Origin of the sequence: Streptomyces sp. NPDC018964, assembly GCF_044390325.1 — a bacterium.
Lineage (GTDB): Bacteria > Actinomycetota > Actinomycetes > Streptomycetales > Streptomycetaceae > Streptomyces.
Map to the genome: position 1 here is coordinate 1 of NZ_JBIRYZ010000006.1, position 55,469 is coordinate 55,469.

General features: G+C 71.0%; 54 protein-coding genes and 1 pseudogene (1 of these 55 running past the window's edge). 28 read left to right on the forward strand and 27 right to left on the reverse strand.

Annotated features, from left to right (window positions below; all coding sequences use genetic code 11):
* The 3 genes from ACH5AO_RS11640 to glgB form a co-directional block, all read left to right on the forward strand.
* The coding region (locus ACH5AO_RS11640; protein WP_385059174.1) for an alpha-glucosidase C-terminal domain-containing protein at positions 1-113 on the forward strand (113 nt) is incomplete at its 5' end.
* A gap of 111 nt (positions 114-224) precedes the next feature.
* Positions 225-1,643: a maltokinase gene (locus ACH5AO_RS11645; RefSeq protein WP_398924060.1), complete on the forward strand. Its 1,419-nt coding sequence runs from the start codon at positions 225-227 to the stop codon at positions 1,641-1,643.
* 32 nt (positions 1,644-1,675) lie between these two features.
* Positions 1,676-4,285, forward strand: a complete 2,610-nt coding sequence (gene glgB / locus ACH5AO_RS11650; RefSeq protein WP_398924061.1) for a 1,4-alpha-glucan branching enzyme — start codon at positions 1,676-1,678, stop codon at positions 4,283-4,285.
* A 6-nt stretch (positions 4,286-4,291) separates the two neighbouring features.
* Here the strand turns inward: glgB and ACH5AO_RS11655 are convergent, their stop codons facing one another.
* The 4 genes from ACH5AO_RS11655 to ACH5AO_RS11670 all read right to left on the reverse strand — a co-directional run bounded on the left by ACH5AO_RS11655 (position 4,292) and on the right by ACH5AO_RS11670 (position 9,104).
* Positions 4,292-6,523 carry a HelD family protein gene (locus ACH5AO_RS11655; RefSeq protein WP_398924406.1) on the reverse strand — a complete coding sequence of 744 codons (2,232 nt, stop codon included), beginning with the start codon at positions 6,521-6,523 and terminating at the stop codon, positions 4,292-4,294.
* Positions 6,524-6,715: 192 nt separating this feature from the next.
* Positions 6,716-7,030, reverse strand: a complete 315-nt coding sequence (gene trxA / locus ACH5AO_RS11660; protein ID WP_398924407.1) for a thioredoxin — start codon at positions 7,028-7,030, stop codon at positions 6,716-6,718.
* A gap of 17 nt (positions 7,031-7,047) precedes the next feature.
* Positions 7,048-7,473, reverse strand: coding sequence for a MerR family transcriptional regulator (locus tag ACH5AO_RS11665; protein WP_398924062.1), 426 nt, complete (start codon positions 7,471-7,473; stop codon positions 7,048-7,050).
* Between the two features lie 233 nt (positions 7,474-7,706).
* The gene (locus tag ACH5AO_RS11670; protein WP_398924063.1) at positions 7,707-9,104 is read right to left on the reverse strand and encodes a cation:dicarboxylate symporter family transporter; all 1,398 of its coding nucleotides are present in this window, start codon (positions 9,102-9,104) and stop codon (positions 7,707-7,709) included.
* Between the two features lie 157 nt (positions 9,105-9,261).
* Here ACH5AO_RS11670 and ACH5AO_RS11675 point away from each other — a divergent pair, with 157 nt between their 5' ends.
* Together ACH5AO_RS11675 and ACH5AO_RS11680 are read left to right on the forward strand one after the other, a co-directional pair.
* Positions 9,262-10,911 carry an ATP-binding protein gene (locus ACH5AO_RS11675; protein ID WP_398924064.1) on the forward strand — a complete coding sequence of 550 codons (1,650 nt, stop codon included), beginning with the start codon at positions 9,262-9,264 and terminating at the stop codon, positions 10,909-10,911.
* A complete protein-coding gene (locus tag ACH5AO_RS11680; protein WP_398924065.1) occupies positions 10,908-11,603 on the forward strand; it encodes a response regulator in 696 nt (231 codons plus the stop codon). The genes ACH5AO_RS11675 and ACH5AO_RS11680 overlap by 4 nt, the downstream gene beginning before the upstream one ends.
* A gap of 239 nt (positions 11,604-11,842) precedes the next feature.
* Here the strand turns inward: ACH5AO_RS11680 and ACH5AO_RS11685 are convergent, their stop codons facing one another.
* The gene (locus ACH5AO_RS11685) at positions 11,843-12,415 is read right to left on the reverse strand and encodes a dihydrofolate reductase family protein (RefSeq protein ID WP_398924066.1); all 573 of its coding nucleotides are present in this window, start codon (positions 12,413-12,415) and stop codon (positions 11,843-11,845) included.
* Between the two features lie 328 nt (positions 12,416-12,743).
* Here ACH5AO_RS11685 and ACH5AO_RS11690 point away from each other — a divergent pair.
* From ACH5AO_RS11690 to ACH5AO_RS11705, 4 genes and pseudogenes are all read left to right on the forward strand, one after another.
* Positions 12,744-13,118, forward strand: a pseudogene (locus tag ACH5AO_RS11690) (DUF5753 domain-containing protein); the annotation flags it as partial.
* 53 nt (positions 13,119-13,171) lie between these two features.
* Complete coding sequence (locus ACH5AO_RS11695; protein WP_398924418.1) at positions 13,172-13,360, forward strand: Scr1 family TA system antitoxin-like transcriptional regulator; 189 nt, start codon at positions 13,172-13,174, stop codon at positions 13,358-13,360.
* A 16-nt stretch (positions 13,361-13,376) separates the two neighbouring features.
* Positions 13,377-13,568, forward strand: coding sequence for a hypothetical protein (locus ACH5AO_RS11700; protein WP_398924067.1), 192 nt, complete (start codon positions 13,377-13,379; stop codon positions 13,566-13,568).
* 208 nt (positions 13,569-13,776) lie between these two features.
* Positions 13,777-14,718 carry a hypothetical protein gene (locus ACH5AO_RS11705; protein ID WP_398924068.1) on the forward strand — a complete coding sequence of 314 codons (942 nt, stop codon included), beginning with the start codon at positions 13,777-13,779 and terminating at the stop codon, positions 14,716-14,718.
* A 133-nt stretch (positions 14,719-14,851) separates the two neighbouring features.
* On the opposite strand, the gene ACH5AO_RS11710 is transcribed toward ACH5AO_RS11705, so the two are convergent.
* Positions 14,852-15,097 (reverse strand): hypothetical protein, encoded by a 246-nt coding sequence (locus ACH5AO_RS11710; RefSeq protein ID WP_398924069.1) that lies wholly within the window; start codon positions 15,095-15,097, stop codon positions 14,852-14,854.
* 546 nt (positions 15,098-15,643) lie between these two features.
* Positions 15,644-16,669: an ATP-dependent 6-phosphofructokinase gene (locus ACH5AO_RS11715; protein WP_398924070.1), complete on the reverse strand. Its 1,026-nt coding sequence runs from the start codon at positions 16,667-16,669 to the stop codon at positions 15,644-15,646.
* A gap of 202 nt (positions 16,670-16,871) precedes the next feature.
* Here ACH5AO_RS11715 and pta point away from each other — a divergent pair, with 202 nt between their 5' ends.
* The 3 genes from pta (at position 16,872) to pyk (ending at position 21,695) form a co-directional block, all read left to right on the forward strand.
* Positions 16,872-18,986, forward strand: coding sequence for a phosphate acetyltransferase (pta, locus tag ACH5AO_RS11720; protein ID WP_398924071.1), 2,115 nt, complete (start codon positions 16,872-16,874; stop codon positions 18,984-18,986).
* Positions 18,983-20,194 carry an acetate kinase gene (locus ACH5AO_RS11725; protein WP_398924072.1) on the forward strand — a complete coding sequence of 404 codons (1,212 nt, stop codon included), beginning with the start codon at positions 18,983-18,985 and terminating at the stop codon, positions 20,192-20,194. Before pta ends, ACH5AO_RS11725 begins: the two co-directional genes overlap by 4 nt.
* 73 nt (positions 20,195-20,267) lie before the next feature.
* Positions 20,268-21,695, forward strand: coding sequence for a pyruvate kinase (gene pyk / locus ACH5AO_RS11730; RefSeq protein WP_398924073.1), 1,428 nt, complete (start codon positions 20,268-20,270; stop codon positions 21,693-21,695).
* Between the two features lie 90 nt (positions 21,696-21,785).
* Here the strand turns inward: pyk and ACH5AO_RS11735 are convergent, their stop codons facing one another.
* The 4 genes from ACH5AO_RS11735 to ACH5AO_RS11750 all read right to left on the reverse strand — a co-directional run bounded on the left by ACH5AO_RS11735 (position 21,786) and on the right by ACH5AO_RS11750 (position 26,073).
* On the reverse strand, positions 21,786-23,042 hold the full coding sequence (locus ACH5AO_RS11735) for a hypothetical protein (RefSeq protein WP_398924074.1): 1,257 nt from the start codon (positions 23,040-23,042) through the stop codon (positions 21,786-21,788).
* Positions 23,032-23,607: a DUF6114 domain-containing protein gene (locus tag ACH5AO_RS11740; protein WP_398924075.1), complete on the reverse strand. Its 576-nt coding sequence runs from the start codon at positions 23,605-23,607 to the stop codon at positions 23,032-23,034. The genes ACH5AO_RS11735 and ACH5AO_RS11740 overlap by 11 nt, the downstream gene beginning before the upstream one ends.
* Positions 23,608-23,795: 188 nt before the next feature.
* Complete coding sequence (locus tag ACH5AO_RS11745) at positions 23,796-24,434, reverse strand: DUF6230 family protein (protein ID WP_398924076.1); 639 nt, start codon at positions 24,432-24,434, stop codon at positions 23,796-23,798.
* Positions 24,435-25,095: 661 nt separating this feature from the next.
* Entirely contained in the window at positions 25,096-26,073 is a 978-nt protein-coding gene (locus ACH5AO_RS11750) for a tetratricopeptide repeat protein (RefSeq protein WP_398924077.1), read from the reverse strand.
* 232 nt (positions 26,074-26,305) lie between these two features.
* Here ACH5AO_RS11750 and ACH5AO_RS11755 point away from each other — a divergent pair, with 232 nt between their 5' ends.
* The 3 genes from ACH5AO_RS11755 (at position 26,306) to ACH5AO_RS11765 (ending at position 28,377) form a co-directional block, all read left to right on the forward strand.
* Positions 26,306-26,932 (forward strand): TetR/AcrR family transcriptional regulator, encoded by a 627-nt coding sequence (locus ACH5AO_RS11755; RefSeq protein ID WP_398924078.1) that lies wholly within the window; start codon positions 26,306-26,308, stop codon positions 26,930-26,932.
* A 115-nt stretch (positions 26,933-27,047) separates the two neighbouring features.
* Complete coding sequence (locus tag ACH5AO_RS11760) at positions 27,048-27,866, forward strand: SAM-dependent methyltransferase (protein ID WP_398924079.1); 819 nt, start codon at positions 27,048-27,050, stop codon at positions 27,864-27,866.
* A gap of 82 nt (positions 27,867-27,948) precedes the next feature.
* The gene (locus ACH5AO_RS11765) at positions 27,949-28,377 is read left to right on the forward strand and encodes a VOC family protein (RefSeq protein WP_398924080.1); all 429 of its coding nucleotides are present in this window, start codon (positions 27,949-27,951) and stop codon (positions 28,375-28,377) included.
* Between the two features lie 107 nt (positions 28,378-28,484).
* Here the strand turns inward: ACH5AO_RS11765 and ACH5AO_RS11770 are convergent, their stop codons facing one another.
* From ACH5AO_RS11770 to ACH5AO_RS11800, 7 genes are all read right to left on the reverse strand, one after another.
* Positions 28,485-30,185 carry a methylmalonyl-CoA mutase gene (locus tag ACH5AO_RS11770; protein WP_398924081.1) on the reverse strand — a complete coding sequence of 567 codons (1,701 nt, stop codon included), beginning with the start codon at positions 30,183-30,185 and terminating at the stop codon, positions 28,485-28,487.
* Positions 30,186-30,264: 79 nt separating this feature from the next.
* Complete coding sequence (locus tag ACH5AO_RS11775; protein ID WP_398924082.1) at positions 30,265-30,597, reverse strand: DUF3817 domain-containing protein; 333 nt, start codon at positions 30,595-30,597, stop codon at positions 30,265-30,267.
* 267 nt (positions 30,598-30,864) lie between these two features.
* Entirely contained in the window at positions 30,865-31,971 is a 1,107-nt protein-coding gene (locus ACH5AO_RS11780) for a protein-L-isoaspartate(D-aspartate) O-methyltransferase (protein WP_398924083.1), read from the reverse strand.
* Positions 31,968-32,945, reverse strand: a complete 978-nt coding sequence (locus ACH5AO_RS11785; protein ID WP_398924084.1) for an MvdC/MvdD family ATP grasp protein — start codon at positions 32,943-32,945, stop codon at positions 31,968-31,970. The genes ACH5AO_RS11780 and ACH5AO_RS11785 overlap by 4 nt, the downstream gene beginning before the upstream one ends.
* A 4-nt stretch (positions 32,946-32,949) precedes the next feature.
* Positions 32,950-33,225: a hypothetical protein gene (locus tag ACH5AO_RS11790; RefSeq protein WP_398924085.1), complete on the reverse strand. Its 276-nt coding sequence runs from the start codon at positions 33,223-33,225 to the stop codon at positions 32,950-32,952.
* Between the two features lie 161 nt (positions 33,226-33,386).
* Positions 33,387-33,572, reverse strand: a complete 186-nt coding sequence (locus ACH5AO_RS11795) for a hypothetical protein (RefSeq protein ID WP_398924086.1) — start codon at positions 33,570-33,572, stop codon at positions 33,387-33,389.
* Positions 33,573-33,622: 50 nt separating this feature from the next.
* Complete coding sequence (locus tag ACH5AO_RS11800; protein ID WP_398924087.1) at positions 33,623-33,787, reverse strand: hypothetical protein; 165 nt, start codon at positions 33,785-33,787, stop codon at positions 33,623-33,625.
* Positions 33,788-33,949: 162 nt separating this feature from the next.
* Between ACH5AO_RS11800 and ACH5AO_RS11805 the strand changes: the two genes are divergently transcribed.
* Positions 33,950-35,122, forward strand: a complete 1,173-nt coding sequence (locus tag ACH5AO_RS11805) for a helix-turn-helix domain-containing protein (RefSeq protein ID WP_398924088.1) — start codon at positions 33,950-33,952, stop codon at positions 35,120-35,122.
* Between the two features lie 95 nt (positions 35,123-35,217).
* Here ACH5AO_RS11805 and ACH5AO_RS11810 read toward each other — a convergent pair whose 3' ends face one another.
* From ACH5AO_RS11810 to ACH5AO_RS11825, 4 genes are all read right to left on the reverse strand, one after another.
* On the reverse strand, positions 35,218-35,727 hold the full coding sequence (locus tag ACH5AO_RS11810) for a MarR family winged helix-turn-helix transcriptional regulator (protein ID WP_398924089.1): 510 nt from the start codon (positions 35,725-35,727) through the stop codon (positions 35,218-35,220).
* Between the two features lie 82 nt (positions 35,728-35,809).
* The gene (locus ACH5AO_RS11815) at positions 35,810-36,034 is read right to left on the reverse strand and encodes a GntR family transcriptional regulator (RefSeq protein ID WP_398924090.1); all 225 of its coding nucleotides are present in this window, start codon (positions 36,032-36,034) and stop codon (positions 35,810-35,812) included.
* 166 nt (positions 36,035-36,200) lie between these two features.
* Positions 36,201-36,494: an MTH1187 family thiamine-binding protein gene (locus ACH5AO_RS11820; protein ID WP_030860515.1), complete on the reverse strand. Its 294-nt coding sequence runs from the start codon at positions 36,492-36,494 to the stop codon at positions 36,201-36,203.
* Complete coding sequence (locus ACH5AO_RS11825) at positions 36,491-36,835, reverse strand: DUF3817 domain-containing protein (RefSeq protein ID WP_398924091.1); 345 nt, start codon at positions 36,833-36,835, stop codon at positions 36,491-36,493. Before ACH5AO_RS11825 ends, ACH5AO_RS11820 begins: the two co-directional genes overlap by 4 nt.
* Positions 36,836-37,040: 205 nt before the next feature.
* Here ACH5AO_RS11825 and ACH5AO_RS11830 point away from each other — a divergent pair, with 205 nt between their 5' ends.
* Together ACH5AO_RS11830 and ACH5AO_RS11835 are read left to right on the forward strand one after the other, a co-directional pair.
* Positions 37,041-37,673 carry an AIM24 family protein gene (locus ACH5AO_RS11830; RefSeq protein WP_398924092.1) on the forward strand — a complete coding sequence of 211 codons (633 nt, stop codon included), beginning with the start codon at positions 37,041-37,043 and terminating at the stop codon, positions 37,671-37,673.
* Between the two features lies 1 nt (position 37,674).
* Positions 37,675-38,325: an AIM24 family protein gene (locus ACH5AO_RS11835; protein ID WP_398924093.1), complete on the forward strand. Its 651-nt coding sequence runs from the start codon at positions 37,675-37,677 to the stop codon at positions 38,323-38,325.
* A 34-nt stretch (positions 38,326-38,359) separates the two neighbouring features.
* Here ACH5AO_RS11835 and ACH5AO_RS11840 read toward each other — a convergent pair whose 3' ends face one another.
* Entirely contained in the window at positions 38,360-39,586 is a 1,227-nt protein-coding gene (locus ACH5AO_RS11840; RefSeq protein ID WP_398924094.1) for an RNA-guided endonuclease InsQ/TnpB family protein, read from the reverse strand.
* A 50-nt stretch (positions 39,587-39,636) separates the two neighbouring features.
* Here ACH5AO_RS11840 and ACH5AO_RS11845 point away from each other — a divergent pair, with 50 nt between their 5' ends.
* From ACH5AO_RS11845 to ACH5AO_RS11855, 3 genes are all read left to right on the forward strand, one after another.
* Positions 39,637-39,795 (forward strand): Arc family DNA-binding protein, encoded by a 159-nt coding sequence (locus ACH5AO_RS11845; protein WP_398924095.1) that lies wholly within the window; start codon positions 39,637-39,639, stop codon positions 39,793-39,795.
* 84 nt (positions 39,796-39,879) lie between these two features.
* Positions 39,880-40,680, forward strand: coding sequence for an AIM24 family protein (locus tag ACH5AO_RS11850; RefSeq protein ID WP_398924096.1), 801 nt, complete (start codon positions 39,880-39,882; stop codon positions 40,678-40,680).
* A gap of 97 nt (positions 40,681-40,777) precedes the next feature.
* Positions 40,778-41,254, forward strand: a complete 477-nt coding sequence (locus ACH5AO_RS11855; protein ID WP_398924097.1) for a MarR family winged helix-turn-helix transcriptional regulator — start codon at positions 40,778-40,780, stop codon at positions 41,252-41,254.
* 12 nt (positions 41,255-41,266) lie between these two features.
* Here the strand turns inward: ACH5AO_RS11855 and ACH5AO_RS11860 are convergent, their stop codons facing one another.
* Together ACH5AO_RS11860 and ACH5AO_RS11865 are read right to left on the reverse strand one after the other, a co-directional pair.
* Positions 41,267-42,694: a sensor histidine kinase gene (locus ACH5AO_RS11860; RefSeq protein WP_398924098.1), complete on the reverse strand. Its 1,428-nt coding sequence runs from the start codon at positions 42,692-42,694 to the stop codon at positions 41,267-41,269.
* Positions 42,691-43,356 carry a response regulator transcription factor gene (locus ACH5AO_RS11865; protein WP_398924099.1) on the reverse strand — a complete coding sequence of 222 codons (666 nt, stop codon included), beginning with the start codon at positions 43,354-43,356 and terminating at the stop codon, positions 42,691-42,693. Before ACH5AO_RS11865 ends, ACH5AO_RS11860 begins: the two co-directional genes overlap by 4 nt.
* A 115-nt stretch (positions 43,357-43,471) precedes the next feature.
* Here ACH5AO_RS11865 and ACH5AO_RS11870 point away from each other — a divergent pair, with 115 nt between their 5' ends.
* Positions 43,472-44,146: a PepSY domain-containing protein gene (locus ACH5AO_RS11870; protein WP_398924100.1), complete on the forward strand. Its 675-nt coding sequence runs from the start codon at positions 43,472-43,474 to the stop codon at positions 44,144-44,146.
* A 104-nt stretch (positions 44,147-44,250) separates the two neighbouring features.
* Here ACH5AO_RS11870 and meaB read toward each other — a convergent pair whose 3' ends face one another.
* Positions 44,251-45,240, reverse strand: coding sequence for a methylmalonyl Co-A mutase-associated GTPase MeaB (meaB, locus tag ACH5AO_RS11875; protein WP_398924101.1), 990 nt, complete (start codon positions 45,238-45,240; stop codon positions 44,251-44,253).
* 41 nt (positions 45,241-45,281) lie between these two features.
* The gene (locus tag ACH5AO_RS11880) at positions 45,282-46,523 is read right to left on the reverse strand and encodes an acetyl-CoA C-acetyltransferase (RefSeq protein ID WP_398924102.1); all 1,242 of its coding nucleotides are present in this window, start codon (positions 46,521-46,523) and stop codon (positions 45,282-45,284) included.
* A 147-nt stretch (positions 46,524-46,670) separates the two neighbouring features.
* Here ACH5AO_RS11880 and mce point away from each other — a divergent pair, with 147 nt between their 5' ends.
* The 6 genes from mce to ACH5AO_RS11910 form a co-directional block, all read left to right on the forward strand.
* Positions 46,671-47,111, forward strand: coding sequence for a methylmalonyl-CoA epimerase (mce, locus tag ACH5AO_RS11885; protein WP_398924103.1), 441 nt, complete (start codon positions 46,671-46,673; stop codon positions 47,109-47,111).
* A 229-nt stretch (positions 47,112-47,340) separates the two neighbouring features.
* A complete protein-coding gene (scy, locus tag ACH5AO_RS11890) occupies positions 47,341-51,219 on the forward strand; it encodes a polarized growth protein Scy (RefSeq protein ID WP_398924104.1) in 3,879 nt (1,292 codons plus the stop codon).
* A 187-nt stretch (positions 51,220-51,406) separates the two neighbouring features.
* Entirely contained in the window at positions 51,407-52,345 is a 939-nt protein-coding gene (locus ACH5AO_RS11895) for a cellulose-binding protein (RefSeq protein ID WP_371235962.1), read from the forward strand.
* A 73-nt stretch (positions 52,346-52,418) separates the two neighbouring features.
* Positions 52,419-53,372, forward strand: a complete 954-nt coding sequence (locus ACH5AO_RS11900) for an ABC transporter ATP-binding protein (RefSeq protein ID WP_398924105.1) — start codon at positions 52,419-52,421, stop codon at positions 53,370-53,372.
* A 2-nt stretch (positions 53,373-53,374) separates the two neighbouring features.
* Positions 53,375-54,148 carry an ABC transporter permease gene (locus tag ACH5AO_RS11905; RefSeq protein WP_398924106.1) on the forward strand — a complete coding sequence of 258 codons (774 nt, stop codon included), beginning with the start codon at positions 53,375-53,377 and terminating at the stop codon, positions 54,146-54,148.
* 121 nt (positions 54,149-54,269) lie between these two features.
* A protein-coding gene (locus tag ACH5AO_RS11910) for an ABC transporter ATP-binding protein (RefSeq protein WP_398924107.1) crosses the window boundary here: on the forward strand, positions 54,270-55,469 show its 5' portion. The gene runs 87 nt beyond the window's last position; the window shows 1,200 of its 1,287 coding nt (coding positions 1-1,200); it begins with the start codon at positions 54,270-54,272; its stop codon lies off the right edge, out of view.

The window sequence follows — 55,469 nt, forward strand, 5'->3', positions numbered from 1 at the left end:
CGGTCGAGCTGTTCGGCGGGGTGCGCTTCCCGGCCGTCGGCGAACTGCCGTATCTGCTGACCCTCGGGGGCCACGGCTTCTACTGGTTCCGGCTCCGCAAGGACGCCGCGTAGAACCCGGGGCGGGGCGGTTTCCACCGCCCCGCCCGGGGCACGCATGAGTAACACCCCGCCCACCGGCGGCGCCCCGTGGGCGCGCCGAACGAGGGGAGAGGACGCGACGCCATGTCGGAAGCCGTCACACGCACCGTCACGACACCGCCCGGCCTCCTTGCGTCACTGGATCCACTGTTGAGGGAATGGCTGCCACGGCAGCGCTGGTTCGCGGGCAAGGGCCGTCCCGTCACCGGGTTCTCCCTGGTCGCGGCCACCGAACTGCTGCCGCCCACCGCCAGGCTGGGCCTGTACCACCTGCTGGTGCGCGCGCACCAGCCGCTTCAGCCGGGCCACGACGGTCCCGCGCAGCCCGGCGACTGCTACCAACTGCTCATAGGCGTGCGCGAGGCGTTGCCGCCCCGGCTGGCGCCCGCGCTGATCGGTCATGTGACGCGGGGCCCGCTGGCCGGACGGACGGTCTACGAGGCCCTGCATGACACCCGGCCCGCCGAACTGCTCCTGGAGGCGCTGCGCACCCAGGCCCGGATCGGCGGGCTCCGCTTCGAGCGGGACCCAGGGCAGGAGATCCGGTCCGGTCTGGTGCCGCGCCTGGTGACCGCCGAGCAGTCGAACTCGTCGGTCGTCTACGGAGATACGTTCATTCTGAAACTGTTGCGCCGGATCGTGCCCGGGATCAACCCCGACCTGGAACTGCCGCTGGCGCTGGCCCGCGAGGGCTGCCCCCGGGTGCCCCCGCCGACGGCCTGGCTGGTCGCGGAGCCCGACGAGTCGCCCGGTCCGCCGACGTCGGCCGAGCCGTACGTCCTGGGGGTGCTCCAGCCGTTCGTGCAGGGCGCGACGGACGGCTGGGAGCTGGCGCTGCGGGAGCTGGCCAAGGGGGAGGACTTCGTCGCCGAGGCGCGGGACCTCGGACGGGCCACCGCCGAGGTGCACACCGCGCTGGCCCGCGCGCTGCCCACGGTCACGCTGGGGCACGCCCAGCTCCGCTCCCTGGCCGCCGGCATGACCGAGCGGCTGGAGGCGGCCGTGCACGCGGTGCCCGCGCTGCGGCCGTACGCGGACGGGCTGCGCTCGGCGTTCACGGCGCTGGACGACCTGGCCGCCGAAGGGCGCGTCTGGACCGCCCAGCGGGTCCACGGCGACCTGCACCTCGGGCAGTGCCTGCGCGCGCCGACCGGGGAGTGGTCGCTGATCGACTTCGAGGGGGAACCGGTCCGTCCACTGGCCGAGCGCCGGATGCCGCAGCCGGCGGTGCGGGACGTGGCCGGCATGCTGCGGTCCTTCGACTACGCGGCGCGTTCGGTGGACCCGCCGCAGCCGGACTGGGCCGTGCGGTGCCGGGCGGCGTACTGCTCCGGCTACGCGGAGGCGGCCGGCCGGGACCCGCGCACCGAGCCGGTGCTGCTGCGCGCGTACGAGACCGACAAGGCGGTCTACGAAGTGGTCTACGAGGCCCGGCACCGTCCCGAGTGGCTGCCCGTGCCGCTGGCCGCCGTGCACCGGCTCGCCACGACCGACCTGATCTGACCCATCCGACCCGCGCCCAGGAGGCTTCGCCCGTGACCCCCCGCCCCGAGTCCAGCGGTTCGCATCCGGAGCAGCCGGCCGAGCGGCAGCCCGCGGCCGCCGAGCCGGTGAAGAAGGCCGCCGCGAAGAAGACAGCGGCGAAGAAGACCGCCTCGGCGGCGAAGGCCACGACCAAGAAGGCTGCGACCAAGAAGGCTGCGACTAAGAAGGCCCCGGCCAAGAAAGCCACGACAGAGAAGGCGGCGACCGAGAAAGCGACGGTGAAGAAGGCCGCCGTGAAGAAGACAGCAGCTAAGAAAGCCGCGGTGAAGAAGACCGCTGCCGAGAGCCCGGCGAAGAAGACCGCGAAGAAGACCCCCGCCAAGAAGGCCCCGGCAAGGAAGACGGCACCGAAGAAGACGGCGCCGAAGGCCGTCCCCGCCTCCCAGTCCGCCCCGCCCGAGATGGAGATCGCCGTCTCCCCCGCCGTGACCGCCGACGACCGGGAGCGGCTGCTGAGCGGGACGCACCACGCCCCGCACTCCGTGCTCGGCGCGCATCCGGTGCCCGGCGGGGTCGTCTTCCGGGCGCTGCGGCCGTACGCCCTCGCGGTGACCGTCGTCTCCGGAGGCCTCACCGTCGAGCTGCACGACGACGGCGACGGCTTCTTCTCGGGACTGCTGCCGCTGGCCGAGGTCCCGGCGTACCGGCTGCTCGTGACGTACGAGGGGACAGTGCACGAGACGGAGGACGCGTACCGCTTCCTGCCCACGCTCGGCGAGCTCGACCTGCACCTGATCGGCGAGGGCCGGCACGAGGAGCTGTGGACGGTCCTCGGCGCGCACCCCATGACCCACCAGGGCGTCACCGGCACCCGCTTCTCGGTGTGGGCGCCGAACGCGCGCGGGGTACGGGTGTGCGGCACCTTCAACTTCTGGGACGGCACCGGCTTCCCCCTGCGGTCGCTGGGCTCGACGGGGGTGTGGGAGCTGTTCGTGCCGGGGATCGGCGAGGGCGAGCTGTACAAGTTCGAGATCACCCGCCCCGACGGTTCGAAGACGCTGCGCGCCGACCCGCTGGCCCGCCGCACCGAGGTGCCGCCGGCCACGTCGTCGATCGTCACGTCGTCGGCGTACGAGTGGGGTGACGCGGAGTGGCTGGAGCGGCGGGCGGCCGTGCCCGCGCACCGGGCGCCGTTCTCCGTGTACGAGGTGCACCTGCCGTCGTGGCGGCCGGGGCTGACGTACCGACAGCTCGCCGAGCAGCTCCCCGCGTACGTCAAGGACCTGGGCTTCACCCACGTGGAGCTGATGCCGGTCGCCGAGCACCCCTTCGGCGGTTCGTGGGGTTACCAGGTCACCGGGTTCTACGCGCCCACGGCCCGCCTCGGCACCCCGGACGACTTCCGGTACCTGGTGGACGCGCTGCACCGGGCCGGGATCGGGGTGCTGATGGACTGGGTGCCGGCGCACTTCCCGCGTGACGAGTGGGCGCTGGCGGAGTTCGACGGGCGTCCGCTGTACGAGCACGAGGACCCGCTGCGGGCGGCGCACCCGGACTGGGGGACGCTGGAGTTCGACTTCGGCAGGCGCGAGGTGCGCAACTTCCTCGTCGCCAACGCCCTGTACTGGTGCGAGGAGTTCCACATCGACGGGCTGCGGGTGGACGCGGTCGCCTCGATGCTCTACCTGGACTACTCGCGCGAGCCGGGCCAGTGGACGCCGAACGAGCACGGCGGCCGGGAGAACCTGGACGCGGTGGCGTTCCTGCAGGAGATGAACGCCACCGTGTACCGCAGGGTGCCGGGGGTCGTGACGATCGCGGAGGAGTCCACGGCCTGGGACGGCGTCACCCGGGCCACCCACCACAAGGGCCCCAGCGGCTTCGGTGGGCTCGGCTTCGGCCTGAAGTGGAACATGGGCTGGATGCACGACTCGCTCCAGTACATGAGCCACGAGCCGGTCCACCGCCGCTACCACCACGGCGAGATGACCTTCTCGATGGTGTACGCGTACAGCGAGAACTACGTGCTGCCGATCTCCCACGACGAGGTGGTGCACGGCAAGCGGTCCCTGGTGTCGAAGATGCCCGGCGACTGGTGGCAGCAGCGCGCCAGTCTGCGGGCCTACCTGGGCTTCATGTGGGCCCACCCCGGCAAGCAGCTCCTGTTCATGGGGCAGGAGTTCGCGCAGGGGGCGGAGTGGTCGGAGGCGCACGGCCCGGACTGGTGGCTGCTCGACCCGCACTACGGCGCCGAGGCCGACCACCGCGGGGTGCGCGACCTGGTGCGCGACCTCAACACCGTGTACGGGGACACCCCGGCGCTGTGGGAGGGCGACACCGAGCCGTCCGGTTTCCGGTGGGTGACCGGGGACGCCGCCGAGGACAACGTGTTCGCGTTCCTGCGGTACGACTCCGACGGCTCCCCGCTGCTCGCGGTCTCCCACTTCGCCCCGGTGGTCCGGCAGGACTACCGGATCGGGGTCCCCGACGACGTGCCCGCCTGGCACGAGGTGGTGAACACCGACGCCGGCCGCTACGGCGGCGGTGGCGTCACCCTCCCCGACCCGGTCAAGCCGGAGCCGCAGGGGCGGCACGGGTTCCCGGCGTCGATCCGGCTGACCCTGCCGCCCCTGGCGACGGTGTGGCTGCGTCCGGCCTGAGACCGGTCAGCCCAACGCGTCGGCCAGCGGCCTCGGCAGCGGCTCGGTGTGCAGGACGCCGAGCCGCTGGGTGGCGCGGGTGAGCGCCACGTACAGGTCGCTGGTGCCGTAGCGGCCCGGCTCGACGACCAGGACCGAGTCGAACTCCAGCCCCTTGGCCTGGCGCGGGTCGAGCAGCACGACGGCGTGCGCCAGGTCGGGCTCGGCGCCCGCCGTCACCCCGTCGAGGCGGGCGGCCAGCGCCCGGTGCAGCTCGCGCGGGGCGATGACGGCGAGGCGGCCCTCGTCGGGGGTGAGCTCCGCGACGGCCTCGGCGACGGCGCCGGGCAGGTCGTCGGTGGCGCGGGCCCAGGGCCGTACGCCCGTGGAGCGGACCGAACCGGGCGGTTCGAAGCCGGGGTGCTCGGCGCGCACCACCGCCGCGGCGACGTCCATGATCTCGGCGGGGGTGCGGTAGTTGACGCCGAGCCGGGTGTGCTCCCAGCGGTCCTCGACGAACGGGGTGAGGATGTCCGCCCAGGAGCCGACGCCGCCCGCCTCGGAGGTCTGTGCCGGGTCGCCGACCAGGGTCATCGAGCGGGTGGGGCTGCGCCGCATCAGCAGCCGCCACGCCATCGGGGAAAGCTCTTGTGCCTCGTCGACGATGATGTGTCCGAACGCCCAGGTGCGGTCGGCGGCGGCGCGTTCGGCGGCGCTGCGGTGGTCGTTCTCCTCGTGCCGTTCGGCGAAGCGTTCGGCGTCGATGATGTCGTGCGCGGACAGCACCTCGGAGGAGTCCGGGTCGTCGTCCTCCTTGTCCTCGAACTCGAAGGTGCGGGAGGCGTACGAGACGTCCAGGACGCCCTGGGCGAAGGCGATCTGCGTCTGCCGTTCGCGTTCGGCGCGCTCGCGTTCGAGGCGGTCGTCCTCGCCGAGGAGTTCGGCGGCCTCGTCGAGCAGGGGCACGTCGGAGACGGTCCAGTGCCGGGTGACCGGGCGGCGGACCGCGGCGGCGTCCTCGTCGGAGAGGTAGCCCTCGGGTGCGGCGAGGAAGTCGGCGACCAGGCGCTGCGGAGTGACCCTCGGCCACAGCTGGTCGATGGCGGACCAGACCTCGGGGTTCTCGGCGAGCTCGTCGCGGATCTGGGTGACGTCGCTGGGGTCGAGCAGGTTGGAGCCGTCGTAGGGGTCGGTGCCGATGCGTTCGGCGACCATGTCGGTGAGCGCGTTGAGGATGTGGCCCTCGAAGTGCTCGCGGGCCACGTTGTGCGGCAGCCTGGTGGCGCGGGTGCGTTCGCGGGCGACGTTCACCAGGCCGTCGTCGAGCATGAGGACCTCGCGGTCGTGCTCGATCGCGATCACCGGGTCGGGCAGCGCCTGCCGGTCGCGTACGACGTCGGCGAGGACGTCGGCCATCTCGGCGCGGCCCTTGACGGCGGCGGCCTCGGGGGTGTCGGTGCGGGTGGTCCTCACGCCGGGGTACAGCTCGCCGACGGTCGCGAGGAGCACGCCGGTCTCGCCGAGGCTGGGCAGCACCTCGCCGATGTAGCCGAGGAACGCCGGGTTGGGGCCGACGATCAGGACGGCGCGGCGGGCCAGCAGCTCGCGGTGCTCGTAGAGCAGGTAGGCGGCGCGGTGCAGGGCGACGGCGGTCTTGCCGGTGCCGGGGCCGCCCTCGACGACCAGCACCCCGCGGTGCGGGGCGCGGATGATGCGGTCCTGGTCGGCCTGGATGGTGCGCACGATGTCGCCCATGCGGCCGGTGCGCGCGGAGTTCAGCGCGGCGAGCAGCACGGCGTCACCGGTCGGGTCCTCGTGGCCGGTGCGGGTCTCGTCGCCGAGGTCGAGGACCTCGTCGTGCAGGGCGGTGACCCGGCGGCCCTCGGTGGAGATGTGGCGGCGGCGCCGCAGGCCCATCGTGGTGTGGCCGGTGGCCAGGTAGAACGGGCGCGCGACGTCGGCCCGCCAGTCGATGAGGACGGGCGTGCGCTCGGCGTCGTCGGCGCGCAGGCCGATGCGGCCGATGTGGTGGGTGTCGCCGGAGGCGAGGTCGATGCGGCCGAAGCAGAGGGAGCCGTCCACGGCGTTCAGCGCGGCGAGCAGCCCGGAGCGCTCGGCGACCAGGATGTCCCGTTCCAGCCTGGCCTGCCGGGGGGTGTGGCCCTGGGCGAGCGCCTCCGTGACGGACACCTCGGCGTCGCCGCGCAGGGCGTCCACGCGTGCGTACAGTCCGTCGACGAATTGCTGTTCCTGCCGCAATTCCTCGTCCGGAAATTCGGTGTTTGACAATTCCGCTCCCGCCCGGATATACTGTGTTCACTGAACTTCACCGCGACTCCTCGGAAAATGAAGTCGCGAATCAATGAATATACGCAAAGAAAACCCCCGGGCGCAATTGCCCGGGGGTTTTCTTGTGCCGCGTACCCGCTCGCACCAGGTCGTCGTACCAGGTCAGAGCACGTCCGACAGTTCTTCGAGCAGCCGCCGCTTGGGCCTGGCCCCCACCATCGACCGGACCGGCTCCCCGTCGCGGAACACCATGAAGGTCGGCATCGACAGCACCTTGTAGGCGTTGGTCGTGTCCGGATTGGCGTCCACGTTCAGCTGGACGACCTTCAGCCGGCCCTCCTCCTCGGCGGCCAGCGCGCGCAGCACCGGCGCCATCTGCCGGCACGGCGGACACCAGTCGGCCGTGAACTCCACCAGCACCGGCAGCTCCGACCCGATCACCTCGTCCGCGAAGTCCGCATCGGTCACCTCGGTCACCTCGGTCACACCGCTCATCACAGCTCCCCTCCCAGTTCGCACACCGGTTCCGGACCGCCCGGAACCGCCGCGTCGGCGGCCAGCTCGTCCCGCGCCCGCTCCGCGCGCTTCAATTGCTGCCCGACCTTCTCCCGTACCGCGCGCAGCTCGCCGATCAGGGCGTCCAGCTCGTCCAGCTTGCGCCGGTAGACCTGGAGCGAGGCGGGGCACGCGTCGCCCTCGGGGTGCCCGGCGCGCAGGCACTCCACGAAGGGCCGGGTCTCCTCCAGATCGAACCCGAAGTCCTGGAGCGTGCGGATCTGCCGCAGCAGCCTCAGATCGCTCTCGTCGTACGTCCGGTATCCGTTGCCTGCGCGCCGCGCGGACAGCAGTCCGCGTGACTCGTAGTACCGCAGCGTCCGCGTGGTGGTCCCGGCCCGTGCGGCCAGCTCGCCGATTCGCATGCCGACGAACGTAAGCCTTGACGTCGGCGTCAAGGCAAGGGCGGGCGGGCCCGGCGGGAAGGTGAAGGCGGGCGGGACGGAAACGGCCGAGCGGCCGGACCCACGGGGGTGGGGTCCGGCCGCCCGGCGGTGGTGGAGGCCCGGCGACGGGTGCCGGGCCTCCGGCGACCGGTCGGCCGAGCAACGGGGGAGTATCCCGACCGACCGGGGTCCACGGGGTGGAGCGTCGGCCGTCAGGCCTTGGCCAGCTCCTTCTCGCCGCCCGTCTCGGGCAGCTCGGCGCGGGCCTCGTCGGCGTCGCCGCCGGAGGCGTGGTCGTCCAGCAGCGTCTTCTCGTCGAAGGGGGCGCGGCCGGCCAGGACCTCGTCCACCCGGGCCCGGTCGATCTCCTTGGTCCAGGTGCCGATCAGGACGGTGGCGACGGCGTTGCCCGCGAAGTTGGTGAGGGCGCGAGCCTCGCTCATGAAGCGGTCGATGCCGACGATGAGGCCGATGCCGTCCACCAGGGCCGGCTTGTGCGACTGGAGACCGCCGGCCAGCGTGGCCAGACCGGCACCGGAGACACCGGCCGCGCCCTTCGAGGCCACCAGCAGGAAGAGCAGCAGCGGGATCTGCTCGCCGATCGACATCGGCGTGCCCATGGCGTCGGCGATGAACAGCGAGGCCATGGTCATGTAGATCATGGTGCCGTCGAGGTTGAAGGAGTAGCCGGTCGGGACGGTGATGCCGACCACCGGCTTGCTGACGCCCAGGTGCTCCATCTTCGCGATGAGGCGCGGCAGCGCCGACTCCGACGAGGAGGTGGAGAGGATCAGCAGGAACTCGCGGCCCAGGTACTTGAAGAGCGAGAAGACGTTGACGCCCGCGATGAGGCGCAGCATCGTGCCCAGCACCAGGAAGATGAACAGCACACAGGTGACGTAGAAGCCGAGCATCAGCACGGCCAGGCTCTTGAGCGCGTCGACGCCGGCCGAGCCGGTGACCGCGGCGATGGCGCCGAAGGCACCGACCGGGGCCGCCCACATGATCATCGCCAGGACGCGGAAGACCAGCCGCTGGATGTGCTCGATGCCGCGCAGGACGGGCTGTCCGGCGGGGCCCATGGCCTGGAGGGCGAAACCGCAGAGCAGGGCGACCAGCAGGGTCTGCAGGACCTCACCGGCGGTGAACGCGGAGACGATCGTGGTCGGGATGATGCCCATCAGGAAGTCGACGGTGCTCTTGGCCTCCGCGTCGACCTGCGCCTGACCGGTCTCCTTGACGGCGTCGGTGACCGCGAGGCCCGTACCCGGGTCCAGGATGTTGCCGACGATCAGGCCGATGGCGAGCGCGACGACCGACATGACCATGAAGTAGCCGAGCGCGATACCGCCGACCGCGCCGACCTTGGCGGCCTTCCGCACGGAACCGATGCCCAGCACGATGGTGCAGAAGATGATCGGCGAGATCATCATCTTGATCAGGTTCACGAACCCGGTGCCGAGCGGCTTCAGCTCGGTCGCGAAGTCGGGCGCGATCAGACCGACGGCGATGCCGAGGGCGACCGCGATGATCACCGCGATGTAGAGGTAGTGCGTGCGGTCCCGCTTGGCCTTGGGTGCGGCAGGTGCCGTAGCGGATGTGCTGGTCACGGCGGCCCTCCTTGACGACGTCGTCGGCATCACCGGCGTGCGGCTCACGTCCGGGGGATGGGTTTTCGGGGAACGCCGTGACTATGCCGTGCCCTGTGAGCGCGGTCACCCTTCCGTTCATTTAGTTCACCGTGGGCCCCGGAGGCAGACTGGCGGCATGCGCTTCCCCCTCCCCCGGCCCCGCAGCCTCGCGGGTCAGCTCTTCGCCATGCAGGCCGTGCTCATCGCGGTCGTCGTGGCCGGGTACGCGCTGTTCAGCTACGTCAGCGACCGCAGCCAGGCCGAGCAGGCGGCAGGCCGTCAGGCCACCTCCGTGGCCCGTTCGATCGCCGACTCGCCCTCCGTGCGGGAGGCGATCCGCACCCCCGACCCGTCGGCGGAGCTCCAGCCGTACGCGCTGGCGGTGGTACGGAACACCGACATCGACTTCGTCACGATCATGGACCCGCGGGGCATCCGCTGGACCCACCCCGACCCCGACCAGATCGGCCTGGTCTTCCAGGGCCACACCGGCCCGGCGCTTCAGGGCCGCACCTTCACCGAGACCTACACCGGTACCCTCGGACCGTCGGTCCGGGCGGTCACCCCGATCCGGGACGGCGACCGGATCACCGGCCTGGTCAGCGCGGGCATAAGGGTCGAGGAGATCAGCCAGCGCGCCCGGGGACAGCTCACGGCGCTGCTCGCGGTCGCGGCCGGCGCCCTCGGGCTCGGCGCCATCGGCACGTACGTCATCAACGCCCGGCTGCGCCGCCACACCCACGGCATGAACGCGACCGAGCTCAGCCATATGCACGACTACCATCAGGCCGCGCTGCACGCCGTGCGCGAGGGGCTGCTGATGCTGGACTGGCGGTACAGGATCGCGCTGATCAACGACGGCGGCCGGGAGCTGCTGGGCGTGGGCCAGGAGGAGGACGTGGTGGGCAGGTCGGTGGCGGAGCTGGGGCTGCCCACACCGCTGACGGGGGCGCTGCTGGCCTCCGAGCCCCGGGTGGACGAGGTGCACCTGACGGCGGACCGGGTGCTGGTGGTGAACACCTCACCGGTCACCGGCGGCCAGCGGCGCGGCTCGGTGGTGACGCTGCGGGACGTCACCGAGCTCCAGTCGCTGATGGGCGAGCTGGACTCCGAGCGGGGCTTCACCCAGGCGCTCAGGTCGCAGGCGCACGAGGCGGCGAACCGGTTGCACACCGTCGTCTCGCTGATCGAGCTGGGCCGGGCGGAGGAGGCGGTGGACTTCGCCACCGCCGAGCTGGAACTGGCGCAGGCGCTCACCGACCAGGTGGTGGCGGCGGTGAGCGAGCCGGTGCTGGCCGCGCTGCTGCTGGGCAAGACGGCGCAGGCCAACGAGCGGGGCGTGGAACTGGTGGTGTCGGACGACAGCCGCCTGGACGACGGCCTCCTCCCGGACACCCTGCCCGCCCGGGACCTGGTCACCATCCTCGGCAACCTGATCGACAACGCCGTGGACGCGGCGCAGGGCGGGGTCCGGCCCCGCGTGACGGTGACGGCGCTGACGGAGGAGGACGGGGACGGGGGCGGCTCGGAGCTGATCCTGCGGGTCTCCGACACCGGCCCCGGCGTCGACCCGGACCACACGGAGGCGGTCTTCCAGCGGGGCTTCACGACCAAGCCGTCCGGTCCCGGCGGGCGAGGGCTGGGGCTGGCGCTCGTACGGCAGGCGGCGGGCCGGCACGGCGGGACGCTGTCGGTGACGTCCGGGGACGAGGGCGGCGCGGTGTTCGAGGCACGGCTGCCGTTGAGGGACGCCGCTGTCGCACAGGGTCCGGGAGGCGCCGTATGAGCGGGGAGCCCATCAGAGTGCTGGTCGTCGAGGACGACCCGGTGGCCGCCGACGCCCACGTGATGTACGTCGACCGGGTGCCCGGCTTCGTCGCCGTCGGCAAGGCGCACACCGGCGCGGAGGCCCGCCGGGTCCTGGACCGCACCCCCGTCGACCTGCTCCTCCTCGACCTGCACCTGCCCGACGTGCACGGACTCCAGCTCGCCCGCTCCCTGCGGGCGGCCGGCCACCACGCCGACGTGATCGCGGTGACGTCGGCGCGGGATCTCGCGGTCGTCCGGGAAGGAGTCTCGCTGGGCGTCGTCCAGTACGTACTGAAGCCGTTCACCTTCGCGACCCTGCGGGACCGGCTGGTGCGGTACGCCGAGTTCCACGCGGCGGTGGGCGAGGCGAGCGGGCAGGACGAGGTGGACCGGGCACTGGCGGTCCTGCGGGCCCCGGGGCCGGCCGCGCTGCCGAAGGGGCTGAGCGGGCCGACGCTGGAACGGGTGACGGGGGTGCTGCGGGAGGCGGGGGACGGGCTGACCGCGGCGGGGGTCGCCGAGGAGGTGGGGATCTCCCGGATCACGGCCCGGCGGTATCTGGAGCACCTGGTGGAGGCGGGGAGGGCCGGGCGTGCGCCGGTGTACGGGCAGGTGGGGCGACCGGAGCTGGTGTACCGATGGGTCCGGGGGGTGGAGAAGGGGCGTTAGGACCTGTCCGGGCGTGATCCCCGCGGACAAGGCTTGTCCGTCCCGCACGACCTGAGAACACCCGTGCGGGCGCGGCATCACCACCCCCGCCACGAAGAGACCGCGGTCGTCCCTGTGGCCGGGTTCCGCATCGCAGGCGTCCTCCGCTGGTCCGTTCACTCGCCCGACGGCCGCTGAGCGGACCTTCCGGCCGGTGGCCGTGTCCGATGACGCGGCCGCCGGGCGAGTGCGGAGGTGTGTCAGCGGACGACGTCGAACACGTTCTTCTGCAGGCCGTTGGCGTACGCCTCGTGCTCGACCAGCTTCAGCTTCTGGGTGTCCTTGTCCGTGTCGCTGAACAGGCGCTTGCCCGCACCGAGCAGGAGCGGGAAGACGAGCAGGTGGTAGCGGTCGATCAGGCCGGCGTCCGAGAGGCTCCGGTTCAGGGAGGCACTGCCGTGGACGATGATCGGGCCGCCCTCGGTCTCCTTCAGGGCGGCGACCTCGTCGAGCGAACGCAGGATCGTCGTCTCGCCCCAGCCCGCCACCAGTTCGCCCTCGGTGAGGGTGGTGGAGACCACGTACTTCGGCATCACCTTGTAGTCGGCGAAGTCCGCCATGTCCGGCCACACCGGGCTGAACGCCTCGTAGCTGGTCCGGCCCATCAGCATCGCCGTGGCTTCCTTCTGCTCGCGGCCCTTGATGTCGAACGCCTCGGGGAGGAACTCGACGTCCTTGAAGGTCCAGCCGGAGTTCCGGTAACCGGGCTCGCCACCCGGGGCCTCCACGACGCCGTCGAGCGAGATGAAGGCGGTACTGATCAGGGTACGCATCGAAGGTTCCTCGGTAGCTCGTGTCTGATTCTCAGCGGGTCGGACCGGTGGACGCTTCGGCCGTACTCACGGCTGCTGCGCACCGGTCACGACCTATGACTGCCGATCATGAAGGAACTCATCGGCCCGCGCCCCGTTTTCCGGCAGTTCGACGACCGGATCAACTCCGAGGGCACCACGGGAGTACGCCACCGGGCTGCCGGGGCCGGACCACGCGAAGGCGTCCGACGTGGAGTCGGGCGTCCGGACCATCCCGCCGGAGCGGATCCGCACGCCCGCCGGCGACCACGAGTGCGCGGACGAGCGGTACGTCGAAGCTCTGGTCGCCATGGCCGACGTGGGCAAGCGGGGCTGGTGGCTGCAGTACCGAGGAAGCCTCCCCCAAGGCCTGCTGAATGTCGCCGAGTCGGAGTGGTTCGCCACCCGCCTGCGGAGCTACCAGACCGTACATGTGCCGGGGCTGCTGCAACTCGGCGAATACGCCCGTGCCGTCCTCACCGCGGCGCTTCCGCCCCTGCCCGACTCCGAAGTCGAACTCCGCGTCGTACAGCGCCTGCGGCGTCAGCAGGTTCTGGACCGCGACAGTCCCGTCGAGTACGTGGCGTACGTGCACGAGTGGGCCATGCGGATGCAGTTCGGCGGACGTCGCGTCATGCGCGGGCAACTGCATCACCTTTGCCGGGTATCCGAGCGCGGCACCGTCGAACTGCGTGTGCTCCCCGTCGAAGCCGGCGCCTTCCCGGTGCCGGGCACGCCGTGCTCTACGCCCATGGCCCGGTCCCCCGGCTCGACACCGTTCAGCTGGACTCCGCCCACGGCGGCGAGTTCACTCACTCCGAGGCCCAGCTCGCCGAGTACCGAATCCACATGGACTGGTGGCAGGACCACACGCTCAGCCCACAGGACTCACGCGACCTCATCCACTCCATCGCCCGGCAGCTCTGACCTCTGAGAGGACCTCATGCCCGACATCACCTGGGAAGCCCCCTTCTGCGCCGAGGGCAACAACTGCTTCCGCACAGGCACCGATCCCCAAGGCAACGCCTGCATCGCCGTCGCCGGCCAGGAGGACCACTACCTCACCGACACCCGCGAAGCCCTCCGGACCCTCATCCGCGACATCAAGTCCGGCAAGGCCGACCACCTTCTCTAGATGATCAATTCCAAGGGTGCGATTGAGCGCTGCGTCTGGCTGGCTGAGGGCTTGAATCGGCGGCTCGTCGTGCCCCAGCAGTTTTGTGTGCTCCCGTCGGCCGATTCTCACTCCTCCTGAGTGATGACATGGATGCGCCCGGCGGTTGACGCCCGTGGGGGCAGTGGTGACTGAGACTTGAACTCCGTTGCTTGAATGGGGAGTTCAAGTGGATCGATGGGATCGGGCTGGGCGGGTCGCGGCGTACGGGGCAGCGCTGGCGCTGACGCCCTACCTGCTGATCAAGGTGTCGTGGGTGGTCGGTTCGCTCCTGGGGCTGCTGCCGGTCGGGACCGGATTCGGCAAGGCGGAGTGGGTGGTGCTCAACAGCGCCACGATCGGTATGGCAGGGATCGGGATCGCGGTGGCGCTCGCGCTGGTGCGGCCGTGGGGGATGCGCATACCGGGGGCGCCGTTGGCCTTCTGCGCTTGGGTGGGAACGGGGTTCCTCGTCCCGGTGCTGCCGTACGCCGTTCTCAGTTCGCTGCTGAGCCCAGAGGATGGCAATCCGAAGAGCGGGGGTGACGCCGACCCGTCGATGCCGGTCTGGGAGGCCGCGCTGGTTCAGATCGGGTTCGTAGGTATGGGGCTGGGTCTGGCCATCGCGCTGCCCACGTACTTGCGGCGGCGCTGGCCGGATGCGTTCGCGGGTCGGCTCGGCGACCGTGGGGAGGGTTCGTCGAGGGTGCTGCCATGGATGACGGTGGTCGGCGCCGCGGTCGGTCTCATCTGGCTGTACTGGGCGGTGGGCGGCACCGCTGGGGTCGCCCACCCCGGCGAGCGGGACCTCGCTTGGCGTGTGCTGTCCGGCGTCTTCGGGCTCTGGGCGTTCGTGGCGTCCGCCGCCACCTGGGCTGCCGTCCGAGGCCGGCCCGCACGAGTCCCCCGATGGGGCCCGATGGTGTTCGGCTGGCTCGGCTCGGGCTCGTTGTTCGCCTGGAGCGGCTGGAAGCTTCCGTTCACCCTGTACCTGGCGGTCGCGCAACCGGCCGATGCGGCCCTGCCGGAAAACCTCGCGCTCGCGGCGGTCCTGCACCTCGCAGCGGTGGGGGCGGGCGCCGCGATGCTGCGAGCGCTCGTTCATACGCGGCTGGTGTCATCGAACTCGTAGCCGACCCGCCCAAGACCTTCATGTGACGAACAACCTGGACACCCCCGCGACAGCACTGTATGTGCACCAGGCCCTGGAACGCGGCGAGCGCGTCGTGGCGAACCGTGACCGGACGCCGCTGACCGGTGGAGGGTCAGTTGTCGAGCGGTACGACTTCACCGTCGGCCACGAGGTGAGGTGTGATGCCCCGCTCATGGGCGGCGCGGCCGAACCGCTCGGCCATGTCGGGCTGTTCGGTGTACGCAGGAGCGTTGTCGAACAGTTCGCAGTGGATCGCGCAGGCCGCTGTGGCGCCGAGAGCCGCCGCGGCCTCCACCGCCTGTTCGGGCGTCAGTGTGACGGGCACGTTGGCCTCGTAGCCCTCGAACCTGGCGATCACGCCGTTGACGCCGCCTCCCCCACACCGGAGCGGGCCGGTAAGCGGTCCGCCTCTCTGCCGCAGTCGTTGATCAAGGAGGTCGAGGTCCGGACCGGGAAGTCCGGGTTCTCGGCCGTCGTCTCCGAGGCGCTGGAGCAGTGACTTGCCATGGCCAAGCTGCGCGAGGCCGACGAGCGCGAGTTCGGGCCGGTCAGCGACGAGGCGATGAGGCGGGCGGAATCCGAGTGGTGAGCAAACGCCCCACGTTCCCGTTGCCCCGGCCGGACATCAGCGCCGTCGACGACAGGAACGTGAGGCGTCCGGCAGATCACACATACCGAAGCTGTGCGCCGCCGCTCCGGACCTGCCGGGACAGCCCTCGATCGACGCCATCACGGTGTGAGTGAGCACGGGTGCCCCCTCTCACCGTTCGGTGATTGGACAGTTTCTCCCGACATGACGCCCCTTATGCGGCATTTCGCCGGGAGAAGCTGTCCCATCACGCTGCCGGCACCGGGGCCTGGGCGGCCGTCCGGCAGGGCGGGGCCGCCCCTCGTGCCGTACCGGCTAGAAGACCGACTCCGCCTCGTCCATCCGGTCCCCCGGCACCGTCTTCAGTTCGGTGACCGCCTCCGCCAGCGGCACCATCACGATGTCGGTCCCCCGCAGGGACGTCATCTTGCCGAAGTCGCCCCGGTGCGCCGCCTCCACCGCGTGCCAGCCGAAGCGGGTCGCGAGGACGCGGTCGTACGCCGTCGGCACGCCGCCGCGCTGGACGTGGCCGAGGATGACCGGCTTGGCCTCCTTGCCGAGCCGGCGCTCCAGCTCGTACGCCAGGGCCGTACCGATGCCCTGGAAGCGCTCGTGGCCGAACTTGTCGATCTCGCCCTTGCCGTAGTCCATGGTGCCGTCGGCCGGGTGCGCGCCCTCGGCGACGCAGATCACCGCGAACTTCTTGCCGCGGGCGAAGCGTTCCTCCACCATCTTGACCAACTGGGCCGGGTCGAAGGGGCGTTCGGGCAGGCAGATGCCGTGGGCGCCGGCGGCCATGCCGGACTCCAGGGCGATCCAGCCCGCGTGCCGGCCCATGACCTCGACGACCATCACGCGCTGGTGGGACTCGGCGGTGGTCTTGAGGCGGTCCATCGCCTCCGTGGCGACGCCGACCGCCGTGTCGAAGCCGAAGGTGCGGTCCGTGGACGAGATGTCGTTGTCGATCGTCTTCGGGACGCCGACCACCGGCAGGCCCGCGACCGACAGCATGTGCGCCGCGGTGAGCGTGCCCTCGCCGCCGATCGGGATCAGCGCGTCGATGCCGAAGTCGCGGATCATGTCCGAGGCGTTCTCGCAGGCCTCGCGGAGGCGGTCGCGCTCCAGCCGGGAGGAGCCCAGTATGGTGCCGCCGCGGGCCAGGATGCCGCTGACCGCGTCGAGGTCGAGCGTGCGGTAGCGGCCGTCGAGCAGGCCGGAGTAGCCGTCCTCGAAGCCGATGACCTCGTCGCCGTAGTTGTCGACCGCCCGGTGCACGACCGACCGGATCACGGCGTTCAATCCAGGGCAGTCGCCGCCTGCGGTGAGCACTCCTATACGCATCGTGCCGAGTCTCCTGGTCGCTGTCGATACCGGTGAGCCAGTCCCGATTCTTTCACGTCCCCCGGGGCTCCGCCGACGCCATCCGGGTGGGCGGCCTAGCCAGAGCCGGAGGTATTGTCAAGAGGGGTCCGCTCACCTGAGTGGGCGATTTTTTGCGGCCCCGCCGAAGACCCTTGCGGCCTCGACGAAACGGAGAGCGCGCGTGACCCGCAGCGTGTACGTGACCGGTATCGACCGCGGCGACGGCCGCCAGGTCGTCGAACTCGGGGTCATGGAGCTCCTGACCAGGCAGGTCGACCGGGTGGGCGTCTTCCGTCCCCTGGTGCACGACGGGCCCGACCGCCTCTTCGAACTGCTGCGCGCTCGGTACCGGCTCACCCAGGACCCGGCGACCGTCTACGGCCTGGACTACCACCAGGCGTCCGCCCTCCAGGCCGAGCAGGGCACGGACGAGCTGGTGTCCACCCTCGTCGACCGGTTCCACCGGGTCGCCCGCGACTACGACGTCGTCCTCGTCCTCGGCACCGACTACGCCGACACCCAGTTCCCGGACGAGCTCAGCCTGAACGCCCGGCTCGCCAACGAGTTCGGCGCCTCCGTGATCCCGGTCGTCGGCGGCCGCAGGCAGACCGCCGAGTCGGTGCGCGCCGAGACCACCAACGCCTACCGCGCCTACGACACCCTCGGCTGCGACGTGCTCGCCATGGTGGTCAACCGGGTCGCCCGCGAGGACCGGGACGAGCTGGCCGAGCGGCTCGCCGGCCGGCTGCCGGTGCCCTGCTACGTGCTGCCGGACGAGCCGGCGCTGTCCGCCCCGACCGTCTCCCAGATCGCGCACACCCTCGGCGCGAAGGTGGTGCTCGGTGACGACTCCGGGCTGGCCCGCGACGCCCTGGACTTCGTGTTCGGCGGTGCCATGCTGCCGAACTTCCTCGCCGCCCTGACCCCGGGCTGCCTCGTCGTCACGCCGGGCGACCGCGCCGACCTGGTCGTCGGTTCGCTGGCCGCGCACAGCGCCGGAACCCCGCCGATAGCCGGGGTGCTGCTCACCCTGGACGAGGTCCCGGCCGAGCACATCCTCACCCTCGCCGACCGGCTCGCCCCCGGCACGCCGGTACTGTCGGTGCCGGGCACCAGCTTCCCCACCGCCGAACAGCTCTTCTCCCTGGAGGGCAAGCTGAACGCGGCCACCCCGCGCAAGGCGGAGCGGGCGCTCGGCCTGTTCGAGCGGTACGCCGACACCGCGGACCTCACCAAGCGGGTCTCCGCGCCGAGCAGCGACCGCGTCACCCCGATGATGTTCGAGCACAAGCTGCTGGAGCAGGCCCGCTCGGACCTGCGCCGGGTCGTGCTCCCCGAGGGCACCGAGGAGCGGGTGCTGCACGCGGCCGAGGTGCTGCTGCGCCGGGGCGTGTGCGAGCTGACCCTGCTCGGTGACGTCGACCAGATCCGCAAGAAGGCCGCCGACCTGGGCATCGACCTCGGCGACACCCAGCTGATCGACCCGGCCACCTCCGAGCTGCGGGACGCGTTCGCCGAGAAGTACGCCGCCCTGCGCGCCCACCGGGGCGTCACCGTGGAGCTGGCCTACGACGTCGTCTCCGACGTGAACTACTTCGGCACGCTGATGGTGCAGGAGGGCCTCGCCGACGGCATGGTGTCGGGCTCGGTGCACTCCACGGCGGCGACGATCCGGCCGGCCTTCGAGATCATCAAGACCAAGCCGGACGCGGACATCGTGTCGTCCGTCTTCTTCATGTGCCTGGCCGACAAGGTGCTGGTCTACGGCGACTGCGCGGTCAACCCGGACCCGGACGCCGAGCAGCTCGCCGACATCGCGGTGCAGTCGGCGGTCACGGCGGCACGGTTCGGGGTGGAGCCGCGGATCGCGATGCTGTCGTACTCGACCGGCACGTCCGGTTCCGGCGCCGACGTCGACAAGGTGCGCGCCGCCACCGAGCTGGTGCGCTCGCGCCGGCCCGACCTGCGGATCGAGGGGCCGATCCAGTACGACGCGGCCGTGGAGCCGTCGGTCGCGGCGACCAAGCTGCCCGGCTCGGAGGTGGCCGGTCAGGCGACGGTGCTGGTCTTCCCCGACCTGAACACCGGCAACAACACCTACAAGGCCGTACAGCGCTCGGCCGGCGCCATCGCCGTCGGGCCGGTGCTCCAGGGTCTGCGCAAGCCGGTCAACGACCTGTCCCGGGGCGCCCTGGTGCAGGACATCGTCAACACCGTCGCCATCACGGCGATCCAGGCCCAGTCCTCCGCCCAGTCCACCGCCCCGTCCCCGACCGAGAAGGCGACCGTCCAGTGAGCCGCACCCGCGTCCTCGTCCTCAACTCCGGCTCCTCGTCGGTGAAGTACCAGCTGCTGGACATGCGCGACAGCAGCCGGCTGGCCTCCGGTCTCGTCGAGCGGATCGGTGAGCGGACCTCCCTCGTCCGGCACACCCCGCTCGCGGCGGGCGGCGGGACCCGGGAGCGGACCGGTCCGGTCGCCGACCACGGTGCCGCGCTGAAGACGATGGCCGAGGAGCTGGCCGCCGACGGCCTCGGCCTCGACTCCCCCGAGCTGGCCGCCATCGGCCACCGGGTGGTGCACGGCGGGAAGCGCTTCACCGAGCCGACGGTGATCGACGACCCGGTGCTGGCGGAGATCGAGCGGCTGATCCCGGTGGCGCCGCTGCACAACCCGGCCAACCTGACCGGCATCCGCACCGCCATGGCGCTGCGCCCGGACCTGCCGCAGGTCGCCGTCTTCGACACCGCCTTCCACACCACGATGCCGGAGTCGGCGGCCCGCTACGCGATCGACGTCGAGACCGCCGACGCGCACCGCGTCCGCCGCTACGGCTTCCACGGCACCTCGCACGCGTACGTCTCCCGGGAGACCGCGAAGCTGCTGGGGAAGGCGCCCGAGGAGGTGAACGTCATCGTGCTGCACCTGGGCAACGGGGCGTCCGCCTCGGCCGTACGGGGCGGTCGTTGCGTGGACACCTCCATGGGGCTGACGCCCTTGGAGGGACTCGTGATGGGTACGCGGTCCGGAGACATGGACCCGGCCGTCATCTTCCATTTGATGCGTGTTGGCGGAATGTCCGCCGACGAGATCGACACTCTCCTCAACAAGAAGAGCGGTCTGGTCGGACTCTGCGGTGACAACGACATGAGGGAGATCCGGCGCCGGATCGACGAGGGCGACGAACAGGCGAAGCTGGCGTTCGACATCTACATTCACCGTCTGAAGAAGTACATCGGTGCCTATTACGCCGTTCTCGGACGGGTGGACGCGGTGGCCTTCACCGCCGGGGTCGGCGAGAACGCCGCCCCGGTGCGGGAGGCGGCCGTGGCGGGCCTGGAAGGGCTGGGCCTGGCGGTGGACGGCGAGTTGAACACCGTACGCGGCGGCGGGCCGCGGCTGATCTCGCCCGAGGGCGCGCGGGTCGCGGTCGCGGTGGTACCGACGGACGAGGAAATGGAGATCGCTCAGCAGACATACGCACTGGTCGGAAAGTACAACTGAGCAGGGACTTCCTCATATGTACTTTCCGTCAGACGGAATATTCCGCTGCGAAACAAACCGATAGGATCGCCCCATGCGCCGTTCGAAAATCGTCTGTACTCTCGGCCCCGCGGTCGACTCCCACGAGCAGCTCGTCGCTCTGATCGAAGCCGGCATGAACGTGGCCCGCTTCAACTTCAGCCACGGCTCGCACGCCGAGCACCAGGGCCGGTACGACCGGGTCCGTGCCGCCGCCAAGGAGACGGGCAGGGCCATCGGTGTCCTCGCCGACCTCCAGGGCCCGAAGATCCGCCTGGAGACCTTCGCCGAGGGTCCCGTCGAGCTGGTGCGCGGTGACGAGTTCACCATCACCACCGAGGACGTGCCGGGCGACAAGACGATCTGCGGAACGACCTACAAGGGCCTGCCCGGTGACGTGGCCAAGGGCGACCAGATCCTGATCAACGACGGCAACGTCGAGCTGAAGGTCACCGAGGTCGACGGCCCCCGCGTGAAGTCGATCGTCATCGAGGGCGGTGTCATCTCCGACCACAAGGGCATCAACCTGCCCGGCACGGCGGTGAACGTGCCCGCGCTGTCCGAGAAGGACATCGAGGACCTGCGCTTCGCCCTGCGGATGGGCTGCGACCTGGTCGCGCTCTCCTTCGTCCGGGACGCCAAGGACGTCGCCGACGTCCACCGCGTGATGGACGAGGAGGGCCGCCGGGTCCCCGTCATCGCCAAGGTGGAGAAGCCGCAGGCGGTGGAGAACATGGAGGACGTCGTGGCGGCCTTCGACGCCGTCATGGTCGCGCGCGGCGACCTCGCCGTCGAGTACCCGCTCGAGAAGGTCCCCATGGTGCAGAAGCGCCTGATCGAGCTCTGCCGGCGCAACGCCAAGCCGGTGATCGTGGCGACCCAGATGATGGAGTCGATGATCACCAACTCCCGGCCGACCCGCGCCGAGGCCTCCGACGTGGCCAACGCGATCCTGGACGGCGCCGACGCGGTCATGCTGTCGGCCGAGTCGAGCGTGGGCGCGTACCCGATCGAGACCGTGCGGACGATGTCGAAGATCGTCCAGGCGGCCGAGCAGGAGCTGCTCTCCAAGGGCCTGCAGCCGCTGGTGCCGGGCAAGAAGCCGCGCACGCAGGGTGGTTCGGTGGCCCGCGCGGCCTGCGAGATCGCCGACTTCCTCGGCGGCAAGGGCCTGGTGGCCTTCACCCAGTCCGGTGACACGGCCCGGCGCCTTTGCCGCTACCGCGCCGCCCAGCCGATCCTGGCGTTCACCACGGACGAGTCGACCCGCAACCAGCTCGCGCTGAGCTGGGGCGTGGAGCCGTACGTCGCGCCGTTCGTGAACAGCACCGACGAGATGGTCGAGCTGGTGGAGCAGGAGCTGCTCAAGCTGAACCGCTTCAGCGAGGGCGACATCGTGATCATCACGGCCGGTTCGCCCCCCGGCGTCCCCGGCACCACCAACATGGTCCGTGTCCACCACCTGGGCGAGGCGACCGGCTGACCGTGAGGGTCCCGTACGGCACCGAGGGCGCCCCCTGTGGCAGGGGGCGCCCTCGGTGTGTTGCGGCTCCCGGAAGGGTCCTGGCGGCGTTCAGCCGGTGATGTACTGCTGCAGTCCGGGCACGTGCAGGGTACCGCCGAACTGGCCGGCCTGCTTCACCGTCACCTTGGTGAAGTAGATCAGCGGGATGTTGAGCGGCGGCGGGTGCTCCGGGTCGAACGTGACCGGGATCAGGCCGAGCAGGTTGCCGGAGATGCTCTCGGTGTACATCACGGTGTCGCCGTCGCGGATGGTGGACGTCGACCCCTTGGCCGCCTGCACGTGGTGGGTCGCGCCGGACCGCTTGTCCTCGACCGTCTGGTGCAGGTCGCCGATGTCGGTGCCGTCGGAGATGACGTACTTCAGCACCCTCTTGGTGGCGCCGCTCGCCGTCCGCACCTCGACGATGCCCTGGTAGTCGGCGCCCTTCAGCAGCAGGGAGCTGGCGTTGAGGGTCCAGGGGTCCTCGGGCAGCAGGATCTCGTTGTCGACGCCGCCCTCGGCGTCGGTGGCGACCGGGCAGTCCTCGGGGTCGACCGTGGCCGACGCGGAGGGGCTGGGGGAGGCGGTGGCCGCGGGGGTCTCGGTGGCCTCCTCGACCGTCTCCTCGGCGTCCTCGGCGGCCTTCGTCGCCTTGTCGGTGGTGTCCTTCGCGGTGTCCCCGGCCGCTTCGGTGGCCTTCTCGGTGGTCTCCCCGACGGTTTCGGCGGCGTCCTCGGCCGCGTTCCGCGTGGCGGAGGCGGACGGGGTGGGGCTCGCCTCGGCCTCCTTCTCCTTCGGGGTGAGGACGTCCTCGAGGGCGTCCCCGAGGCCCTCCAGGAGGTTGCGGTCGGTCTTCGAGGGCTCCGGCTCGGGCTCGGCGGAGGCGGAAGGCGCGGGCGCCGGCTCGTCCTTGTCGTCGGAACCTGAATCCGACGAAGAGGACGACGAGGACGTGTCCTTGTCCGTGCCCCGGTCCGCCTCGGGGCCCTTCTGCTCGCCGGAGGTCTCCGCCGAGGGCTCCTCCTCCGCGGACGCGCTCCCGCTCGCCGACGCGGACGGCGTGGGCGACGCGGAGGCGTCGTCCTTCTCGGCGCCCTCGATGACCTCCAGGCAGGCCTGGTACTCGTCGACGGTCAGGCTGTTCGCCGTCGGCGTCCCGTCGTTGTTGTCGGCGAGGGCCAGCGTCGGCGTGAACCCCATCCCCATGAGGACCGCCGTGGGCATCGCCGCCAGGGCTATCGCCTTGCCGCTCGGTACGTGGAATCTCGTGAACAGCGGCTTCTTCGGGGCCGCGTGACGCGGTCCGCGCACCTCGTCAGCCGACACGGTGCCCCCCTGCGGCCCGAACGCCGTCCGCCTCACCGTCTTCCCCCTTCTCGAAGGAGACGGCCGGGAACCGCGGTGCCGCGGCGGGGTCCTGGGGTGCGCCGTCCGGCGCCGCCTCACCCGTGGGCGCGTCGGCGCCGTCCTGCTCCCCCGCCGCCTCGACCGGCGGTTCGCCCGGCGCCCAGGAGAGGGAGAGCGCGCCACCGATCAGCGCGAGCAGGAAGCCGATCAGGAAGCCGCCTATGTTGGAGACCACCAGGGACACCAGGGCCAGCAGGATCGACGCGACACCGGCGAAGACCCGGGTGGCCGACTGGAACCACATGGTCAGGCCCAGCGTGAACAACAGCACGCCGATGATCAGCGACCCGGCGCCGGCCGTCGTCGCCATGGCGAGCGACATGTGGCCCAGCTTGAGCGTGGCGTAGGGGAAGTACGCGATGGGGATTCCGCCCAGCAGCGTGAACAGACCGGCCCAGAACGGCCGGGTGCCCCGCCAGTCGCGGAATCGCAGACGCAGCCGGGTGAAGGTACCGGCGCTCTGGACCGGAGTCTCGGCACTCATGGAAAACAGCTCCCTGGGTCCGGTGGGGGTACGTACCGGCTCGGCCGTAGGCGTGGAGAAGCCGGAAGTGTGGGTCTGTGAGGGTGGCCCGGCGCGTGGACCGGCCGGGCGGTGGGGCGGAGAAGCGACGGCTTCTCCGCCCCCGGGACAGCTCAGCTACCCCGGAACACCCCGGTGACGGAAGCCGTCTAGTAGCACTCCATGTCGGAGTCCATACCGAGACGCATCGACAGGCCGTTCAGTGTGAACGTGCCGGCCGTGGTCGCCCACGCCGTCTGCTCGACGTTGTAGAGGTGGGCCACCCTCGCCTGCTGGGCGAAGCCACCCGGCAGGGTGGTCTTCTCGTCCTTGTTGGCGGGACCACGCGTCTTGTCCTGGACCGCGACACCGATGTCGATGTCCTCGAACTTCGCATCGGCGTCGAGCTGGGCGACGTCGATGTAGAGGTTCTCGGCCGTGACCGGCTTCTGCCTGCCCGCGTCAAGACGGAGGTAGACCGTCTTGCCGATAAGAGGGATCTTCGTCGCCACCGACTGGCACATCTTGGTGATCTTTGCGGTGTCGAACGACGAGATCGCGACCGGGACCGGCTTCTTTTCCTTGCCCTCGGTCGACGTGTAGACGGTGTCGATGCCACCGTACTGGGCGAATCCCTCACCCTTCAGGTAATCCGCCGTCACCTTGAACTGCTGGCCGGACACGCTGAACGACGCCGCGAGGGCGCCCTGCGCCAGACCGACACCCACCGCCGCCGTCGCGAGCACGCTGGGCACCATGACCACAGCGAACCGCTTCCATCTGGTCCCGCCACGCACTTGGGACTCCATATTTCCTCCTTCTCGGACGTACATCTCCTGCTCCGGCCCGTCGCCGTGAACGGCGGCTCGGCAGGGCAGGGATGGGAGAAGTGCTACGTCCTCGGGAAGGAGAGCGCCCGAGCTCGGCGGCGCGTACCACGCACCCGATCACCGGCGATCACCCCCGAGCGACAACCACTGGTCGCGCCTGACACGCATCACGCACAACCCTGCTGGACAGGCTTCGCCGGGTGGGCGAAGACCCCCCTGTCCGAGAACCGGCGTCATTGCCGCCGGTCCTGCTCGGTGGGGACCCAGGAGCTCCCGCGGCCCGACCGGCTGTCGGGGTACGGGCAATGGACCGAGCGTCGCCGATCGTGGTGCATTCTCGCCGTCGACACAAGGGGGTTCGTTACTGGCTAGTAACGGCCGGATAACCACACGACGACCCGCCGGTTCCGTTCGGCGACGCTGGGTGCACCGCAGGGACCGTGCAAAACCATTGACCGCTGGACATAATCCGACAGATCGCCGGTCGCGACTTACTCGCAGTAACAGCGGCCGCGATTACCAAGATTTGGCAAAGCGCGGCCGCATCGGCATCCGTGATCCGTTCGACGACTCGAACCCCACGCGCCCGAACCCCCGGCAAACCAGCCGGAATCGGGCGACGCGACGGTGCCCGGGTCGCTCAGAACAGGGCCCGCGCCAGCGCCCGGCGCGCGGCGACCACGCGCGGGTCGTCGGCACCGACCACCTCGAACAGCTCCAGCAGCCGCACCCGTACGGCATTGCGGTCGTCGCCCGCGGTGCGTGCCACCGTGTCGATGAGCCGGCCGAAGGCGTCCTCGACATGACCGCCCACCAGGTCCAGGTCGGCGGCGGCGATCTGTGCCCCGGCGTCCCCCGGCTTCTCGGCGGCGTCCTTGCGCACCTGCTGCGGGTCCAGGCCCTGCACCCGCTGGAGCAGTTCGGCCTGGGCGAGACCCAGGGTGGCCTCGGGGTTGGCCGGGTCGTCGGCGAGCACGTTCTTGTACGCCTGGACGGCACCGGCGAGGTCACCGCTGTCCAGGGCCTGAACGGCGGCCTCCAGCAGGGCGTCGTACGGACCGGCGGCCTCGCCCGGAGCGGCCTGGGCGGCACCGCCCGGCTCGGCGTCGGGGTCGACGGCGAGGCCGGTCAGGCCGAAGCGCTGCTCGCCGACCTGCACCAACTGGTCCAGGGTCTGGCGGATCTGCGCCTCGCCCGCGGCCCCCTGGAAGAGCGGCAGCGCCTGTCCGGCCACCACCGCGAAGACCGCCGGGATCCCCTGGATCCCGAACTGCTGCATCAGCATCTGGTTGGCGTCGACGTCGATCTTGGCGAGGAGGATGCGTCCGTTGTACTCGACGGTGAGCCGCTCAAGGAGCGGGCTCAGCTGCTTGCAGGGCTCGCACCACTCGGCCCAGAAGTCGATGACGACCGGGACCTCGGTGGACCGCTGCAGGACGTCGCGCTCGAAGCCGGCCTCGTCGACGTCGATGACGAGATCGGCCGGGGAGATCGCGCCCCCGCCGCCCTGACGGGCCGCCTCCGCGCGCGCCTGCTCCGCCTTCGCCTTGGCCTCCTGGGCCGCCTTCACCGCGGCGAGGTCGACGACTCCGCTCATGGACATGTTCCGTGGCTGCATGCGTCTATCCTCCCCCGTACGGCGCGCGTAAGTGAAAACGCCCGGGAAAGCCAGGCGTACGTGTGTTGTTGACGCCGGGTCCCCACCCCGCGCCGGTGGTCGTCGCTCGGGCGCATCGGTCATGCGCGCTTTCGCTACGGGTCGTAGCGTAATGCCGGCCGGGGCCCGCTGAACACCCTGTCCCGGTGATCTCCCTCACCACCGCACGGAACCGGCCGGTTATCGTCGGACCATGCAGAGCCGCACCCCCGCCGGTCGCGCCGGGCGCCCGCGCAGCGCCGCCGCGGACGCCGCGATCCTGGCCGCGACCCGTGCGGCCCTGGTCGAACTGGGCTGGTCCAAGCTCACCCTGGGGGACGTGGCGCTCCGCGCCGGGGTCGCCAAGACCACCCTCTACCGGCGCTGGGCCGGCAAGAACGAACTGGTCGTGGACGCGGTCGCGGAACTCTTCGACGAGCTGACCCTGCCCGACCGCGGCTCGCTCGCCGCCGACATCGAGGGCGTGGTGCTCCAGTTCGCGGCGATCCTGGCCCGCCCGGAGGCCAGGAACGGCCTGATGGCGGTGGTGGCGGAGGCCACCCGCGACGACGCCCTGCGCGAACGCATCCGCGCCTCGATCGTGGACCGGCAGAAGCGTCTCGTCCTCACCGGCCGGGCGCGGGCGCAGGCGCGGGGCGAGCTGCCGCCCGAGCCCGACGCGCGGGAGGCGGAACGCACGGTCGACCTGATCTTCGACATGGTGGCCGGCGCGGTGGTGCACCGCACCCTGGTGAGCGCGGAACCGGCCGACGAGCGGTGGGTGCACGGCTTCACCCGGGTCCTGCTGTCGGGCCTCTCCGCCGCCCCCGGCCCCGGCTGACCGGGGCCGGCCGCGGTCGGCCGATAGTCGTCTGTCACCGCCCTCGGCGCGCTGCGAGGATCACGATCACCCCCACAGGGGATGTACGGGACGCCGAGCAGCCGGGGAGGCGCACATGACCGGGACAGGGACCGAATCCGCCGCCGCACGGATCGACACCTCCAGGCCGCACCCGGCCCGGGTCTACGACTGGTTCCTCGGCGGCAAGGACAACTACCCGGTCGACGAGGAACTGGGCCGGCGGATCATGGGCGTCGACGGCACGGCCCGGCACGTCGCCCGCACCAACCGCTGGTTCATGCAGCGGGTCACCCGGTGGCTGGCCGGTGAGGCGGGGATCCGCCAGTTCCTGGACATCGGCACCGGCATCCCCACCGAGCCCAATCTGCACCAGGTGGCGCAGGGCATCGCGCCGGAGTGCCGCGTCGTCTACACGGACAACGACCCGATCGTGCTGAAGCACGCCGAGGCGCTCCTGCACAGCGCCCCCGAGGGCGTCACCGACTACGTCCAGGCCGATGTGCGCGAGCCCGGCCGCATCCTGGAACAGGCCCGCGAGACCCTGGACTTCGAGCGGCCGGTGGCGCTGTCCCTGGTGGCGCTGACGCACTTCCTCGGCGACGAGGACGACCCGTACGGGCTGGTGGCACGGCTCGTCGAGGCGCTGCCGTCCGGCAGCCACCTCGTCCTGTCGCAGCTCACCGCAGACTTCGACCCGGAGGCGGTCGGCCGCGGCGTCGAGATGTACGAGGCGGGCGGCGTCACCCTCGCGCCGCGCGGCCGTGCGGAGATCGCCCGCTTCTTCGAAGGGCTGGAGCCGGTGGAGCCGGGCCTGGTCCGGCTGACCGACTGGCACCCCGAGCTCGCGGTCGGCGAGACCACCGACGAGAACGCGGTGATCTCGCTGTACGGGGCGGTGGCCCGCAAGCCGTGACCCGATCGCGCGGAGAGGCCCCCTCATGGTGAGCGGGCTCCGCCGGGAGACGAACGACGGGACCCCTTGTTACGGTGCCCCGATGGCATCGGCCAAGAAGTTCCAAGTCACCTTCGACTGCGCGGAACCCGAGCGCCTCGCCCGTTTCTGGTGCGAGGTGTTGGGGTACGTCGTACCGCCTCCGCCGGAAGGGTTCGCCACGTGGGACGACTACAAGCAGTCCCAGCCCCCCGAGCAGCGGGATTCATGGTTCGCCTGCGTCGACCCCACAGGGGTGGGCCCGCGCCTGTACTTCCAGCGCGTACCTGAAGGCAAGGTCGTCAAGAACCGGGTGCACCTCGACGTGCGGGTTGCCACCGGTCTAGTGGGCGAGGAGCGCCTCGCCGCACTCGAGGCCGAATGCGCACGGCTGGTCGCGCTTGGCGCGGTACACGTGCAAACGCTGTACGACGGCAACGATGCGTGCATTCCGATGCAGGACATCGAGGGCAACGAGTTCTGTCTCGACTGAGCGTCTTCCGGGACGAGGCGGGGGCCGTCTCCCCTGCCGCGGTGCCCAGGTCGGTGGGCTGTGCCCTGCCGGGCAGAGCCCACCGACCTGACCGAGCGGCGTCGGGTCTAGAACCCGGCGGGCTCCGTGTACACGCCCCACTCGTCGCGCAGGACGCCGCAGATCTCGCCGAGGGTCGCCTCCGCGCGTACGGCGTCCAGCATCGGCCCGATCATGTTGGCGCCGGACCGCGCGGCCGCGACCATGGCGTCGAGCGCGCCGCGCACCCGGGCGTCGTCGCGGGCGGCCCTGCGCTCGCCGAGCAGCCGGACCTGCTCGCGCTCCACCTCGTGGCTGACGCGCAGGATCTCCAGGTCGCCGGTGACGGACCCGGTGTGGACGTTGACGCCGACGACCCGCTTGTCGCCCTTCTCCAGCGCCTGCTGGTAGCGGAACGCCGACTCGGCGATCTCGCCGGTGAACCAGCCGTCCTCGATGCCGCGCAGGATGCCGGAGGTGATGGGCCCGATCGGGTGCCTGCCGTCCGGGTGGGCGCGCAGGCCCCGCTCCTTGATCTGCTCGAAGATCTTCTCGGCGTCCGCCTCGATGCGGTCGGTGAGCTGCTCGACGTACCAGGAGCCGCCCAGCGGGTCGGCGACGTTGCCGACGCCGGTCTCCTCCATCAGCACCTGCTGGGTGCGCAGGGCGATCTCGGCGGCCTGCTCGCTGGGCAGCGCGAGGGTCTCGTCGAGGGCGTTGGTGTGCAGGGAGTTCGTCCCGCCGAGCACCGCCGCCAGCGCCTCCACGGCGGTCCGTACGACGTTGTTGTACGGCTGCTGCGCGGTCAGCGAGACACCGGCGGTCTGGGTGTGGAAGCGCAGCCACTGCGCCTTGTCGCTCTTCGCGCCGTACACGTCCCGCATCCAGCGCGCCCAGATGCGCCTGGCCGCGCGGAACTTGGCGATCTCCTCGAAGAAATCGACGTGCGCGTCGAAGAAGAAGGAGAGGCCGGGCGCGAACACGTCCACGTCCAGCCCGCGGCTGAGGCCCAGTTCCACGTACCCGAAGCCGTCGGCGAGCGTGTACGCCAGCTCCTGCGCGGCCGTCGCCCCGGCCTCGCGGATGTGGTAGCCGGAGACGGAGAGCGGCTTGTAGGCGGGGATGCCGGCGGCGCAGTGCTCCATCAGGTCGCCGATCAGGCGCAGATGGGGCTCGGGCTGGAAGAGCCACTCCTTCTGCGCGATGTACTCCTTGAAGATGTCCGTCTGCAGCGTGCCGTTGAGCACGGCCGGGTCGACGCCCTGGCGCTCGGCGGCGACGAGGTACATGCAGAAGACGGGCACGGCGGGCCCGCTGATCGTCATGGAGGTCGTCACGTCCCCGAGCGGGATGTCCCGGAACAGCACCTCCATGTCGGCGGCCGAGTCGATCGCCACCCCGCAGTGGCCGACCTCGCCCAGGGAGCGCGGGTCGTCGGAGTCGCGGCCCATGAGCGTCGGCATGTCGAAGGCGACGGAGAGGCCGCCCCCGCCGTTGCCGAGGATCATCTTGTACCGCTCGTTGGTCTGCTCCGCGTTCCCGAACCCGGCGAACTGCCGGATGGTCCACGTCCGCCCCCGGTAGCCGGTCGGGTACAGCCCGCGGGTGAAGGGGTACTCCCCCGGCCAGCCGATCCGCTCGAACCCCTCGTAGGTGTCCCCGGTCCGGGGCCCGTACACCGGCTCCACGGGATCGCCGGAGAGCGTGGTGAAATCCGCGTCGCGCTTGCGAGCGGCGTCGTACCGGGCCTGCCAGCGTCGGCGGCCCTCCTCGATGGCGTCAGCGTCCATACCCTCGAATTTACTAGGACGTCCAAGTAAATGTCGATGGGAGACCGCCGCACGCTGCTCCGTACGGCGGTGGGGCGCGCTACGCGACCGCGGGGGCCTCCTCCGCGATCCTGCCCTCCAGCTCACGGCTGATCCTGCGCTCCACGAAGAACGCGGCCGTGGGGACGGTCCCGGCGAGCAGCACCCACAGCTGCTTCTTGACCGGCCACTTCGCCTTGGAACCGAGGTCGAAGGCGAAGATCAGGTAGACGACGTACAGCCATCCGTGGGCGATGCTGACCACCTGCGTGAAGTCGGCCGCGCCACCCATGTCGAGCACGTACTTGCCGATCATGCCGAGGGTCAGCGCGACGAGGAGGACACCGGTGACGTAGGCCATGATCCGGTAGCGGGTCAGCACGCTTCGCTTCATGGAGTCGAGCGTAACGGGCCGTTCCGGGAGATCTTGGCGGGGGTCGGTCCCCCTCGAAGTCAGCGGGTGGCGCCCTCCGGCCACAGGACTCGTACCGGGATGGCGTTCCGCTCCACGTCCGCGCCCAGTCCGCGGTGCCCGGTGATCCCCGCCCGTATGCCCGCCCTCCCGCAGACAGGCGCCGTGCAGGCGCTCGTCGAAGTCGCGCGCCACCTTGGGCGGCGCGCTGGTCGTGAGGGTACGGCGCACCGCGTGGGCCCGGCAGGATCACGGCCGGTGGCCCAGCCACTCCTGTGGCAGTTTCTGGCCGGGTTCGTCGAGCCAGTACGTCTGGCCGTCGGGGGTGATGGTCACGCCGAAGCGTTCGCGGGTGGGGCGCCCCCGGGACTCGAACCACTCATATGCGCGTTCCACGGTGTCCCACAGTTTGCGGGGGCCGCTCTGGTGGACGGTGCCGTCTTCGACGTGCGCCCACGATCCGTCGCTGGTCCACATGCGATAGCCGGTGATGGTGCCCCCACTCATCTCCTGGGCTTCGCCGACCTCGCCGACGACGAGGGAGTGCACGAAGCGGAAGCCCTCGCCGCCGAGGTCGCGAGGATCGAAGGCGGCGTTCCGGTGGGTGAGGTTGTCGGACCGTCCTGGGTAGGGGACGCCGCCCGTGCTGTTCTCGTCGCGGGCCTTCATGAAATAGGAGCCACCGGCCAGAAAGCGTCCCAGGAGGGTACCGTCCTGGCCGACGGTGATGCGAGCGTTGCCCCAGCCGAGGGGGCAGACGATGACGCCCCCGGGCCGGACACCGCGCGCCAGGGCGTAGGGAAAGGCGTCGAATCCGCAGGTGATGATCAGCCGGTCCAACGGGGTGTCGGCCGGAAAGCCGGCACGGGCGTCCGCTGCCCGCACCGTCGGGTGATGGCCGACCTCACCGAGGCGGGCCTTGGCCAGCCGGGCGAGGTGGGCGTCGACCTCCACGGTGATCAGGTTCTCGTCGCCCGACCGGTGGCAGATCAGAGCCGCGTTGTAGCCGGTTCCGGTGGCGACCTCCCCGATCATGTCGCCGTCCTCGACGCCGAGCGCTTCGAGCATCTGGAGCATGAGGCTGGGCTGGGACGAGGAGGAGGTGGCCACATTTTCGGACACCTGTGTCGTCAGTGCGCGGTCGCTGTAGACCGCGTCGAAGTACCCATCGTCGTCGGCCGTGACAACGGCCCACTCACCGTTCACCTGGCGATGGAAGAAAGGGACGAACACGTGACGGGGCGTCTCGGCGACCGCGTTGTACCAGGCGGGATCGTGGAGGTGGCCGTCGTCGGCGAGCCGCTGGGTCATGCCCTGTCGCAGGGCTTTGAGGGCAAGGGTGTCCGGATAGCTCAACTGATCGCTCCTCGCAGGAGGGAGGCGTGCACCTCCGCGATGGGCAGTCCGGTGGCCTGGGCGATGAACTGCCACTGGCCGGCCGGGTTGCACTCGTAGAAGACCCATTCGCCGTCCGGGCGTACGGCGAAGTCGAAGGCCCCGTAGTTCAATTGGTAGAAGTTCATGAAGCGCCGTACTCGCCGGGCGACATCTTCAGGGATATCGACGGGCTCGTACTCCAGGGCGTCGTAGTCGCTGCGCCAGTCGGCACGCCCCCGTTCGCTTCTGGAGTGGATGGCGACGGGGAACATGCGGCTCCCGACGACGGTGAGGCGCACCTCGTACGCCTTGGGCACCCACTCCTGGAGGTAGTGGGCGGTCAGTTCCAGGGACTCGTCGAGGTCGCTGACGTCGAGGCGGCGGGTGGGGATCATCAGCGGTGGCCGGCCGACGAGGTCGAGAGAGGCTGCGGCGATGGGCTTGCACGCAAGCGGACCACCGACGCTTTCACCCCAGGTGCGTGCGGCGGCGAGGTCGTTGCCGATGAAAGAGCGGGGTACGCGCAGGCCACACACGGTGGCGGTGGTGAGCTGGCCCGGCTTGTGGGCGCTGGCCCGGTAGACGTCCGGGTGGTTCATCCAGGTGACCGGTAGCGAGGTGAGGACTTGCACCATGCCGACCAGGGCCTGGGCCAGCGCCCATTCCCGGTAGGCGTCATCGACCTCGGGAGAGAGGACCGGGAGGCCGGGCCGCCCGTAGTAGACGGCCCGGACCTCCTGGAACCGCACCGCGCGCCGGCTGGTCTCCAGGCTTCCGATCCATCCGGGCGCTGTGGCCCTGTGCTCGGCGGCCAGGGCGACCTGCTGGGGGAACTCGGCCAGATCGAACCGCAGCACAGGCGTTCCACTCTCGGTGAGTGTGTGAACCACCAGGTCGGCGGTGGGGTCGAGTTGCTCGGCGACGACGAGGACATGCCCGCGCGGTGTGGTCACTGTGTTACCTCGCGGCCTTCATCAGGCCGTGCGCGGCCGGCGCCTGCCCGGGGTCGGGCTCCTCGAACAGGTACGGGTCCTTCGTCTCGTCCGCCGGCCCGTTGGAGTCGTTGTTGGTGGCGGTGGAGGAGGCCGCGACGGGTTCCACGGCCCACAGTCCGCCGTCGGGGGTGATGTTGAGCTGGCGGTCCTCGTCGTAGTGGAACGAGTTGGGGTCGATCGTGACGGTGTAGGTGGGTGCCGGCGCCTGGGCGCCGAGGGGGACGAGAGTCGTGGTCATAAGGACTGCCTCCTTGAATGAGTGTGGTTGTCGTCGTGCCGCCCGCCCCGGTGATGGTGCGTATGGGTATCACCGGGGCGGGGTGGTACCCCGCCTCCCTGCCGCGATCTTCTGCCGGGGAGCCATCGGATCGTTTGCGCGGGGAGACGGGAGTCGGGTGTTCAGGCGCGGTCCCTCGCAGCGCAGTACTGCCACACCATGTGGTCCAGTTCGGCGATGCACATCGCGCAGCCGTAGAGCGGGGCCTGTGCCCCGGAGGAGACGACGGGACCGATCCAGGCCACGGTGACGTTCGAGCGCCGGCAGTACAGCCAGCACGTGCCGGTGACCCAGGGACTGTCAGGCAACCGGCGGCCCTCGAGGACGGGGGCGTCACACGCGGTGCGTCCGGGAGTGCTCATCGGGATGCGGCGGCGAGACGGTGGCGACGGTGCCGAGGGCACATGCAGGGCGGCCAGTTGTCGACGAGCGGGATCGTCTTGATCGGCGTCACCTCGTGCTTCTCGCGGATCACGATCCTCTTGCCGTCCGGAGTCACCCGGTACACCGCCATGGTCATCATGTGAGTCCTCAGCTCGCGGACGTTCCGTTGTTCGCTGTCTGTAATCAGTCAACGACACACTGAGTGAATGAAGGTGCACAGGAAGTGCACAAGGGCGTCGCATGGGTACTCGTGGCTGAGAACATGGAGGGACGGAGCAATCCGACTGGGAAGACATCACGTATGAGCGCAGAGAGCACCACGCCTGGGCCGGGCGCCAACGTCAAGGTCCTGCGCGTGCAGCGTGGCTGGCTGCAAGACCATCTGGCCGCCAGGGCAGGCATGTCGAAGTCCATGCTCGGCAAGATCGAGCGGGGTGAGCGCCCGCTGACGCAGGGCATGGGCGCGGCGTTGTCGAACGCTTTCGGGATCACGCTCGACGAGCTGCTCGGTCAGAGCCCGGTTGCCCCTGGTGAGGAGGACCGGCTGAAGGAGCTGCGGAATGTCATGCGGCGCTTCGATCTGCCCACGGACGAACCGGTGCGCGCCGAACTCCTGGAGCAGGGCCTGGCGGAACTCTTCCAGCTCCGCGGCGACGCCGATCTGGCCGGGGTGACGCAGCGGTTGCCCGGTCTCCTGCGTCGGGCGCAGGACCACGCACATGCGACGGGTCTGCCGGAGCACTGGGCGTGGGTGGCTGACGTCTACAGCGCGGTCTACTGGCTCGCCGCGCGGCACCGTTGGATGACGCTGGCGGAACTGGCGGTGGTCAAACAGCGGCAGGCGGCGGAGCGGGCGAACGCGTTGACTCGCGCCGTCGCGGCCCGGGACGAGGCCGGTACGTTCCTCAACGGAGGGGACTTCGCGGGCGGTCTCGCCGTGGTCGACCAGGCAGTGGTGGAGGTCGAGTCGACGCTGTCGGGCCGGGCCCGCAGCCTCGGGCTCGGGCTGCTGCATCTGCGGGGGATGACGCTCGCCGGCCGACTGGCGGACAAGAAGACCGCGCAGCGGCACATCGTGGCGGCGCTGAAGGCGGCCGAGGTCATCGACACCGACGTGAACGTCAACGGCATGCATTTCGGGCCGGAGAACACAGTGACGCATGTGGTGGCGACCAACGCGGACCTGAACAGGCACGCGGATGCGCTGGAGGCCGGGGAGAGGTATCTACGAGAGGGCCCCACGCTGCCCGCGACGCGTATCGGCCCGCTGCACATGAACGTGGCCCGGTCGAAACTGGCACTCGGTGACCGCGATGGGGCGGTGGACTCTCTCGCCGACGCGTGGAAGGCGACGCCTCAGATGGCGAAAGTGCACCCGACCTTCCAGGAACTGAGCCGGGTACTGGTATCACTGCACAAGCGGAGCAACCCGAAAGTGACCGCGCTGGCGAAGCGAGCGGGGATCGCCCTGTAGGAGGGGCATCAGCAGCCGTTCGCCGGCTCGCCGCACGCCGTCACGGTGAAGAGGCCGCGCCTCTGAACGCTGCCGCCGCGCTGTGGCACCGGCCGTCAGTCCTCCGCGAAGTCCCCCGCCGCCACCCGCAGCGGGCGGAGCATCGCGAAGAGTTCGCCGCACTCCTCGGCGTCGTACGCGCTGAGGCCGAAGTCCATGGCCATCAGGTCGCGGGTGGCGGACTCGACCACCTCGCGGCCCTTGTCGGTGATGGTCGCGAGGGTGCCGCGGCCGTCGTTGGGGTTGGGGCGCTTGGCGACCAGGCCCGAGCGCACCAGGCGGTCCACGGTGTTCGTCACCGACGTGGGGTGCACCATGAGCCGCTCGCCGATCTTGGACATCGGCAGCTCACCGGATTTGGAGAAGGTCAGCAGCACCAGCGCCTCGTACCGCGCGAACGTGAGCCCGTACGGTTTGACGACCGCGTCCACCTCGGCCAGCAGGATCTGCTGGGCCCGCATGATCGAGGTGATCGCGGCCATCGACGGTACGTTTCCCCAGCGCTGCTTCCAGAGTTCGTCGGCGCGGGCGATGGGATCGAACGAGAGACTGAGCGGCTTCGACACGAACCAGACCCTACCGGCCGGTCACATGCCGGTCAGCCCCGTCTCACTCATCGGTCCCGCCGCATCACGCAGTGAACCGCCGTCAGCGCAGGACATAGCTCCCCGCCCCCAGAACCGTGCGCAGGCGACCCTCCTCCCGGAGGGCGACGACGGCCTTCTGGACCGTCGACTGCGTCACGCCGTACTCCGCCGCCAGCGCGATCGTGCCGGGGAAGCGCTCACCGGGCTCCCATTCGCCGGCGTCCAGGCGTCGACGGAGGTCTGCGGCCACCTGGGGCCAGACGGGAACGGCGCGATCGAGGTCCATGCCTCCAGAATCCGCGGAAACACGGTTACGCGCTACCGCGTAAGGCCGTCACCGTAAGCATTCCGGCGACCGTGTGAACAGCGGACACAGGAAGAGGCCCGGTGGAGGTACCGGACTCTCCGGTACCTCCACCGGGCCCTGGGTGGACACCGTCCACCCGACACGGTTACTCGGCCAGATGCCTCTCGACGGTCTCCACCTTGGAGGTGAGGCCGTCCGTCACGTTCGGGCGGATGTCCGCCTTGAGGACGAGGGAGACGCGCGGGGCGCGGGCCTCCACGGCGGCCACGGCGCGCTTGACCACGTCCATGACCTCGTCCCACTCGCCCTCGATCGAGGTGAACATCGCGTCGGTGCGGTTCGGCAGGCCGGAGGCGCGGACCACGCGCACGGCGTCGGCGACGTACTCCCCCACGTCCTCGCCGACGCCCAGCGGTGTCACGGAGAAGGCGACGATCATGCGTTCACGACACCTTCGCTGCGGGCGCGGGAGGCGATCACCGCGTCCTCGGCCTCGCGCTTGAGTCGGCGGTCGGCGAAGAAGCCGCCGGTGGGCAGGACCGACATCAGGAAGTAGAAGGCGGCGGTGCCCAGCGACCACTTGGCGCGGTTCCAGGCGTCGGCCCAGAAGAGCACGTACAGGACGAAGAGGAAGCCGTGGACCGCGCCCATCACCGGGACGGCGTTGAAGTCCGTGGTCCGCTTCAGTACCGAGCAGACGAGCAGCAGGAGGAACGAGATCGCTTCGGGGCCCGAGACCAGGCGGAGGCGGCGGAGGGCGGAGGCGGTCTTGATGTCCACGGGTCACCTTCGATGGGAGAGACGTCGGCGTTGACGGGTCGGACGGCTTGTGAACGCACGCACAAGCGTCCCGCCATTGTGGCAAACTCCGTCCGCGATCAGCGGAGGGGGTCCGCGCGTCCCGTAGGGGGCCGGTCAGGGTGCGACTCCACCTTCGGGATCTGTCGGCGGGGGCGAAGGTGCGGCTACCGTCACAAGTGTGGCGATGTTCCGACTTCAGAGCAGCAAGGTGCTCGCCGTCGACATGACCGGGGATGCCGTGAAGGCGAAGAACGGCTCCATGGTCGCGTACGACGGCGAGATGGCCTTCAAGAAGCTCAGCGGTGGCGGTGAAGGGCTGAGGGGGATGGTGACCCGCAGGCTCACGGGTGAGCAGATGACGTTGATGGAGGTGAAAGGGCACGGGACCTGCTTCTTCGCGGACCGTGCCTCCGAGATCAATCTGGTGGGTCTGCGGGGCGACAAGCTGTACGTGGAGTCCAGCAACCTGCTGGCGACCGACGGCGGCCTGCGCACGGGGACGAGTTTCACGGGGATGCGCGGGGCCTCGCAGGGCAACGGGCTGTTCACGACCACGGTCGAGGGCCACGGCCAGGCGGCGCTCCTGTCGGACGGGCCGGCCGTGCTGCTCCGGGTCAGCCCGCAGTACCCGCTGACGGTCGACCCGGGCGCCTATGTGGCCCACCAGGGGAACCTGCGGCAGTCCTTCCAGTCGGGTGTGACCTTCCGCACGCTGCTGGGCGAGGGCGGCGGCGAGGCCTTCCAGATCCGGTTCGAGGGCGACGGGCTGGTCTACGTGCAGCCCAGTGAGCGGAACACGATCGCGGGGGACGTGTGACATGGGCTTCCGGGAGATCAACGCGAAGATGATCGAGGCGACGGTGTCGCCGGGTCAGCGGCTGTTCAGTCAGCGCGGCGCGATGCTCGCGTACAAGGGGGAGGTCAGCTTCACCCCGAACATGGCCGGCGGTCAGGGCGGGCTGATGTCGATGATCGGGCGGCGGGTCGCCGACGAGGACACGCCGCTGATGACCGTCGAGGGCAGCGGCACCGTGCTGTTCGGGCACGGCGGCCACCACGTGCAGGTGATCGATCTCGCCGGGGACACGCTGTACGTCGAGGCCGACCGGCTGCTGGCCTTCGAGGGCACGCTGCAGCAGGGCACGGTGTTCCTCGGCTCGCAGGGCGGGGTGATGGGCATGGTCCGGGGGCAGGTCTCCGGGCAGGGGCTGTTCACGACGTCGCTGAAGGGGCACGGCTCCGTCGCGGTGATGGCCCACGGAGGGGTCATCGAGGTCCCGATCACCCCGCAGCGGCCGGTGCACGTCGACCCGCAGGCCTACGTCGCCCACCACGGCGACGTACGCAACAAGCTGTCGACCGCGCTCGGCTGGCGGGACATGGTGGGCCGCGGCTCCGGCGAGGCCTTCCAGTTGGAGCTGAGCGGCAGCGGTGCCGTGTACGTCCAGGCCTCGGAGGAGAAGCTTTGACGTCCTCCCCCGCTGAAGGCGGGGGATTCCTGGCTCAGGCTGCCTCCGGGAGCAGCGCTCCCAGAGGTCTTGTGCCCTCGGCACCAGCCGGGTTGAGACCAGCCCGGACGAGCATCACACGCGCAGAGTTCTTGTCCCTGGGGGACACGGCTCCGCACGCGGTGCAGGTGTAGGTACGTTCCGAAAGAGGAAGTGCGTGCTTGGTTCTCGCTCCGCACGACGCGCAGTCCATGGTGGTGTGCGCAGGGTGCACGAGACGCACATCGCGCCCGTGCTTGCGGCCCATCTCGATCAGGGCCTGCTTGGTGGCGCCGATCGCCGCGTCGGCGGCTTTGCGGGCCATGGTCGACTTGGCGAGGAACTTCGGCCGGAAGTCCTCGACGGCGATCGCGTCGTGGTCGCGGACGACGCGTTTGGCCCACTTGCGGGCGGTGTCCTGCCGCTGCCGGGCGACCTTCTTGTGCAGCTTCGCGGCCTGCGCCTGCGCCTGTCGGTATCCCTTGGATGCCGCCTGCCCACGATCGGGCTTACGACGGGCCATCATCCGCTGGTAGCGGGCGAGGCGCTGAGCGGCGGTCTTCCCGTGCTGAGCGTGGTGGAGGTCGTGGGGGTCGGATGTGGTGGTGGCGGTTTCCTTGACACCCCAGTCCACGCCAAGCACGCGGCCCGTGGCGGGGAGCGGCTGGGCCTCGGTGGCGACGACGAACGAGGCGTACCAGTGTCCGACCGCATCGCGGTACACGCGCACCGACGAGGGGGCGGCCGGGAGTTCACGCGACCACACCACCGTCAGCGTGATGCCGCCCGCCAGGTGGAGACGGCCGTCCTTCAGCCGGAAGCCCCGGGTGGTGTAGTTCAGCGTGGGCAGGGCCTCACGCTTCCTCTTGTGGCGTGGCATCCCGGCGCGTTGCCGCATCGGCAGGCGCTTGTCGATGTCCTTGAGCGCCTTGGAACGGGACGTGGCGAAGTCGCGGATGGTCTGCTGCTGCGGCACCGAGGCGCCTTCCCGGAGCCACGGCGTACGGGCGCGGGCCCCGGTCAGCATCTTGTCGAGCTGGGCCGGGCCGCACGTCAGTTTGTCGCCGGGGTGCGTGCGGTTGTGGGTGTGCACGGCGCGGGACTTGGCCACACACTCATTCCACACCCAGCGGCAGCGGTCCCACTCGGCGAGCAGCGCCGACCGGGCGGTCGACGACACACGCAGCCGGTAGGTGTACCGGGCATGCCCGGTATTCCCCGAAGCCTTCCAATGTGTCGCCATGATGTCACTTTAGCACTGACTAACCATCAAGAAGCCACTACTCTGGGGTCATGGATGAAGAGAAGCGCATCACGCTCCGACTGCCCACCGGCCTGCATGAATGGCTGGCCACTCAGGCCAAGTCCGCCCGGAGGTCTCTCAACTCCGAGATCGTCTACCGCCTGGAGGCCGAGCGCGACGCCGCCGCGACTGACGCCGAAAGACCGTGACGGCGATCCGACTCACCCCGCCCCGCCCCACAGAAGTCCGATCCCTCTTCGGCCCGAAGGCCGAGGCACCTTCGGAGGAACACGGTGAGCACGCACAGAACGCCAGGCGTCGGCCCCACGGTCTTCGACCCGGCGACGCTGCCGGCCGACGACAACGTCGATCACCACACCTTCTGCGTGGAGCTCAAGGGCACCCAGTGGTTCATGCAGAAGGGGAAGATGATCGCCTACTACGGTTCGATCGAGTTCAACGGGATCGGGCACGGGCGGCTCGACCGGCTCGTCCGTACGTCGTTCCATTCGCCTCTGCACGCGAGCGACTGGGTCGTGGCGGAGGGCTCGGGCAAGATGCTCCTCGCCGACCGGGCCTTCGACGTGAATTCGTACGACCTGGAGGACGGCAACCTGACCATTCGCTCGGGCAACCTCCTCGCTTTTCAGCCAAGTCTCGCGCTCAAGCAGTCGATCGTGCCGGGCTTCCTGACGCTGATCGGAACCGGGAAGTTCGTGGCGGCCTCCAACGGTCCGGTGGTGTTCATGGAACCCCCCATCCGGGTGGACCCGCAGGCGCTGGTCGGATGGGCGGACTGCCCCTCCCCGTGTCACCACTACGACCACGGCTACATGACCGGCGTGATGGGCGGTCTACGTGCGCTGACGGGCCTCGGCGGGGCCTCCGGCGAGGAGCACCAGTTCGAGTTCGTGGGGGCGGGCACGGTGCTGCTCCAGTCCTCCGAGACGCTGATGGCGGAGCAGGCCACGGGGGTGACCCCGCACGAGCCGGGGGTGCCCGGTGGCGGGGTTCCGGGAGGCCACGGACAGGGCTCGGGCACACCGCGCCTTCCCGGACAGCTGGGAGACCTCCAGCGTCGCTTCGGGCTGTGAGCGGTAGTGTGCGGGGTGTGACATCGAACGCCTGAGCGCGGTGCCACACGGAAGCCTTATTAGTTCGCCATTCAACTTCCTTAGGTAGACTTCATTCATGGAGACCGAGACGGCCACCCGCTGGCTGACCAATGCGGAGCAGTGCGCCTGGCGCACCCACCTGGAGGTCAACAGGCTGTTGACGTACCAGCTCGAGAAGGATCTGCAGCCGTTCGGCCTGACGATGAACGACTACGAGATCCTGGTGAACCTGTCCGAGTCGGAGGACCGGCGGATGCGGATGAGCGACCTCGCCTCCGCCACCATGCAGTCCAAGAGCCGCCTCTCGCACCAGATCACCCGCATGGAGAACGCGCATCTGGTCCGGCGGGAGAACTGCGAGTCCGACCGCCGCGGGCTGTACGCGGTCCTCACCGACCACGGCATGGAGACCATGCAGAAGGTCGCGCCCCATCACGTGGCGTCCGTGCGCCGGCACTTCATCGACCTGCTCTCCCCCGAGGCGCTCACCGAGCTCGACAAGGCCCTCAAGCCCATCGCCGAGCACCTGCTGGGGCAGCGGGGGCGTCACTGACGGCCCCCGGTCTCAGCGGGCGAGCGGCAGGCGGAGTTCGAAGAGGGCTCCGCCGGCCGGCGCCGCACCCGCCGTGAGCGTCCCGCCGTGCCGTACGGCGACGTCCCTGGCGATCGCCAGTCCCAGCCCCGCGCCGCCGTCGTCGCGGCTGCGGGCGGCGTCCAGCCGTACGAACCGCTCGAAGATCCGCTCCCGGTCGGCCTCGGCCACGCCCTCCCCGTCGTCGGCCACGCCGAGGACCGCCCAGCCGCCCTCCCGCCGCACGGTCACGGTGACCCGCTCGCGGGCGTGCCGCCGGCCGTTGTCCAGCAGGTTGGCGAGCACGCGCCCCAACTGCCCCCGCGATCCGGTCACCTCCGCCGGCTCCGCGTCCACCGTCACGCCCGTACGGCCCGCGGCCTCCTCGCGGGCCAGCGCCGACAGGTCGACCCGGCCGTCGGCGGGCCGCTCCCCCGCGTCCAGCCGGGCGAGCAGCAGCAGATCGGCGGCGAGGTGCTGGAGCCGCACGGTGTCCTCGACGGCACCGTCCAGGTCGAGCAGCTCGGGGTGGGCGGCGGCCACCTCCAGCTGGGTGCGCAGGGACGCGATCGGGCTGCGCAGCTCGTGCGAGGCGTCGGCGACGAACCGCCGCTGCCGCTCCACGGACGCCTCCAGCGCGGCGAGCGTCTCGTTGGTGGTGCGGGCCAGACGGGCGATCTCGTCGTGGGTGGCCGGTTCGGGGACGCGGCGGGCGAGGTCCTCGGAGGCGGTGATCGCGGCCATCTCGCCCCGGATGCCCTCCACCGGGCGCAGCGCCCGGCCGGTGACCAGCCAGGTCACCACGGCGATGATCACCAGGAGCAGCGGGAAGCCGATGAGCATCACGGTCAGCGCGGTCCGTACGGCGCTGTGCTCGGCGGCCAGGGGGGCGCCCGCGTGGACGGTGAGGCGGCCGTGGTCGGGGCTCTCGACCTCCACGGCGGCGAAGCGGTAGTCCTCGGTGTCGCCGTCGATGGTGGCGGAGCCGTTGCTGAAGGTGGTCTCGTGGCCGATCTCGCCGGGGGCCAGGGACTCGTCGGAGTCACCGGACCCGTCGGAGTCGTCCGCGTCGTCGTCATCGTCGTCGCCCGGTGCCGACGGCCGCGGCGTCACCTCGGTCGTCGCCGTGCCGCTGATCCGCTCCAGGTCCTCACTGCCCGCGGCCAGCTTCCCGTCCTCGTCGACGATCTGCACCGGGCCGTCGCCGCCGTCCAGCCCCGACAGTGCGCCGTACGGCGTCCGGGCGGCGAGCTCGGAGGCGACCGCCCGCGCGGAGCGTTCCGCCCGGGTGCCCGCCTCGGCGGTCAGGTTGGAGCGCAGGGACAGCAGGACGGCGGTGCCGGCCGCGACGAGGGCGACGGCGACCACGAGGGTGGCGCCGAGCGTCGCCCGCGCGCGGACCGAACCGAACAGTCGGCTCACGGCGCCGTCTCCAGCCGGTAACCGGCGCCGCGCACGGTGCGGATGAGACCGGCGCGCAGTTTGCGGCGCAGGGCGCTGACGTAGACCTCGACGATGTTGGGGTCCCCGTCGTAGGCGAAGTCCCAGACGTGTTCGAGGATGTCGGCCTTGGAGACCACCTCGCCGGCCCGCAGCACCAGGTGCTCGAGCACCGAGAACTCCTTGGTGGTCAGGGCCACTTCGTCCTCGCCCAGGAAGACCCGGCGGGCGGCGGTGTCCACCTTGAGGTCGCCGTGCACATGGACCGGGGAGGCCCCGCCGGCCGGCCGGCGGCGCAGCAGCGCCTTGATCCTGGCGACGAGGACGACGTAGGAGAACGGCTTGGTGAGGTAGTCGTCGGCGCCCGTGTCGAGGCCCTCGGCCTCGTCGTACTCGCCGTCCTTCGCCGTGAGCATCAGGATCGGCACGTCGTGGCCGGCGGCGCGCAGGGCGGCGCAGACCCGGTAGCCGTTCAGGCCGGGCAGCATGATGTCGAGGATGAGGAGGTCGTACGTGCCTTCCGTGGCTCGGTGCAGGCCCTCCCGGCCGTCGTGGACGACGTCCACGGCGTAGCCCTCGGCGGTGAGGCCCCTGGCGAGGGAGAGGGCCAGGCGTTTTTCGTCCTCGACGATCAACAGGCGCATGGGTCAAGGGTCGCAAAGGGAACCTGAAGATCCCTTCAGGTGGTTTCAGGTTCCTCTCAGCGTCGGTCGGCGAGATTGAAGGCGTCGCAAACGAAGCAGCTCGGGAGGAACCAGCATGAAGCGCAACATCGTGATCGCCGTCGTCACGGCCGCGGCCCTGGTCGGGGGCGGTACGGCCACGGCCCTCGCGGTCTCGGGGGACGACGCGCCGACGACGCGGGCGGCGGAGAACCGGGCGGCGGACGACGACGGGCGTGACGACGACGAGCGCGACGACGAGCGGGGGCGTGCGGACGCCGGCGATCAGGACGACGACCGCGATGACCGCGACGACCGGGACCGCGACGCCTCCTCCGGTGACGTCACCGCCGCCGACGCCATCGCCGCCGCGCTGAAGCACACGCCGGGTACGGCCGTCTCCGCCGAACTGGACGACAGGGTCTGGGAGGTCGACGTCCTCGGCCGCGGGGACACCTGGCACAGCGTGCGCATCGACCCGGGCACCGGCAAGGTTCTGGACTCCTCGCGGGACGACGAGGACGACGCCGATGAGGTGCGGGCCGCGCTGAAGGGCGCCTCGGTGACGGCCGGGGAGGCCGCGAAGGCGGCTGCCGCCAAGGGGACGGTGGTCTCCGTGGACCTCGATGACGACGACGACCGGGGGTGGGAGGCCGAGACCCGCGCCTCCGGCGGGGACGAGCGGGACTGGCGGGTCGACCTGGGCAGCGGTTCCGTCACGGCGGACCGGGACGACGACGGGGACGACTCCGACGACTCGGACGACGACTGAGGGTGAGGGCGGGCGTCGGGGGTTTTCGCCCCCGACGCCCCTTCCCGTCCCGTCCCTGGGGGCTGCGCCCCCAGACCCCCTTCGGCCCTGGACGGGCCTCGTCCTCAAACTCCCCCAGAGGGGGCACCCCCAGACGGGCTGGAGGCGGTCAGCCCCGCCACCAGTTCGTCCGCCGCCCGGTACGGGTCCAGGTCGCCGGCGATGATGCGTTCCGCCAGCGCGTCCAGGCGGCGGTCGCCGTGGAGGTCGCCGATGCGTTCGCGCAGGGCCGTGACCGCGATGGTCTCGACCTCGCGGGAGGCGCGGGCCAGGCGGCGCTCCGTCAGGACGCCGTGCTCCTCCATCCACGCGCGGTGCTTCTCCAGGGCCTCGACGACCTCGTCGACGCCCTCCGCGCGGGCCGCGACCGTCTTGACGATCGGGGGGCGCCAGTCGCCGGGAGCGCGCGACTCGCCGAGGCCGAGCATGTGGTTCAGCTCGCGGGCGGTGGCGTCGGCGCCGTCGCGGTCGGCCTTGTTGACGACGTAGACGTCGCCGATCTCCAGGATCCCGGCCTTGGCCGCCTGGATGCCGTCGCCCATGCCGGGGGCCAGCAGCACCACGGAGGTGTCGGCCTGGGAGGCGATCTCCACCTCCGACTGGCCGACGCCGACCGTCTCGACCAGGATCACGTCGCAGCCGGCCGCGTCCAGGACGCGGATGGCCTGCGGGGCGGCCCACGCCAGGCCGCCCAGGTGGCCGCGCGTGGCCATCGAGCGGATGTAGACGCCCGGGTCGGAGGCGTGCTCCGACATGCGGACGCGGTCGCCGAGCAGGGCACCGCCCGAGAAGGGGGAGGACGGGTCGACGGCCAGGACACCGACCCGCTTCCCCTGTTTGCGGTACGCGCTCACCAGGGCCGAGGTCGAGGTGGACTTGCCGACGCCCGGGGAGCCGGTGAGGCCCACCACGTACGCGTTCCCGGTCAGCGGCGCCAGGGCCGCCATGACCTCCCTGAGCTGCGGGGACGCCCCCTCCACCAGGGAGATCAGCCGGGCCACGGCCCGTGGCGCGCCGTCCCTGGCCCGGGCGACCAGCGAGGAGACGTCCTGCATCACAGCTCCGTTCACGAGAGGAAAACCTGCAAAAAAGCGGCTCAGGCCTTGGGTACCCGCACGATCAGCGCGTCACCCTGGCCGCCGCCGCCGCACAGCGCCGCCGCGCCGACGCCGCCGCCGCGCCGCTTCAGCTCCAGGGCGAGGTGCAGGACGAGCCGTGCGCCGGACATCCCGATCGGGTGACCCAGCGCGATGGCACCGCCGTTGACGTTCACCTTTTCGGTGGAAACGCCCAGGTCCTTCATTGACTGCACGGCGACCGCGGCGAAGGCCTCGTTGATCTCGATGAGGTCGAGGTCGGACACCTCCAGGCCCTCCTTCTTCAGGGCGTGCCGGATCGCGTTGGACGGCTGCGACTGGAGGGAGTTGTCCGGACCGGCCACGTTGCCGTGGGCGCCGATCTCGGCGATCCACTCCAGGCCCAGCTCCTGCGCCTTGGCCTTGCTCATCACGACCACGGCCGCCGCGCCGTCCGAGATCTGCGAGGAGGAGCCCGCGGTGATCGTGCCGTCCTTGGCGAAGGCCGGGCGCAGCTTGCCGAGGGACTCGACCGTGGTGTCGCCGCGGATGCCCTCGTCCTTGCCGAACAGGACCGGGTCGCCCTTGCGCTGCGGGATCTCGACCGGGGTGATCTCGGCCTCGTAGACGCCGTTCTTCTGCGCGGCGGCGGCCCGCTGGTGGGACAGGGCGGCGATCTCGTCCTGCTCGGCGCGGGCGATGCCGAGGCGGGCGTTGTGCTTCTCGGTGGACTCGCCCATGGCGATGTGCTCGAAGGAGTCGGTCAGGCCGTCGTGCGCCATGGCGTCGAGCATCTGCACCGCGCCGTACTTGAAGCCCTCGCGGGACTTCGGCAGCAGGTGCGGGGCGTTGGTCATGGACTCCTGGCCGCCGGCGACGACCACGTCGAACTCGCCGGCCCGGATCAGCTGGTCCGCGAGCGCGATGGCGTCGAGGCCCGACAGGCACACCTTGTTGACGGTGAGCGCCGGGACGTTCATCGGGATGCCGGCCTTGACGGCGGCCTGGCGGGCCGGGATCTGGCCCGCGCCGGCCTGGAGCACCTGCCCCATGATCACGTACTGGACCTGGTCGCCGCCGATCCCCGCACGGTCGAGGGCGGCCTTGATCGCGAAGCCGCCGAGGTCGGCCCCGGAGAAGGACTTCAGTGAGCCGAGCAGCCGGCCCATCGGGGTGCGGGCGCCCGCGACGATGACGGAGGTGGTGCCGTTCGACGCGGAGGGTGCGGAAGGTGCGGGAGATGCCGAGGATGCGGAAGTCATGAGCTGCGGTCCCCTTCCGGCTGCACAGCCGAGGAGTGAACGAGGGTTTACTGCGAATGTACTGACGTGCGGTGGACCACGTCATCGCCCTTTCGGTGTGATCGCGCGCACGTTGCGTAACCATGGCGGGGGCGCTGCACTGAATCCATGCTGACGCGAATCGACCACATCGGGATCGCCTGTTTCGACCTCGACAAGACCGTCGAGTTCTACCGGGCCACGTACGGCTTCGAGGTGTTCCACTCCGAGGTCAACGAGGAGCAGGGCGTGCGCGAGGCCATGCTCAAGATCAATGAGACCTCCGACGGCGGGGCCTCCTACCTGCAGCTGCTCGAGCCGGTCCGGGAGGACTCCGCCGTCGCCAAGTGGCTGGCGAAGAACGGCGAGGGCGTCCACCACATCGCCTTCGGCACGGCGGACGTGGACGCGGAGGCCGCGGACATCGGGGACAAGGGCGTACGCGTCCTGTACGAAGAGCCCCGGCGCGGCTCCATGGGGTCACGAATCACCTTCCTGCACCCCAAGGACTGCCACGGCGTACTGACGGAACTGGTCACTTCGGCGCCCGTTGAGTCGTCCGAGCACTGACCCACGTACATAAGGGCCGGTAGGGTTGGGTCCGGTCACCGCTCGATGTGCGGTGACCGAGTCCCGTCGTCTTCGGCGACGGGATCGCCGGGGTCCGGGTTTCGGGGGGCGAGCGCGGGGCGGCAGCCCATGCTCCGCCGTCGATCTGACACCATTCCCCGGGGGCCCCGTCCGGCGGATGGACGGAGCCCGGCCAGACTTGCGACCAGGGGACGGATGGGACCGCGCAGTGCGGGGCTACGAGAGCCAGGAGCGAGAGCCGGCGGCTGACGTCGACCACCTCTCTCGGTTCGAAGCCGAGATGAAGCGGCTGAAGACCGAGCGGGAAAAGGCGATCCAGCACGCCGAGGACCTCGGCTACCAGGTCGAGGTGCTGCGCGCCAAGCTGCACGAGGCGCGGCGCACCATCATGTCCCGGCCCGCGTACGACGGCGGTGATCTCGGCTACCAGGCGGAGCAGTTGCTGCGCAACGCGCAGCTGCAGGCCGACCAGATCCGCGCGGACGCCGAGCGGGAGCTGAGCCAGGCGCGGGCGCAGACCCAGCGGATCCTCCAGGAGCACGCGGAGCAGGCGGCCCGGCTCCAGGCGGAGCTGCACCAGGAGGCCGTGACGCGGCGCCAGCAGCTCGACCAGGAGCTGGCGGAGCGCCGGCAGACCGTCGAGTCGCACGTCAACGAGAACGTGGCGTGGGCGGAGCAGTTGCGCGCCCGCACCGAGCAGCAGGCCCGCCGGCTCCTCGACGAGTCCCGCGCGGAGACCGAGCAGGCGATGGCCGCCGCCCGCGCGGAGGCGGAGCGGCTGACGGCCGAGGCCCGGCAGCGGCTGCGGAGCGAGGCGGAGGCGGCCCGCGCGGAGGCCGAGCAGATCCTGCGCCGGGCCCGCGCGGACGCCGAGCGGCTGCTGAACGCGGCCTCCACGCAGGCCCAGGAGGCCACCGACCACGCCGAGCGGCTGCGGACGTCCACGGCCGGCGAGGCGGAGGCCGCGCGCCGTCAGGCGCAGGAGCTCAGCAGGGCCGCCGAGGAACGGATGTCGCAGGCGGAGTCCGCGCTGCGCGAGGCCCGTGCCGAGGCGGAGAAGGTGCTCGCCGAGGCGAAGGAATCCGCCGCGAAGGCGCTCGCCGCCGCCGAGTCCGCCAACGAGACCCGTACGCGGACCGCCAAGGAGCAGGTGGCGCGGCTGGTCAGCGAGGCCACCAAGGAGGCGGAGGCCACCAAGGCGGACGCCGAGCAGCTGGTCGCGGACGCCCGCGCGGAGGCCGAGAAGATCGTCGCCGAGGCCGCGGAGAAGGCCCGCACGATCACCGCGGAGGAGTCCGCGACGCAGCTGTCCAAGGCGGCCAAGACCGCCGAGGACGTCCTCAACAAGGCGTCCGAGGAGGCCAAGCGGACCACCAGGGCGGCGGCCGAGGAGGCGGAGCGGATCCGCCGGGAGGCCGAGGCCGAGGCGGACCGGCTGCGCGCCGAGGCGCACGACATCGCCGAGCAGCTCAAGGGCGCGGCGAAGGACGACACCAAGGAGTACCGCGCCAAGACGGTCGAGCTGCAGGAGGAGGCCCGCCGGCTGCGCGGCGAGGCCGAGCAGCTGCGCGCCGACGCGGTCGCCGAGGGCGAGAGGATCCGCGCGGAGGCCCGCAAGGAGGCCGTGGCGCAGATCGAGGAGGCGGCGAGGTCCGCCGAGGAGCTGCTCGCCAAGGCGAAGGCGGACGCCGACGAACTGCGCTCCACCGCGCAGGCGGACAGCGAGAAGGTCCGCACCGAGGCCATCGAGCGCGCCACGACGCTGCGCCGGCAGGCCGAGGAGACGCTGGAGCGCACCCGCCAGGAGGCCGAGCGGCACCGCGCGGAGGTCGTCGAGCAGGCCGACGCGCTCAAGGAGGACGCCGAGCGGGCCGCGCGCGAGCTGCGCGAGGAGACCGAGCGGGCCGTTCAGGCCCGCCGCGAGGAGGCCGCCGAGGAGCTGACGCGGCTCCACACGGAGGCCGAGGAGCGGCTCGCCGCCGCCGAGCAGGCGTTGAGCGAGGCGCGGGAGGAGGCCGCCCGGATCCGCCGGGAGGCGTCCGAGGAGACCGAGCGGCTGCGCACGGAGGCCGCCGAGCGGATCCGTACGCTGCGGCAGCAGGCGGAGGCGGAGGCCGAGCGGCTGCGTGACGAGGCCGCCGCGGACGCGTCGGCGTCCCGCGCGGAGGGCGAGTCCGTCGCAGTACGGCTGCGGTCGGAGGCCGCGGCCGAGGCGGAGCGGCTGAAGTCGGAGGCGCAGGACAGCGCCGACCGGATGCGCGCGGAGGCGCAGGCCGCCGCCGAGCGGATCGGCACGGAGGCCTCGGAGACGCTGGCCGCCGCGCAGGAGGAGGCCGCCCGGCGGCGCCGCGAGGCCGAGGAACTCCTCGGCGCGGCCCGGCAGGAGGCCGACCAGGAGCGCGAGCGGGCCCGCGAGCAGAGCGAGGAGCTGCTGGCGTCGGCGCGCACCCGCGTGGAGGAGGCGCAGGCCGAGGCCGTACGGCTGGTCGAGGAGGCCGACCGGCGCGCCACCGAGATGGTGTCGGCGGCCGAACAGCACGCCCAGCAGGTGCGGGACTCCGTCGCGGGGCTGCACGAGCAGGCCCAGGAGGAGATCGCCGGGCTGCGCAGCGCCGCCGAGCACGTGGCGGAGCGCACCCGCCGCGAGGCCGAGGAGGAGGCGGACCGGGTCCGCGCCGACGCCTACGCGGAGCGGGAGCGTGCCAGCGAGGACGCGGGCCGGCTGCGGCGCGAGGCGCAGGAGGAGACGGAGGCCGCGAAGGCGCTGGCCGAGCGGACGGTGTCCGAGGCCATCGCGGAGGCCGACCGGATCCGTACGGACGTGTCCGAGCACGCCCAGCGGGTGCGTACGGAGGCGTCGGACACGATCGCCGAGGCGGAGCAGGCCGCGGCGCGCACCCGGGCGGACGCCCGTGAGGACGCCAACCGGATCCGTTCGGACGCGGCGACGCAGGCGGACACCCTCATCACCGAGGCCCGCAGCGAGGCGGAGCGGCTCACCGAGGAGACGATCGCGGAGACCGACCGGCTGCGCGCCGAGACGGTCGCCGAGGCCGAGCGGGTGCGGTCGGAGTCGGTGTCCCAGGCGGAGAAGCTGATCGCGGACGCCGCCGGGGACGCGGAGCGGCTGCGGGCCGAGGCCGCGGAGGCGGTCGGGTCGGCGCAGACGCACGCGGAGCGGATCCGCCGGGAGTCCGAGCGGGTCAAGGCCGACGCGGAGTCGGAGGCCGAGCGGATGGTGTCCGTGGCGCGCGAGGAGGCGGAGCGGACGCTGGACGAGGCCCGCAAGGACGCCAACAAGCGGCGTTCCGAGGCGGCCGAGCAGGTGGACACGCTCATCACGGAGACCACCGCCGAGGCGGACAAGCTGCTCACCGAGGCGCAGCAGCAGGCGCTGAAGACGACGGCGGACGCCGAGTCGCAGGCGGACACGATGGTCGGCGCGGCCCGCAGCGAGGCCGAGCGGATCGTCTCCGAGGCGACCGTCGAGGGCAACACCCGGGTGGAGAAGGCCCGTACGGACGCGGACGAGCTGCTGGTCGGCGCGCGCCGGGACGCGACGCAGATCAGGGAGCGCGCCGAGGAGCTGCGCGACCGGATCACGAGCGAGATCGAGGAGCTGCACGAGCGGGCCCGCCGTGAGGCGGCGGAGACGATGAAGTCGACGGGCGACCGCTGCGACGCGCTCATCAAGGCCGCCGAGGAACAGCTCGCCAAGGCGGAGGCGAAGGCGAAGGAGATCGTCTCCGAGGCCAACTCCGAGGCCGGCAAGGTGCGCATCGCCGCCGTGAAGAAGGCCGAGGGCCTGCTGAAGGAAGCGGAGCAGAAGAAGGCCAGCCTGGTGAAGGAGGCCGAGGAGCTGAAGGCCGAGGCGGTCCGGGAGGCGCGGCGCACGGTCGAGGAGGGCAAGCGCGAGCTGGAGGTGCTGGTGCGGCGCCGCGAGGACATCAACGCCGAGATCTCCCGCGTGCAGGACGTGCTGGAGGCGCTGGAGTCCTTCGAGGCGCCGGGGGGTGCGAAGGACAACGGGGTCAAGGCGGGGGCCGCGGCCGGTGTTACCCGTACGGGTGGCAAGTCATCGGAATAGCTGGCAAAGCGGACGAAATCCCCTGTACGGTGAGGGCTTTGACCATGCCATTGGCAAGGCTTCCGGTGGCGAGCCACTCAAAAGGGGTGTCATTCTCCGTATCAAACGTGCATCCGCTCGATGACACAGCGCTTCGGCCCCTAGGATTCCACCTATCACCTCACCGGTCTCATTCGACAGGAACCCCATGAGCGACACTTCCCCCTACGGCTTCGAGCTTGTGCGGCGTGGGTACGACCGCGCTCAGGTGGACGAACGTATCTCCAAGCTCGTCTCCGACCGTGACAGCGCTCTCGCCCGCATCACCGCTCTGGAAAAGCGCATCGAAGAGCTCCACCTCGAGACGCAGAACGCCCAGGCCCAGGTCAACGACGCCGAGCCGTCGTACGCGGGTCTCGGCGCGCGTGTGGAGAAGATCCTCCGCCTCGCCGAGGAGGAGGCGAAGGACCTGCGCGAGGAGGCCCGGCGCGCGGCGGAGCAGCACCGCGAGCTCGCCGAGTCGGCCGCCCAGCAGGTGCGCAACGACGCCGAGTCCTACGCCGCCGAGCGCAAGTCGAAGGCGGAGGACGAGGGCGCCCGGATCGTCGAGAAGGCCCAGGGCGACGCCGCCCAGCTGCGCTCCGAGGCGCAGAAGGACGCGCAGTCCAAGCGGGAGGAGGCGGACGCCCTCTTCGAGGAGACCCGCGCCAAGGCCGCGCAGGCCGCCGCCGACTTCGAGACGAACCTCGCCAAGCGCCGCGAGCAGTCCGAGCGTGACCTGGCCTCGCGCCAGCAGAAGGCCGAGAAGCGCCTCGCGGAGATCGAGCACCGCGCGGAGCAGCTCCGCCTGGAGGCCGAGAAGCTGCGCACCGACGCCGAGCGCCGCGCCCGCCAGACGGTGGAGACGGCCCAGCGTCAGGCGGAGGACATCGTGGCCGACGCCAACGCCAAGGCCGACCGGATCCGTTCGGAATCCGAGCGCGAGCTGGCGGCGCTGACCAACCGCCGCGACTCGATCAACGCCCAGCTGACGAACGTCCGCGAGATGCTCGCCACGCTCACCGGTGCCGCGGTGGCGGCGACCGGCGCGCCCTCCACCGAGGACGAGCCGATCTCCCGCGGGGTCCCGGCCCAGCAGTCCCGGTAACGGGGACCGGCGTACCGGCGGAGCCCCCTGTCACGGAGTGGCAGGGGGCTTTGTCCTGTTCTAGCGTGGCCGCATGATCGAGCTCGAGGGGCTGACCAAGCGGTACGGCGAGAAGGTGGCGGTGGACCACCTGACCTTCACCGTCAGACCGGGCATCGTCACCGGCTTCCTCGGCCCGAACGGCGCCGGCAAGTCGACCACCATGCGGATGATCCTGGGCCTGGACCACCCGACCGCCGGGGACGTGCGGATCGACGGCACGCACTACGACCGGCTCAAGGACCCGCTGACCCGCATCGGCGCCCTGCTGGAGGCCAAGGGCGTGCACCCGGGCCGCAGCGCCTACCACCATCTGCTGTGCCTCGCGCAGAGCAACGGTCTCCCGCGGCGGCGGGTGCACGAGGTGCTGGACGAGGTGGGGCTGACGGCGGTGGCGCGGAAGAAGGCCAAGGGTTTCTCCCTCGGCATGGGCCAGCGGCTCGGCATCGCGGCGGCGCTGCTCGGCGACCCGCGGATCCTGATGTTCGACGAGCCCGTCAACGGCCTCGACCCCGAGGGCATCCACTGGATCCGCACGCTGATGAAATCGCTGGCCGCCGAGGGCCGTACGGTGTTCGTCTCCTCCCACCTGATGAGCGAGATGGCGCTGACCGCCGACCACCTCGTCGTCATCGGCCAGGGCCGGCTGCTCGCCGACACCTCCATGGCCGAGTTCATCGAGCGCAACTCCCGCTCCTACGTCCGGGTCCGCGGCCCGCAGCGCGAGCGGCTGCTCGAGGTGCTGCGCCAGGCCGGGGTCACCGTCGTGGAGAGCGGCGACGGGGCGCTGGAGGTGGACGGTTCCAAGGCCGAGTACGTCGGGGAGCTGGCGGCCCGGCACCAGCTGGTGCTGCACGAGCTGAGCCCGCAGCACGCCTCCCTGGAGGAGGCGTTCATGCGGTTGACCGCGGAGTCGGTGGAGTACCACGCGCACGCCGGCGCCCCCGCGCCCCGGCAGCAGTGGGGCGACGGCTGGAGGAGGGGCTGAGCATGGCGGCAACGCAGGTCGTCCGGTCCGAGTGGACCAAGATCCGGTCGGTGGCGTCCACCGTGTGGACGCTCTCCCTGGCGGTGGTCGTCACCATCGCGCTCGGCATGCTGATCTCGGCGTTGTCGAAGAACGAGTTCGAGACCATGAGCGCGCGGGACCGGCTCTCCTTCGACCCGACGTTCATCAGCTTCGCCGGGATGAGCCTCGGCCAGCTCGCGATGATCGTGTTCGGGGTGCTGGTGGTGTCGAACGAGTACAGCACCGGCATGATCCGCGCCTCGCTGGCGGCCGTGCCGCGGCGCGGCACGTTCCTGCTGAGCAAGCTGGCGGTCGCCACCGCGCTCGCCCTGGTCGTCTCCATGGCGACCGGCTTCGCCACGTTCTTCCTGGGCCAGGCGATGCTCGGCGAGCACAAGGCGTCGATCGGGGACGACGGGGTACTGCGGGCGGTCATCGGCGGCGGCCTCTACATGACGCTGATCGCGCTGTTCTCGATGGGCGTCGCCACGATGCTGCGCTCCCCCATGCTGTCGCTGGGCATCCTGATGCCGTTCTTCTTCCTGATCTCCAACATCCTCGGCAACGTCGACGCCACGGAGAAGGTCGGCCGGTTCCTGCCCGACCAGGCGGGCAGCAGGATCATGCAGGTGGTGACGCCCCTGGACGACGACACCCCGTACGGGCCCTGGGGCGGCCTCGGGATCATGGCGCTCTGGGTGCTCGCGGCGGTCGTCGGCGGCTATGTGCTGCTGAAGCGGCGCGACGCCCAGTGAGCGACCGCGCGGGACCGGTCTTCACCTCGGTTTGGGCGGAACCGTCAGCGCCTCGATAAGCTCCTAACCCTTACGGGGGGCGTGTGCCCCGCTGTCCTGAACCTTTCGATGGGTGCGGAGCATGATCGAGGCAGTCGGCCTGACCAAGCGGTACGGCGACAAGACCGCTGTGTACAACCTCTCCTTCCAGGTGCGTCCGGGTACCGTCACCGGCTTCCTGGGGCCGAACGGCTCGGGCAAGTCGACGACGATGCGGATGATCCTCGGTCTGGACAACCCCACCGCGGGACGGGTCACGATCGGCGGCTACCCGTACGCCAAGCTGCCCAACGCCCCCCGTCAGGTCGGCGCGCTGCTGGACGCGAAGGCGGTGCACGGCGGACGGTCCGCCCGCAACCACCTGCTGAGCCTGGCCCAGTTGTCGGGCATCCCGGCCCGGCGGGTGGACGAGGTGCTGGGCGTGGTGGGCCTGCACGAGGTGGCGCACAGACGGTCCAAGGGCTTCTCGCTGGGCATGGGCCAGCGGCTCGGCATCGCCGCCGCGCTGCTCGGCGACCCCCAGGTGCTGCTGTTCGACGAGCCGGTCAACGGCCTCGACCCCGAGGGCATCCTCTGGGTGCGCAACCTGATGAAGGCGCTGGCCGCCGAGGGCCGTACGGTGTTCGTCTCCTCGCACCTGATGAGCGAGATGGCGCTGACCGCCGACCACCTCATCGTCATCGGGCGCGGACAGCTCCTCGCCGACATGAGCGTGACGGACTTCATCTCCGCCAACTCCGCCGACTTCGCGCGCGTGCGCACCCCCGACACCGAGCCGCAGCAGCGCGAGAAGCTGTCCGCCGCGATCACCGAGGCCGGCGGCCATGTGCTGCCCGAGCAGGACGGCGCGCTGCGGGTGACGGGACTGGCGCTGCCGCGCATCAGCGACGTCGCCCACGACGCCGGCGTACGGCTGTGGGAGCTGTCGCCGCACCAGGCGTCGCTGGAGGAGGCGTACATGCGGATGACGCAGGGCGCCGTCGACTACCGCTCGACCACCGACCAGAAGGCCGGGCTCCAGCAGCCGCTGCCGCCCGGCGCGCAGCCGCCGGTGCCGGTGCCGGGGCAGGGCCAGCCCGGCTGGTACGCCCCGCCGCCGCCCCAGCAGGGCGGGCAGCCCTTCGCCGCGCCGCAGGGCGCGCCCGTACCGGCCCCCGCGGGCCCCTACGGCGCTCCGGGCGCCCCTGGAGCGGCCGCGGGCGCCCCCGCGCCCAACCCGTACGCGCAGCCCGCCCCGCAGGCGCCCCAGGCGCCGCCCGCCCAGGCTCCGGCGGCGCCGCCC

Bases quoted from the DNA above. Each gene is read 5' to 3' on its own strand.
- ACH5AO_RS11840 (WP_398924094.1), bottom strand. From the start codon at position 39,586: ATGGCGACACATTGGAAGGCTTCGGGGAATACCGGGCATGCCCGGTAC.
- ACH5AO_RS11700 (WP_398924067.1), top strand. From the start codon at position 13,377: ATGCCCGACATCACCTGGGAAGCCCCCTTCTGCGCCGAGGGCAACAAC.
- ACH5AO_RS11800 (WP_398924087.1), bottom strand. From the start codon at position 33,787: ATGATGACCATGGCGGTGTACCGGGTGACTCCGGACGGCAAGAGGATC.
- ACH5AO_RS11820 (WP_030860515.1), bottom strand. From the start codon at position 36,494: ATGATCGTCGCCTTCTCCGTGACACCGCTGGGCGTCGGCGAGGACGTG.
- ACH5AO_RS11900 (WP_398924105.1), top strand. From the start codon at position 52,419: ATGATCGAGCTCGAGGGGCTGACCAAGCGGTACGGCGAGAAGGTGGCG.
- meaB (WP_398924101.1), bottom strand. From the start codon at position 45,240: ATGCAGGACGTCTCCTCGCTGGTCGCCCGGGCCAGGGACGGCGCGCCA.
- ACH5AO_RS11815 (WP_398924090.1), bottom strand. From the start codon at position 36,034: ATGGACCTCGATCGCGCCGTTCCCGTCTGGCCCCAGGTGGCCGCAGAC.
- ACH5AO_RS11685 (WP_398924066.1), bottom strand. From the start codon at position 12,415: ATGCGTACCCTGATCAGTACCGCCTTCATCTCGCTCGACGGCGTCGTG.
- ACH5AO_RS11745 (WP_398924076.1), bottom strand. From the start codon at position 24,434: ATGGAGTCCCAAGTGCGTGGCGGGACCAGATGGAAGCGGTTCGCTGTG.
- ACH5AO_RS11880 (WP_398924102.1), bottom strand. From the start codon at position 46,523: ATGACTTCCGCATCCTCGGCATCTCCCGCACCTTCCGCACCCTCCGCG.
- ACH5AO_RS11760 (WP_398924079.1), top strand. From the start codon at position 27,048: ATGACCGGGACAGGGACCGAATCCGCCGCCGCACGGATCGACACCTCC.
- mce (WP_398924103.1), top strand. From the start codon at position 46,671: ATGCTGACGCGAATCGACCACATCGGGATCGCCTGTTTCGACCTCGAC.
- ACH5AO_RS11865 (WP_398924099.1), bottom strand. From the start codon at position 43,356: ATGCGCCTGTTGATCGTCGAGGACGAAAAACGCCTGGCCCTCTCCCTC.
- ACH5AO_RS11765 (WP_398924080.1), top strand. From the start codon at position 27,949: ATGGCATCGGCCAAGAAGTTCCAAGTCACCTTCGACTGCGCGGAACCC.
- ACH5AO_RS11845 (WP_398924095.1), top strand. From the start codon at position 39,637: ATGGATGAAGAGAAGCGCATCACGCTCCGACTGCCCACCGGCCTGCAT.
- ACH5AO_RS11665 (WP_398924062.1), bottom strand. From the start codon at position 7,473: ATGCGAATCGGCGAGCTGGCCGCACGGGCCGGGACCACCACGCGGACG.
- ACH5AO_RS11855 (WP_398924097.1), top strand. From the start codon at position 40,778: ATGGAGACCGAGACGGCCACCCGCTGGCTGACCAATGCGGAGCAGTGC.
- ACH5AO_RS11740 (WP_398924075.1), bottom strand. From the start codon at position 23,607: ATGAGTGCCGAGACTCCGGTCCAGAGCGCCGGTACCTTCACCCGGCTG.
- ACH5AO_RS11750 (WP_398924077.1), bottom strand. From the start codon at position 26,073: ATGCAGCCACGGAACATGTCCATGAGCGGAGTCGTCGACCTCGCCGCG.
- ACH5AO_RS11680 (WP_398924065.1), top strand. From the start codon at position 10,908: ATGAGCGGGGAGCCCATCAGAGTGCTGGTCGTCGAGGACGACCCGGTG.
- ACH5AO_RS11870 (WP_398924100.1), top strand. From the start codon at position 43,472: ATGAAGCGCAACATCGTGATCGCCGTCGTCACGGCCGCGGCCCTGGTC.
- ACH5AO_RS11755 (WP_398924078.1), top strand. From the start codon at position 26,306: ATGCAGAGCCGCACCCCCGCCGGTCGCGCCGGGCGCCCGCGCAGCGCC.
- ACH5AO_RS11790 (WP_398924085.1), bottom strand. From the start codon at position 33,225: ATGACCACGACTCTCGTCCCCCTCGGCGCCCAGGCGCCGGCACCCACC.
- ACH5AO_RS11775 (WP_398924082.1), bottom strand. From the start codon at position 30,597: ATGAAGCGAAGCGTGCTGACCCGCTACCGGATCATGGCCTACGTCACC.
- ACH5AO_RS11895 (WP_371235962.1), top strand. From the start codon at position 51,407: ATGAGCGACACTTCCCCCTACGGCTTCGAGCTTGTGCGGCGTGGGTAC.
- ACH5AO_RS11645 (WP_398924060.1), top strand. From the start codon at position 225: ATGTCGGAAGCCGTCACACGCACCGTCACGACACCGCCCGGCCTCCTT.
- ACH5AO_RS11770 (WP_398924081.1), bottom strand. From the start codon at position 30,185: ATGGACGCTGACGCCATCGAGGAGGGCCGCCGACGCTGGCAGGCCCGG.
- ACH5AO_RS11675 (WP_398924064.1), top strand. From the start codon at position 9,262: ATGCGCTTCCCCCTCCCCCGGCCCCGCAGCCTCGCGGGTCAGCTCTTC.
- ACH5AO_RS11905 (WP_398924106.1), top strand. From the start codon at position 53,375: ATGGCGGCAACGCAGGTCGTCCGGTCCGAGTGGACCAAGATCCGGTCG.
- ACH5AO_RS11715 (WP_398924070.1), bottom strand. From the start codon at position 16,669: ATGCGTATAGGAGTGCTCACCGCAGGCGGCGACTGCCCTGGATTGAAC.
- ACH5AO_RS11830 (WP_398924092.1), top strand. From the start codon at position 37,041: ATGTTCCGACTTCAGAGCAGCAAGGTGCTCGCCGTCGACATGACCGGG.
- ACH5AO_RS11835 (WP_398924093.1), top strand. From the start codon at position 37,675: ATGGGCTTCCGGGAGATCAACGCGAAGATGATCGAGGCGACGGTGTCG.
- ACH5AO_RS11805 (WP_398924088.1), top strand. From the start codon at position 33,950: ATGAGCGCAGAGAGCACCACGCCTGGGCCGGGCGCCAACGTCAAGGTC.
- pyk (WP_398924073.1), top strand. From the start codon at position 20,268: ATGCGCCGTTCGAAAATCGTCTGTACTCTCGGCCCCGCGGTCGACTCC.